Source organism: Bradyrhizobium sp. sGM-13 (assembly GCF_018398875.1).
Classification (GTDB): Bacteria; Pseudomonadota; Alphaproteobacteria; order Rhizobiales; family Xanthobacteraceae; genus Bradyrhizobium.
This window is the reverse complement of the sequence record NZ_JAGWDK010000010.1, coordinates 1-55,469: the sequence shown is the minus strand read 5'-3', so window position 1 is coordinate 55,469 and position 55,469 is coordinate 1. Positions and strand designations below refer to the sequence as shown.

Here is a 55,469-nt window from a genome sequence, read left to right as displayed (position 1 = left end):
ATTGCGCATCCTTGAGCGACCGACCGCCTTCGCGGCCGATGCCTGTCTGCCGAAAACCTCGTCCGTATTGATCTACTGACTGAAACGCGCCGCATGTCTGCCAATGGCACATCGCGTCATTTCGCGGTTGCGCAGAACCGCGACGCTTTAGGAGCAAAGTGGACATCAACTTCGTTGCGTCACGCCACCGGCTTTATGAGTACACGGCCTAGCCGAGCGCAATCTCCCGGCTGATTCCGATCGCCTTCAGAAACGCTTCGTCGTGGCTGACGACAATTAGCGCGCCGTCGAATCCTTTTAGGGCACTCTCGACCTCCTCGATCGAGGCGAGATCGAGATGGTTGGTCGGCTCGTCCAGCAGCAGGAGCAGAGGCGGCTGCGGTCGCGCGAATACGCAGGCCAGGCCCGCGCGCAGCCGCTCGCCGCCGCTCAGCGTCGCCGCGATCTGCAGCGCTGCCTTGTTACGGAACGCAAACCGCGCCAGGGCGGCGTGCGCCGCGTTGGCCGATAGCTCCGGATTGAGGCGCCGCAGATTGTCGAGAATGCTTAAGCCGGGATCGAGCAGGCCGACATGCTGATCGAGCACGGCAATATGGTCGGTGAGGCGGCCAATATCGCCGCTCGCCGGTTTCAACTCACCGGTGAGCAAGCGGAACAAGGTGGTCTTGCCAGAACCGTTGGCGCCGCGGATCGAGATCCGCTCAGGCCCGCGCACCTCGAACGACAGCGGTCCGAACAGACGGCGCTTCCCAAAGGCCATCACCACGTCCTTGAAGGCGACGAGCTCGCGGCCGCCGGGCAGATGGGTACGCGGTAGGTCGATTGAAAGCGGCGTCAGGATCTCGACGTGCGCCTTGGCAATTTTTAGCGCCTCGGTGCGCTCGCCGAGCAGGCGGCTGGCGAGCCCGCTTTCGCGCGCGGCGCTGTTCTCGGCGCGCTCTTTCTCGCGGTCCATGAACATCTTGTCCTCGATGCCCTTGGCGCGCCAGGCGCGGCCGGCCTTGTCGCGGCGCGCCTTCTTTTCCCGCGCCTTCTGCACTGCGCGCTCGGTATTGCGCAGGGCGTCCGAGGCGCGGTCGAGGTCATCGGAGGCGCGGGCCCGCGCCGCCTCCCGCGCCTTCGCAAACTCCGGCCACGCGCCGCCGAACAGGGTGACGCCGACCGGCGTCAGTTCGACGATACGGTCGACGCGTTCGAGCAGCGTGCGGTCGTGGCTGGCGACGAGCACGCCGCCCTGCCAGCGTTCGAGCATCTGCGCCACCGCCTGCCTTCCGTCAGTATCGAGATTGTTGGTCGGCTCGTCCAATAGCAGCAGATCCGGTGCCTCGATCAAAAGCCGCGCCAGCGCCACCCGCGTTCGCTCGCCGCCACTCAAGAAGACGATCGGGCGATCCAGCGGCAGCGCCGGCAGTCCGGCCTCGACCAGCGCCGCCTGTATCCGCGCTTCCAGCGTCCAATCGGCTTCCGTCGCGTCATCAAGCGATCCTTCGCCGCGTTCGAGGCGGCGCAGGCGGGCGAGGCCGCCGGCGACGCCAAGCGCCTCGTCGGTCGTCAGCCGTTCGTCAGTCAGTTGTGCGAGCATGCCGATCGAGCCGATGCGTTGCAGCGATCCGCCGGCAGGTTCGATCTCGCCCGCAATCAGGCGCAGCAATGAGGATTTGCCGCAGCCGTTGCGGCCGACAAGGCCGGTGCGCTCGCGCCCTACGGCGAGCGTCAATCCGTCGAACAGCGGGCGTCCGTCAGGCGTGGCGAGGCAAATGGAATCCAGAACGAGAAAGGCAGGCATGGAGAGCTTCCGAAGATGGACTGAGGTCGCGAGGCGCGGTCAGCTTTGCGATGTCCATTTCACTCTCCAGGGGGCTCTACGCTTCTTCAGCCGGTTACGCCGGGTTCCGTCGGCTGCTTTTGCGGGGACTGCAACGATGTCAATTAGATACGCATTGCCGTCATTCGTCCAGCCAGTGCAGTTGCGCGCGGCCTGGCGGGAATACTTCATTCGCGGCGGGGTCTCTACTTCCGGCTGGAACATAGATGCGCTCACGCAGAAAACCCGGAGGTTTGCATGATGAAGTCGGCAATCAAGTTCGCTACGCTGGCGTTGTTTTCAATGGCTGTGATCGCATCGCCGCCATCCGTTCCGGCCTATGCCGCAGGAGGCGGCGGTGACCCGCCTTCGGCCGCCCCGCCGCCGGACACCAGATCCGCTCCCAAATCGACCTCGAAGTCGAAGAAGAAGCCACCCAAACAGTCGAGCTCCGACGATGATGCGTTCCGGAAAGCGTACCGTGCCGCGCATGCGACGATCTATGAGCGCAACGACTTTGCTGGTGCCATCGAGCAGCTAAAAGCGCTCGGGCGTGACGATAACGCTGATGTTGCCAATCTGATGGGCTATTCCTATCGCAAGCTCGGCGACTACAGGCTGTCGCAGGCTTGGTACGAGCGCGCGTTGAAGGCGGATCCGAACCACGTGCTGACCTGGCAGTATTACGGCCTGTGGCAGGTCGAGCAGGGCAATCGCGACCAGGCGTCGTATCATCTGACGCGGATCGCGGCGATTTGCGGCACGGCTTGTGAGGAGTATCGATCGCTGGCCGCGGCGCTCGAAAAGCCGCCCGGCACCGGACTCATCTATTGAGCTTATGACCCAACAGGGCGGGTGCGTTGCGACGCGCTCGCCTGATCGAGGCTTACGCCTGCGGCCGCGGTGCGTCCGGCGCGGCGGCCGGCATGGCGCGGGTACGGAAATAGTCGAGCACGAAAAGACGGATCGCCGAGGACAGGTTGCCCTGCTGGCGATTGCTGTCGATCTCGCCGACCAGTTCGGACAGCGTCATGTTCCGCAGGCCCGAGATTTCCTTCATCCCGTTCCAGAAAGCTTCTTCGAGGCTGACGCTGGTCTTGTGACCGGCAACGACGATCGAGCGTTTGACGACGGGCGACTTCATGATGCGTCTCCGTCCTCGAGCTTGTGCTGGTCCAGAAGATCGCCGGCGCGATCCTTGCGACGTTCATCGAGCGTGCGTTCGGCCTTGGTCCGGCCAAAGCGTGCGCGGTTGGCATCGGCTTGTTTTGCCAATTGTTCCCGTTCGGCACGCTTCTTGAATCGCTTCAGATTGATCACGTCTCCCATGCACGCCTCCATCATCCGGCGACTCGAAGACATGATGATTCATGGGGCGGAGAAACGTCGCGTCGTGCGCAAGCAAATTTGATGGTCATTCGGAATCCCCGTCTGCCGGCTCTGATAGCATCAAAAAATACATTTCGCTCTGCGAAAAATCGAATAATTCCTGCTCCTACCATGCGTCAACACAACGGCGATAGATGATCCACCTCATTCGTCGGATATCATCCATAATTTATATCTCTGATCCGTAGTTTCCCGGGGGCGATCAGCCCGGCTGTGTCATTTTGTCCGGCTGCACCAGGTGTTCGAATTCGGCGGCGTCCACAAACCCGAGGCGCACAGCCTCTTCCTTCAAGGTCGTGCCGCGCGCGTGCGCCGATTTGGCGACCTTCGCCGCGTTGTCGTATCCGATCCTGGGAGCCAGTGCGGTGACCAGCATCAGCGAGCGCTCCATCAATTCGCGGATTCGCTTTTCGTCGGCGCGGATGCCCACCACGCAATGTTCGGTGAACGAGCGCGCCGCGTCCGACAGCAGTTGAATGGAATGCATCATACAATATGCCAATACGGGTTTGTAAACATTCAATTCGAAATGCCCCTGGCTGCCAGCGACGGTGACGGCGGTCTGGTTGCCGAACACCTGACAGCAGACCATGGTCATCGCCTCGCACTGAGTCGGGTTGACCTTGCCGGGCATGATCGACGAGCCCGGTTCGTTTTCCGGCAGGATCAATTCTCCGAGACCGGAACGCGGACCCGAGCCCAGCAGGCGAATGTCATTGGCGACCTTGAACAGACCGGTCGCCACCGCATTGATCGCGCCATGCACCAGCACATAGGCGTCGTTGGAAGCCAGCGCCTCGAACTTGTTGGGTGCGCTGGTGAACGGCAGCCTTGTGATTTTCGCGACATGCCTGGCGAACAGCTTTGCAAATTTCGGCTTCGAGTTGAGACCGGTTCCAACCGCGGTGCCGCCTTGCGCCAACGGGAACAGCTCCTTCACCGCGGCTCGCAGCCGCGCGATCCCACTCTCGACCTGCGCGGCGTAGCCCGAAAATTCCTGCCCCAGCGTCAATGGCGTTGCGTCCTGGGTGTGGGTTCTCCCGATCTTGACGATCTTGGCGAACGCCTTTTCCTTCTTGCGCAATTCGCGATGCAACTCGTCGAGCGCCGGAATCAGGTCGGAGACGATGCGTCCGGCGGCAGCGATATGCATCGCCGTCGGAAATGAATCGTTCGACGACTGACTCATGTTGACGTGGTCGTTGGGATGAACCGGTTTCTTGGCGCCGAGTTCGCCGCCCAGCATCTGGTTGGCGCGATTGGCGATCACCTCGTTGAGGTTCATGTTGGTCTGGGTGCCCGAGCCGGTCTGCCAGACGACCAGCGGGAAGTGATCGTCGAGCTTGCCTTCGATCACCTCGCGTGCGGCGCGGATGATGGCGCTGGCTCTGCGCGCATCGAGCAGTCGGAGCTCCCGGTTGGTTTGGGCGGCGGCGAGCTTGACGAGACCGAGCGCATGGACGATTGCAATCGGTATGCGGTCATGGCCGATCTTGAAATTCTGTCGCGAGCGCTCGGTTTGCGCGCCCCAATAGCGGTCAGCGGGAACGTCGATCGGACCGAAGCTGTCGGTCTCGCTACGGGTAGATTTGTTTCCGGATGTTTTTGCTCGAGCCATGCGTATGTCCGTTGCGCCGTGAAAGGGCGGAACGCGTACACTACAGCGTAGCGGAGTTTCTCGCGCTTAGATTATTTCTTGCGGAAACGATCCAGTCGCACCACTTCGGCACCCTCGCTCGTCTTTGCCGGCTCGTCCTCGACTTCCGCGGCCGGCTCCGGCGCGGCGACGGGCAGGGCGGACGGTGCGGAAACCGCCGGCACCTTCGCCGCGGGCGCCTCTACCGCGGTTTCCGACGGCTCGAATTGCAGGCCGAACTGTACCGACGGATCGAGGAAGCTCTTGATCGCCGCGAACGGCACCACCAGCCGCTCGGGGATGCCGCCGAACGACAGGCCGACCTCGAAACGATCCTCCGTCACCACCAGATCCCAGAACTGATGCTGCAGGATGATCGTCATCTCTTCCGGATATTGCGCCAACAACCGCGGCGACAGCTTCACGCCGTCGGCGGTGGACAGGAAGGTGATGAAGAAATGATGCTCGCCGGGCAGGCCGTGTTCGGCCGCGTCAGCCAGCACGCGGCGCAGCACTCCGCGCAGCGCGTCGCGCGCCAGCACGTCATAACGGATGTGATCGGTCGCCATGGTCGTCCTGTCAGGTTTTATGGCCGCCGGTCCCCCGACTCGCCCCTTTGCCCCTATGCTACCCCGGCGGCAGCCGCAGGTCAGCAGGCGCGACGGATCGAATTTGCAGCAACGGCTCCCGTCGGCCGGAAATGAAAAGAATTAAGTGGAGGCTTCTGTTGCCAGGTGCCTCCGAACCCCGCCTAGCGGAGCTTAACCCGCTAGGACTTTAGATCGGTCTTTCAAACTGCGTTACGCAGCCTGAGCAACCGGAGCATAGTTGTCGTTTGCAACTATTGCATAGCCCGATAACGGCGGAACAATACCGGGAAAAAACTCGTCCTTTACGCCCTCGTCGATCCTGGTTCGCCCCCGCCGAAACCCACCACGGGAGGGTGGGCTTGGGTGGAGGCGCCGGGTACTGCCCCCGGGTCCGAATGGTTTATTGCGACGGTCATTTATTTCCATAGCCGGCGAACCGGCACCCGCAATATAGGGTGCAGGTTCGGAGAAAAACAGGGCCAAAGGCGCTGAACAGTAAGGGAACATGGTTCCCAACTTTCGGTTTGCTGTCGCTCAGTTGCGGTTCCGCCACGGATTCGACGATTCCAAAAATGTGCCGTCACGTTCATTGCACGTTTTATGCGCAGTTCACCGCCATCCCGGCGCTCGCCCCGCGCGGATCGTAACGTGACCGCAATTCACTCGCGTGTGTTGCAGTGCTCCGACCGCAAAAGTTGCGATCTGTTTGCCCCTTATAGGTCTCATGGCGGCTTTGGCCGCTCCGTTTACCGTCGGCGCTGGAGTGTTTGGGTTTTGCTGGCGTTGTCTGAGGAAAGTCGCTAGGCAGTTTCCGGGACAAGTATCTAGGTTATCCAAGCAAACGGGCGAGAAGCCTGTCTTGGGGAGGAGAGATATCCATGAATGCTACGCCGGGCCATGCGCCGGTCAAATCCATCATGCCGAATTGGGTTCGCAACCCGCAGGAATTTGTCGGCGGAATTGCCCTGATGGCGATTGCCGTGTTCGCCCTTTGGGCGTCGAGCGACTTGCAGGGCATGCGCGGATTTTCGTTCGGCGCCGGTACCGCGCCGCGGATGTTCGGATTTTTGCTGCTGGGACTAGGCGCCCTCATTACCGTCGTCGGCGTTGTCACCGAAGGTCCCCACCTTGCGAAATATCATTGGCGGGGACCGTTTTTCGTGACGATCGCGATTTTGACGTTTGCCTTCACGATCCGACCCATGGGAATGATCTTTGCCGCCATGGCCGCTTTCTTGATCGCGGCATGCGGGTCACCAGAGACCCGGTGGAAGGAAACGCTGATCGTTGCCGTCTGCCTGACGACGTTTTGCAGCCTGCTGTTTCCATACGCGCTCGGACTGCCGTTGCAGCTCCTGCCGACTTTCCTGATCCGGTGAGGGTGCGATGGGAGATATCTTTACAAATCTTGGACTCGGCTTCGGCGTCGTTTTCCAGTTCGTGCAGTGGACACCCGCCTTTCTTGGCGGAATTTCCATTCCGATCCCGGTCAATATTCTGCTGTGCCTGATCGGCGCACTGGTCGGTACGCTGGTTGGCGTGCTGCCGGGCATCGGCACCATAGCCACGGTGGCCATGCTACTCCCGATCACCTTTGGCCTGCCTCCGGTAGGCGCGCTGATCATGCTGGCAGGCATCTATTACGGTGCGCAATATGGCGGCTCGACCACGTCGATCCTGGTCAATATTCCAGGTGAGGCCGGTTCTGTGGTCACCGCGCTCGATGGCTTCCAGATGGCGAAGAGAGGTCGCGCCGGCCCGGCGCTCGCGATCGCCGCGATCGGATCGTTCTTCGCCGGCTGCGTCGCGACCGTGCTGATTGCCCTGCTGGGCGCGCCGCTCACCAGGATAGCGCTGGCGTTCGGACCTGCCGAATACTTCTCGCTGATGGTGCTCGGCCTGATCTTCGCGGTTGTGCTCGCGAAAGGCTCGGTGCTGAAGGCGATCGCGATGATCGTGCTCGGCCTGCTGCTTTCGATGGTCGGATCCGACATCGAGACGGGTGCGTCTCGCATGGCCTTCAACATTCCCGAACTGGCTGACGGTCTTGGCTTTGCCACGCTGGCGATGGGGTTGTTCGGCTTTGCAGAGATCATTCGCAATCTCGATGCCGGCGGTGAAACCGATCGCAAGCTAGTCCAGGAGAAAGTGTCGGGACTGATGCCGACGCGGAGGGATCTCAAGGAGACGACCCCTGCGATCTTGCGCGGCACCGTGCTCGGGTCGATTCTCGGCATTCTGCCGGGCGGCGGCGCCGTGATCGCATCATTCGCGGCGTACACGCTCGAGAAGAAGGTCGCGAAAGATCCCTCGAAATTCGGTCATGGCGAAATCCGCGGCGTCGCAGCACCCGAGAGTGCCAACAATGCCGCAGCTCAGACATCGTTCATTCCGTTGCTGACGCTTGGCATTCCGCCGAACGCGGTGATGGCGCTGATGGTCGGCGCAATGACGATCCACGGCATCGTGCCCGGTCCCCAGGTGATGCAGAAACAACCGGACCTGGTGTGGGGCATGATTGCCTCGATGTGGGTCGGCAACCTGATGCTGCTGATCATCAACCTGCCGCTGGTCGGGATATGGGTGCGGCTGTTGCGCGTGCCGTACCGGTTGATGTTCCCTTCGATCGTGGTTTTCTGCTGTATCGGCATCTACTCCGTGAACAACGCGCCGACCGACGTCATGATCGCTGGCGCGTTCGGATTGGTCGGCTACTGGCTGATCAAGCACGATTTCGAGCCGGCGCCGCTGCTGCTCGGGATGGTGCTCGGGCCGCTGATGGAAGAAAACCTGCGCCGCGCGCTCCTGATTTCGCGCGGCGACTGGTCAGTCTTCCTGACGCGACCATTGTCGGCGGTACTGATGGCGATTGCAGCCGCGTTGCTGATTCTTGCGGTGCTGCCGTCGCTGCGCAAGAAGCGCGATGAGGTGTTTGTGGAATCGGAGAACTGACCTGCGTCGGTGCGCCGCAGCCCGAAGTCTGGTCGACTTCGGGCTAATTTTCTATGCCATGGAAAATGCCGGCCGGCGGGCTCGGCATCGCAACAAGGTCCAGGGAGATCAAAATGAATTGGTACGGTCGCTCGCTTGCGAGCGGTTTTCTGGCAGTGCTTGCGGGACTGGGCTTTTCTTCGCAGGTTCAGGCTCAGACTTATCCGACGCGCAACATCACCATGATTGTGCCGTTCGCGGCGGGCGGACCGACGGACGTCATCGCGCGCATCGTCACCGGCCATATGGCGCAGACGCTCGGTCAAACCATCATCATCGAAAACGTGGTCGGCGCCGGCGGCACCACGGCCACCACCCGCGCCGCGCGCGCCGCCAATGACGGCTATACGCTGATCACGGGGCATATGGGCACACATGCGGCTTCTGTGCCGCTTTATCCCAAGCTCGCCTACCACCCGCAAAAGGACTTCGAGCCGGTCGGACTGCTCGCCGGCACGCCGATCCTGATCCTGGCGCGCAAGGATTTTGCGCCAAAGGACCTCAAGGAATTCATCGCCTACGTCAAGGCGAACGAATCCAAGGTCAACGCGGCGCATGCCGGCGTCGGCTCGGTCTCGAACGTATCGTGCGAGTTGCTGAACTCGGTGCTCGGCGTCAAACCGATCGGCGTTCCCTTCAATGGCACCGGTCCGGCCATGAACGCGCTGGTGGCCGGTCAGGTCGACTACATGTGCGACCAGATCGTCAATGCCGTGCCGCAGATCAACGGCGGCACCATCAAGGCCTATGCCGTGGCGACGCCGGAGCGTAACCCCTCGCTGCCCAACGTTCCCACCACCGCCGAGGCCGGCCTGCCGGCCTTCCAGGCCCAGGCGTGGAACGCGATCTTCGCGCCCAAGGGAACGCCCCCGGATGTCGTCGCCAAGTTGAACAGGGCGATCGTCAAGGCGCTCGACGACGAGAATGTGCGCAAGCGCCTGCTCGAACTCGGTAGCGTCATACCGCCTGCCGCCGATCGTACGCCGGCGGCGCTGGGAACGCTGGTAAAGAGCGAAATCGCGAAGTGGACGCCGGTGGTCAAGCCGGTGAATTAATCCGAACAATCAAGGCTATAGGTGAGGGGCGGGACGCGGGTTCCGCCCCTTGTCGTTTGTTCGGATAGCGATCATTTTTCCGGGTATAATCGGGGCGCGAAGCCGAATCGGCGTGTCGATCGGATGTCCCGGCCGTTAAATTCGCCGTTTCGATAAAGGCCCGAAGCACCAGCCATGAACCAGTACCACGACCTGCTCGAACGTATCCTCAGCGACGGCGCGGAGAAGCACGACCGCACCGGCACCGGCACGCTGTCGATCTTCGGTCATCAGATGCGGTTCAATCTCTCGGCCGGTTTTCCGATGCTGACCACCAAGCGGCTGCCGCTGAAGGCGATCGTGCATGAATTGCTCTGGTTCCTGGCCGGCGACACCAACATCAAATATCTCAGGGATCACGGCGTTTCGATCTGGGATGAATGGGCCGACGCCAACGGCGATCTCGGCCCAGTCTACGGATCGCAATGGCGCTCGTGGCCGGCGCCGGACGGGCGCAGCATCGACCAGATTTCCAACGTCATCGACATGATCAGGCGTAACCCGGATTCACGGCGGCTGATCGTAACCGCCTGGAATCCGGCCGACGTCGACAAGATGGCGCTTCCGCCCTGTCACTGCCTGTTTCAGTTCTATGTCGCGAACGGCAAGCTCTCCTGCCAGCTCTATCAGCGCTCGGCCGACGTGTTCCTCGGCGTGCCCTTCAACATCGCATCCTATTCGTTGCTGACGATGATGGTGGCCCAGGTGACCGGACTGCAGCCCGGTGACTTCGTGCACTCCCTGGGTGACGCGCATCTCTATTCCAATCACCTCGAGCAGGCACGTCTGCAACTGGCGCGGCCGACGCGGCCGTTGCCGGTCATGAAGATCAATCCTGACGTGAAGGATATCTTCGCGTTCCGCTACGAGGATTTCGCGCTCGAAGGCTACGATCCGCACCCGCACATCAAGGCCGAAGTGGCTGTATGACCAGCGGTGTGAGCACCTGATGTCGCTGACGATCCGCCGCGCGCGCCCGGGCGAAGCAGGACTTGTCCTGTCCTTCGTTCGCGAACTCGCCGAATACGAAAAGCTGCTGCACGAAGTGGAAGCGACCGAGGCCGGTATCGATGAGGCGCTGTTCGGCGCCAATCCGCGCCTGTTCTGCGAGATTGCGGAATGGGACGGTGAGCCAGCGGGCTTCGCGGTCTGGTTCGTGAATTTTTCGACCTTCAGCGGTCGCTCCGGCATCTATCTGGAAGATCTGTTCGTCCGCCCGGCGCTGCGCGGTAAGGGAATCGGCAAGGCGTTGCTGGTGCATCTTGCGAGGGAATGCGTGGCGAACGGCTGGTCGCGCTTGCAGTGGGCGGTGCTTGACTGGAATACGCCGTCGATTGAATTCTATAAGTCGCTCGGTGCGGTCTTTATGGACGAGTGGACGGTGTGCCGGGTCGGCGGTCCCGCGCTGCGCGCATTGGCGCAAGGGGAGCGGTAATGGAAATCGTTCTCATCGTCGCTGTTGCCGAAAACGGCGTGATCGGAGCCAGCGGCGCCATTCCGTGGCGGCTGAAATCCGACATGGCGCGCTTCAAAGCGCTGACCTCGGGCAAACCTGTCGTCATGGGCCGCAAGACCTTCGTCTCGATCGGCCGGCCACTCCCCGGACGGACCAATATCGTCGTCACCCGCGACGCTGGTTTTCGCGCCGATGGCGTGGTGGTTACCCATTCGTTCATCAACGCGAAGGCGATCGCCATCGGCGATGCACTGCGACGTTTCGCCACTGAGATCGCCGTGATCGGCGGTGCGAAAATCTACGCGCAATGGATGGACAGCGCCGATCGCCTGGAGATTACCGAGGTGCATACCCGGCCCGACGGCGATACGCGCTTCCCGGCAGTGGATGCAACCGCATGGGAAGAGGCGGCGCGCGTGCGGAATCCGGCCGGTCCGGGCGATAGCGCCGATTTCTCCTATGTGACATTTCGTCGGCGCCGACAGAGTTAACCTCGCTAACGAATGTTTACATTGACAATCATGCCGTCAGGCATAGCTGCTTCGTGCAGGAAGGTTGCGTTGTAAGGGACCTAGCGGTCCCCTATAAAGCCGGGCTGATAGGCGAGGCTAGGCATCCTGCCCAAAACAGGCGGACCCGGGCCCTCGCGGAGGAGAGTTTACATGCCGTGGAAGAATCAAGGTGGGGGTCCATGGGGCCCGGGTCCGAAGGGACCGTGGGGTTCGGGTCCGCAGTCGGGCGGGCCGAGGCCACCTGATCTTGAGGATCTGCTGCGGCGCGGCCAGGACAAGCTGCAGCAGCTTCTGCCGGGCGGCTATTTCAGCGGCATGGGCATCGCGCTCGTGCTGGCCGGCGCGCTGGTAATCTGGGGATTGTCCGGATTCTTCCGCGTGCAGTCGGAAGAACTCGGTGTCGTCTTGCGCTTCGGCAAGCATGTACGCACCGTCGAGCCCGGGCTGAACTATCATCTGCCCTATCCGATCGAAACCGTGCTGCTGCCGAAGGCGCTGCGCGTCTCCACCATTTCGATCGGCATGAGCCTGATCGACGATCCGGCGCGGCGCGGCCGCACCATGCGGGACGTGCCGGAAGAAAGTCTGATGCTGACCGGCGACGAAAACATCGTCGACGTCGACTTCACGGTGCTGTGGCGGATCAAGCCCAACGGCGTCGGCAATTTCCTCTTCAACATCCAGAATCCCGAAGGCACCGTGAAGGCGGTGGCCGAAAGCGCGATGCGCGAGGTAATCGGGCGTTCGCAGATCCAGCCGATCCTCACCGGCGCCCGCAATCTGACCGAGCAGGCCGTCCACGAGCTGATGCAGAAGACGCTGGATACCTACGGATCCGGCGTTCAGATTACGCAGGTGCAGATGCAGAAGGTCGACCCGCCCGCGCAGGTCATCGACGCGTTCCGCGACGTGCAGGCCGCGCGCGCCGACTTCGAGCGTCTGCAGAACGAGGCACAGACCTATGCCAACCGCGTCATTCCGGACGCGCGCGGACGCGCTGCGCAGATCCTGCAGGTCGCTGAAGGCTACAAGGAACAGGCGGTTGCCGAGGCCAAGGGCCAAAGCGCGCGCTTCATGAAGGTGTACGAGGAATACAACAAGGCCAAGGACGTGACGCGGCAGCGAATTTATCTGGAGACGATGGAGCGGATTCTCGGCGGCTCCGAGAAGCTGGTCTATGACGGTGGCAACTCGGCACAGAGCATCGTGCCCTATCTGCCGCTCAGCGAACTGACCCCGCGCCGTCCGCCGCCGACGGCTGGTCAGCAGCAGCAGCAGGGAGGCTCGCGATGAGGTCCCCTGTTACAGGTATTGTCACCCTGATCCTGCTGTTGGTCGTGGTGATCGTGGGTTACAGCTCGGTCTTCACGGTGTCGCAGACCCAGCAGGCGCTCGTGGTCCGGCTCGGCCGGCCCGTTGCCGTCGTGTCCGAGCCGGGCCTCAACTTCAAGGCGCCGTTCATCGACACCGTCATCACCATCGACAAGCGCATCCTCGATCTGGAAAATCCGTCCCAGGAAGTGATCGCTTCCGACCAGAAGCGGCTCGTGGTCGACGCCTTCGCGCGCTACCGGATCAAGAATCCGCTGCGCTTCTATCAGAGCATCGGCTCGATCCAGGCCGCCAACATCCAGCTCACCACGCTGTTGAACGCGGCACTGCGCCGCGTGCTGGGCGAGGTCAACTTCATCAATGTGGTGCGCGACGAACGCGAGGGCCTGATGACGCGCATCCGCGACCAGCTCGACAGGGAAGCCGATCAGTACGGCATTGAGGTGGTCGACGTGCGTATCCGCCGCGCCGACCTGCCGGAGGCCAACAGCCAGGCGGTCTATCAGCGCATGCAGACCGAGCGGCAGCGCGAGGCGGCCGAGTTCCGCGCCCAGGGCGGCCAGAAGGCGCAGGAGATCCGCTCGAGGGCCGACCGCGAGGCGACCGTCATCATCGCGGAGGCCAACTCGACCGCCGAGCAGACGCGCGGCGCGGGTGACGCCGAGCGCAACCGGCTGTTCGCCGACGCCTATGGCCGGGATCCGGATTTCTTCGCCTTCTATCGTTCGATGTCGGCCTATGAAACCGGGCTCCGCTCCAACGACACCCGTTTCCTGCTGCGGCCCGATTCGGAGTTCTTCCGCTTCTTCGCCAATCCGTCGGGCCATCCGCCGGCGGCAGCCGCGGCGGCCGCGGCGCCGAAGCCTTAAACGGCCGGCCCGCACACTACGCATGTTACGGCGAAGCGGGGGGCCGCTTCGCCGGCACAAAATCAAAAAAGGCGCTTGAATAGCGGGGGGATGCCATCCGATGAGGTCCATTGCGTTCGCCGACTTCCTCATCGGTGTGGGCATCCTCTTTGTGCTTGAAGGCCTGATGTTCGCAGCCAGCCCGGCCTGGATGCGCCGGGCGATGAAAAGCGCATTGGCGACGCCGGACAATATCCTGCGGATCGTCGGCATCGTTTCCGCGATCATCGGCCTCCTTCTAATCTGGTTCGTGCGGCGGTAAGGTTCCTCCGTCATTCCTGGATGGTCCGAAGGACCAGTCCTCCGATGCACAATTGCGCATCGGGGAATCTCGAGTTTCTCAGATGTGCAAATGCACATCTGAGTTCGCGTCGCGCCCCGGAATGACGGTAATCAGCGGCCGCAACTAGCTCTGGCGCCAACGAAATCGTGAGCCGCGAGCCGCCCGTTTTCCGCCGGAATGTCAGGCGCAGATGCTTGCGCCGAGGACCCGTTCGGGCGCACTGTGGGCCCCAAATTTGAGCCTTTGGAGACGAGCCGACATGACCGGTGCCAGACCCGCCTTGAAAAGCCGCCTGCGCCTGATGGGAATTGCGATCTCGCTCGGTGCCGCCAGCATGCTGGCTTCAATGCCGGCCAGCGCGCGCGGGCCGGACGGTATCGCCGACATTGCCGAGAAGGTGATCGATTCCGTCGTCAATATTTCGACCTCGCAGAGCGTGGAAGCCAAGGGCGGCAGGGAAACGATGCCGCAACTGCCGCCGGGCTCGCCGTTCGAGGAATTCTTTGACGACTTCTTCAAGAACCGGCGCGGCGGCCTGCCCAAGGGCGGCGACAAGAGCGGCGAAATGCAGCCGCCGCGCAAGACCAATTCGCTCGGCTCCGGTTTTATCGTCGATGCCGCCGGCGTCGTCGTTACCAACAATCACGTCATCGCGGATGCCGACGAGATCAACTTGATCATGAACGACGGCACCAAGATCAAGGCCGAACTGGTCGGCGTCGACAAGAAGACCGACATTGCGGTCTTGAAGTTCAAGCCGGTGAAGCCGGTGACTGCGGTGAAGTTCGGCGATTCCGACAAGCTGCGGCTTGGCGAGTGGGTGATTGCGATCGGCAATCCGTTCAGCCTCGGCGGCTCGGTCACGGCCGGTATCGTGTCGGCGCGCAACCGCGATATCAGCCAGGGGCCATACGACAGCTACATCCAGACCGATGCCTCCATCAACCGCGGCAATTCCGGCGGGCCGCTGTTCAACCTCGAAGGCGAAGTGGTCGGCGTCAACACGCTGATCATCTCGCCGACCGGCGGTTCGATCGGCCTCGGCTTCGCGGTGCCGTCTAAGACGGTGGCCGCCGTAGTTGATCAGCTCCGGCAGTTCGGGGAACTGCGCCGCGGCTGGCTCGGCGTGCGGATCCAGCAGGTCACCGAGGAGATTGCCGAAAGCCTCAACATCAAGCCCGCCCGCGGCGCGCTGGTCGCCGGCATCGACGACAAGGGGCCGGCCAAGCCTGCCGGCATCGAGCCCGGCGATGTCGTCGTCAAGTTCGACGGCAAGGACGTCAAGGACCCGAAGGATCTCTCCCGCGTCGTCGCCGATACCGCGGTCGGCAAGGAAGTCGACGTGGTCATCATCCGCAAGGGCAACGAGGAAACCCGCAAGGTTACCCTCGGCCGCCTCGAGGATACCGAAAAGGTGCAGCAGGCCGCCGCCAAGACCAAGGAAGATCCTGTCGAGAAGCCGGTGACGCAAAAGGCGCTCGGCCTCGATCTGGCCGCGCTGAGCAAGGACCTGCGCACGAAGTACAAGATCAAGGAGAGCGTGAAAGGCGTCATCATCACCGGTGTCGACGGCTCCTCCGACGCCGCCGACAAACGGCTCTCCGCCGGCGACGTCATCGTCGAGGTGGCGCAGGAAGCGGTCGCCAGCGCCGCCGACATCAAGAAGCGCGTCGATCAGCTCAAGAAGGACGGCAAGAAATCGGTGCTGCTGCTGGTGTCGAACGGCGAGGGCGAATTGCGGTTCGTGGCAGTCGGCGTGCAGTAGGCTGTGTGAGAGTGGTGGCTGCTCCGAATGACTACGTCGTCCCTGCGAACGCAGGGACCCATAAGCACCGGCGTTCGTTTTTGCAAAGGCGGCTGAGTCGTCACGCCATGGATAAGCCGCGGCGTATGGGTCCCTGCGTTCGCAGGGATGACGCCAGAATCTCTATCCCCCCACAAACTCCTCGCGCCGATAGCCTTGCGCATACAACAGCGCGGTGAGATCGCCGTAGTCGATCCGCGCGGCGGCAGCAGCAGCTACCGCCGGCTTGGCGTGATAGGCGACGCCAAGGCCCGCCGCCTGGATCATGCCGAGGTCGTTAGCGCCGTCGCCGGCCACCAGCGTATCGATCTCGTCGAGGTCGAAGGATTCGCGAAGCTCGATCAGCGTAGCCAATTTGGCGGCGCGGCCGAGGATCGGCTCGGCAACCTCGCCGCTGAATTTGCCGTCCCGCACTTTCAACTCGTTGGCGCGGTTTTCCTGAAAACCGATCTTGGCCGCGACCGCATGGGTGAACAGCGTGAACCCGCCGGAGATCAGGCAGGTCCAGGCGCCGTTGGCGCGCATCGTGGAAACCAGCTCGCGGCCTCCCGGCGTCGGCGTGATGCGCTTTGCCAGGACTTCATCGACCACGCCGACGGGCAGGTCCTTCAGGAGCGCGACACGCTCGCGCAGCGCGGGCTCGAATTCGATCTCGCCGCGCATCGCGCGTTCGGTGATGCCTGCGACATGCGCCTTCAGCCCGGCGAAATCGGCCAGCTCGTCGATGCATTCCTGGCCGATCATGGTGGAGTCCATGTCGGCGAGAAAAAGCTTCTTGCGCCTGAACGCGGCAGGCTGCACGACAATGTCGATCGGCAGGTCACCGCGCGCCTGTTGCAGGCGAGCTTCGATCGCTTTGATCTCGTCCGGGCCCTTGACCTGGCTGTCAAAGGGAATGTCGACTGCCACTTCGTCGAACAGCCATTGCGCCGTTCCCGGCGAGGGGAGAACGGCCAGCGCGCCGTCGACGACGGTGGTGTCGAGCGCCGGGTTGGCCGGATTGCAGATGAGGGTGGCGACCAGGGACATGCAGACGCATCAGCTAGATTTGAGCAAGGCCGTGCTTATCGCAGGGCCGACCGCCAGCGGCAAGTCGGCCCTGGCGCTCGAATTGGCCCAAAAGACCGGCGGGGTCGTCATCAACACCGATTCGATGCAGGTCTACCGCGATCTCCGCATCATCACGGCGCGGCCGACGCCGGAGGAGGAGGGGCGCGTGCCGCACCGGCTCTACGGCCATGTCGACGCGTCGGTCAATTTCTCGGCCGGAGCGTGGGTGGCGGATGCGGGAAAGGTGCTCGCAGAGGCGCGCGCGGAAAAGCGGCTGCCAATCTTCGGCGGCGGGTCCGGCCTTTATTTCAAGGCATTGACGCGCGGTCTCTCCGCGGTGCCGCCGATCCCGGCCGAGGTGCGCGAAGCCATACGCGCGCGGCTGGAACGCGACGGTGTCGAAGCGCTGCACACTGAACTGGCGCGGCGCGATCCCGTCTCCGGCGAACGCCTGAAGCCGCGCGACCGCACCCGAATTGCCCGCGCCCTGGAAGTCGTGGAAGCCACCGGCCGCGCACTGCCGGACTGGCATCGCGAGGGCCTGCCGCCGCTGCTGCCTCGGAGCGAGTTCTCCGCACTGTTCCTCGCGCCTGAGCGTGAAAAACTTTACGCGCGGATCGATGCGCGGTTCGGCGCGATGCTGGCCGCCGGTGCGCTGGACGAGGTCGCAGCGCTCGCCGCGCGAAAGCTCGATCCCCTGCTGCCGGCGATGAAGGCCCACGGCGTGCCGGCGCTGATCCGGCACCTCAGGGGTGAAATCACGCGCGAGGAGGCCGCCGAAATCGGCTGCGCCGACACCCGCCATTATGCAAAACGGCAATTCACCTGGTTTCGGCATCAATTGCCGGAGTTCGAATGGGTGACGCCGGAGGCGGCGAGGGGGTGGGTTGGCACCGTCATTCCGAGGCGCATCGAAGATGCGAACTAAGATGTGCAATTGCACATCTGAGAATCTCGAGATTCCCCGGTGCGCAATTGCGCATCTGAGGTCTGGTCCTTCGGACCATCCCGGAATGACGTCCGCTTAACGGCCCATGGCTGCACGCATAAAATTCCCCCTCGCCGAATGCCCGGAACACCGCTACACTGCCTAAATCGCGCCGAGAGCGTCCGTCCCTTGACTTCCGGGGGCCGAACGGTATAACCCGCGCAACCTTTGGGAAGTCCGAGCCGCAAAATGCGTAACATTATTACCAAACTGCTTATCGTCGTCGTACCCAGGCACACCGCCGGGGATGGCTAGCGGCCATCCAAATTCAGGCGGTGTGCATGGGGCCTCTCGGGCCCTTTTTTATTTCCCAAACAGACAACCGAAAGAAGCCGCGCCGACAAGCGCATCCGGAGCAGACCATGACCGACAAGAGCCACGACCCCCATCAGATGACCGGCGCCGCGATGATCGTGCGCGCGCTCATCGATCACGGCGTCCAGCACATCTTCGGCTATCCCGGCGGCGCGGTGCTTCCGATCTATGACGAGATTTTCCAGCAGAGCGAGGTCGAGCACATCCTGGTGCGGCACGAGCAGGGCGCCGGCCATGCCGCGGAGGGCTACGCGCGCTCCACCGGCAAGCCGGGCGTGGTGCTGGTGACGTCAGGCCCAGGCGCCACCAACATGGTGACGCCGCTGACGGACGCGCTGATGGATTCGATCCCGCTGGTGTGCATCACGGGCCAGGTCCCCACCCATCTGATTGGCAACGACGCGTTCCAGGAATGCGACACCGTCGGCATCACCCGTCCCTGCACCAAGCACAACTGGCTGGTGCGCGACGTCAACGATCTCGCCAAGGTGCTGCACGAGGCGTTCTACGTTGCGACCACGGGTCGTCCCGGACCCGTCGTGGTCGACGTGCCCAAGGACGTGCAGTTTGCGCTCGGCACCTATCATCCGCCGCGCAAATCCGACGTGCATGTGTCCTATACCCCGCGGGTGAAAGGCGATGCGGCACAGATCCGAAAAGCGGTGGCGCTATTGGCTGCCGCCAAGCGGCCGGTGATCTATTCCGGCGGCGGCGTCGTCAATTCCGGACCCGAAGCCTCGAAGCTGCTGCGTGAGCTCGTGGATGTCACCGGCTTTCCGATCACCTCGACCTTGATGGGCCTCGGCGCTTACCCGGCCACGGGGAAGAACTGGCTCGGCATGCTCGGCATGCACGGCACCTACGAGGCCAACATGACGATGCATGGTTGCGACGTCATGCTGTGCGTCGGCGCCCGCTTCGACGACCGCATCACCGGCCGGACTGATGCGTTCTCGCCGGGTTCGAAGAAGATCCATATCGATATCGATCCTTCCTCGATCAACAAGAACATCCGCGTCGACGTGCCGATCATCGGCGACGCCGGCAATGTGCTCGGCGACCTGCTGCAGGTGTTCAGGGCGGAGGCGAAGAAGCCCGACATCAAGAGCTGGTGGCAGGAGATCGCTACCTGGCGTGCGCGCAATTCGCTCGCCTACAAGAAGAGCAACGACGTGATCCTGCCGCAGTACGCCATTCAGAAGCTGTTCGAGGCGACGCGCGGCCACGACACCTACATCACCACCGAAGTCGGCCAGCATCAGATGTGGGCGGCGCAGTTCTTCGGCTTTGAGGAGCCGCATCGCTGGATGACGTCGGGCGGTCTCGGCACCATGGGCTACGGCCTGCCGGCAGCGCTCGGCGTGCAGGTTGCGCACCCTGACAGCCTCGTGATCGACATTGCCGGCGACGCCTCGGTGCAGATGACAATGCAGGAGATGGCGACGGCGGTTCAGTTTGAGTTGCCGATCAAGATCTTCATCCTGAACAACCAGTACATGGGCATGGTGCGGCAGTGGCAGCAGCTCCTGCACGGCAACCGGTTGTCGCATTCTTACTCCGAAGCGCTGCCGGATTTCGTCAAGCTCGCGGACGCCTTTGGATGCGTCGGCATCCAGGCGATCAAGCCCGGCGATCTCGACGGCGCGCTCAAGGAGATGATCAAGGTCAAGCGCCCGGTGCTGTTCGATTGCCGCGTCGCAGCGCTCGAAAACTGCTTCCCGATGATTCCGTCCGGCAAGGCGCACAACGAAATGCTGCTGCCGGCGGAAGCAACCGATGAAGCCACCGCCGCGGCGTTCGCCGGCGGCAAGGCGCTGGTGTGAGTGTGAGGATGCGAGACAGGAATTCCATTGTCATCGCCCGGCTTGACCGGGCGATCCAGTACGCCGGGGCGTCTCCGTTCATCTCGGGCGCCTCTGGAATACTGGATCCCCGCCTTCGCGGGGATGACAACAACGAGGGAAGATCGACGGAAGACCAAAATGTTTGACCTCGCCGAGCTCGAACGCGCACACGACATCGTGGGGCAGGCGGTGCCGCCGACGCCGGCGCATGTCTGGCCGCTGCTGGCCGAACGGCTAGGTACGCGCGTCATCGTCAAACATGAGAACCATACGCCGATCGGCGCGTTCAAGGTGCGCGGTGGGCTGGTCTATCTGGAGCGGCTGAAGCGGGAACGGCCGAATATATTAGGGATCATTTCCGCCACCCGCGGCAATCACGGCCAGAGCCTTGCGTTCGCGGCTTCCCGTCAGCGCGTGCCGGCCGTGATCTACGTGCCGCGAGGCAATTCGGTCGAGAAGAACCGCGCGATGCGCGCGTTCGGCGCTGACCTCGTCGAGCATGGCGAGGATTTTCAGGCGGCCGCCGAAGAAGCCCAGCGCCGTGCCCAGTTCGGCGGCCTTCATATGGTGCCGTCGTTCCATCCGGATCTGGTACTCGGCGTCGCTACCTACGCGCTCGAACTGTTCCGGACAGCGCCCGACCTCGATATTCTCTACGTGCCGATCGGGCAGGGCTCCGGCATCTCCGGCTGCATCATGGCGCGCGATCTGCTCGGGCTGAAAACCGAAATCGTCGGCGTGCAGTCGACCGAAGCGCCGTCCTACGCACTGTCGTTTGCGGCTGGCACGGTGGTGACCACCGAAACCAGCAACACGCTGGCGGACGGCATGGCGACGCGCATTCCCGATCCGGACGCATTCGCCATCATCCGCAAGGGTGCCGCGCGCATCGTACAGGTGACCGACGACGAGGTCGCAGCCGCCGTCCGCGCCTACTGGACCGACACGCATAACCTCGCCGAAGGCGCCGGCGCAGCCCCGCTGGCCGCCGCGCTGCAGGAAAAGCAGAGGCTCGCCGGCAAGCGTGTCGGCCTGATCCTGTCTGGCGGCAATATCGATTTTGATCTGTTCCGCAAATGGATCGGCACGGATGCCACTATAGACGCCCAACCGGCGATGGCGTGACGAGAGGACATGTAAGGGGACCACCATGAACCAGCCCGCATCCGCCTACTTCCTGGAAGAGCGCCACGATCCCAACGAGACGCATACGCTCTCGGTGCTGGTGCAGAACGAGCCCGGCGTGCTCGCGCGCGTGATCGGCCTGTTTTCGGGGCGCGGCTACAACATTGACAGTCTCACCGTCTCCGAGACCGAAAGCCACAAACATCTCTCGCGCATCACCATCGTCACGACGGGCACGCCGACGGTGATCGAGCAGATCAAGCACCAGCTCGACCGCATGATCCCGGTCTACCGCGTCGTCGACATGACCATTACCGGCCGCTCGATCGAGCGGGAACTCGCCATGGTGAAGGTGCGCGGCCGCGGCGACAGCCGGGTCGAAGCGCTGCGCCTGGCGGACGCGTTCCGCGCTCGCGTGATCGACGCCACGACCGAGAGTTTTGTGTTCGAGATCACAGGCAATTCGTCCAAGATCAGTCAATTTATCGACCTGATGCGCCCACTCGGCCTTGTCGAGGTGTCGCGCACTGGCGTTGCCGCGATCGGGCGCGGGCCTGAGGGGATGTAAACATGCTGGCGCGTGACTGGTATTACACTCAAAGGCGGCGACTCGGGCTCGATTCGGCGGTCGCCTCGATCTACGACCGGCATGACGACAGCGACGAGCGCGCACGGGCCGCGCTTACCATGCTCGGCGTGCAGCGCGGCTGGCGCGTGGCCGATATCGGTTGTGGCAACGGTGTACTGGCCTGCGAAGCGGCGTTGATGGGGGCCGAGGTCGACGCAATAGATATTTCGCCGGCGATGCTGGCGCTCGCCAATATCCAGGCCCGCGACCGCAAGGTTGCGATCCGCACCCAGCCGGCAGGCCTGTTGAGCTTTGCCTACCAGCCCAATTCCTACGACCTGATCGTCAGCGAATTCACGCTGCACCACCTGCCGGATTTCTGGAAGGCGGTGGCGCTGGCAAGGATCTATGCCGCGCTGAAGCCCGGCGCGAATTTCTACCTGCGCGACATCGTGTTCGTCAGCATGCCCGACGGCACTGAGCGCGATATCGAGCAGTGGGCCGATTTCACCATCAAGAACCACGATTTCCAGCGCGAAGGCGTGGTCACCCATATGCGTGACGAGTACTCGACCTTCGGCTGGGTGATCGAACGCATGCTGACCGATATCGGCTTCACGCTGGAATCGGTCGACTACCACGCGCCGCTGCACGGCACTTATATCCTGCGCAAACCAAAGCCGGATCAACAGAGCTAAAAAAATGAAACCGGCCGATGTTTGCATCGCCGTGCTGGTGGCGGTGATCTGGGGGCTTGCTTTCGTGGCCAGCCGGATCGCGCTCGACGAGTTTTCGCCGGAATTGATGACGACGCTGCGCTTTTCCATCGCGGCCTTGCCCTGCCTGTTCGTGGCGCGGCCCAAGGTTTCCTGGACGGTGCTGGTCGCGATCAGCTTCACGCTGTTCCTCGGCCAGTTTCTCGCCCAGGCCTTTGCCATTGCGCGCGGCGTTCCGGTCGGTCTCTCCAGCGTGATCGTGCAGAGCCAGGCGCTGTTCACGATCGGCTTTGCCGCGCTGTTGTTTCGCGAGCGGCCGAGCGCGGGGCAGACGGTCGGCATTGCTATCGCCACCGCAGGCCTGCTGATGATCTGCGGCACCGTCGGCTACGATTTCAGCGTCAGCGCCTTCGCGATCTTGATGATCTCGCCGCTCAGCTTCGCGGCCGGCAACCTGCTGCTGCGGCATGCGCAGGGCGTGCCGATGTTCGACCTGTTCGCGTGGCTGTGTCTGGTTGCGGCAGTTCCGCTGTTTGCGCTGACGCTGGTCAGCAACGGCCCGCAGCCGACCTGGTATGCGCTGACCCACATGTCCCTCACCGGCTTGCTGTGCATGATTGGCCTCGGCGGCGTCTCCACCAGCATCGCCTATTGGTTGTGGGGCCGGCTGCTGCGGGATTATCCGGCGGCGCAGGTTGTGCCGTTCGCGCTGTTGGTGCCGTTCGTCGGTTCCGCTGCATCGACCGTCGTGTTCGGCGAAACTTTTGGGCCGCTACGGCTTGCCGGCATGGTCACCGTAGTCGGCGGCATCGCCGTCATGCTGCTGTCCAAACCTACCAAGGCTTCAGAAAAACAAGTTCTGCCAAAGATCGCATGAGGCCCCCATGTCGCAATCCCTGCTGATCGCCTTCATCATGTTCGCCACTGTGATGTTCTTCACGCCGGGGCCGAACAACATCATGCTGCTGTCGTCGGGGCTCACCTACGGCTTCCGCCCGACCATCCCGCACATCATGGGAATCACGGTCGGTTTTGCCTTCATGGTCGGCGCGGTCGGTCTCGGGCTCGGGACCATCTTCATCGCCTATCCGGTGCTGCAGACTATCCTGAAATATGCCGGCGTGGCCTACCTGATCTATCTGGCCTGGGCGATTGCGATGTCCGAGCCGCCGTCCGCCGATCAGGACAGCCGGGGTCGTCCGATGACGTTCTGGGGCGCGGCGATGTTCCAGTGGGTCAACGCCAAGGGCTGGGTCATGGTAATCGGCACCATCACCGCCTATGCGGCGATCGCCGCCTATCCCTGGAATATCGCGATCCAGGTCGGCTTAAGCCTGCTCCTGGGTATCCTGTCCTGCACCGCCTGGGCTCTGTTCGGCACCGCCCTGCGGCCGATCCTGACCTCCCGCCGGGCGGTGCGCGCCTTCAATATCGTGATGGCAGTGCTGCTCCTAGCCTCGCTCTATCCGGTCTTCATGGACGCATGATGCCGCAGCGGGCCATGCATAAACGGGTTTCCCCTTCGAGTGAAAATGCTCTAGACAACGCCGGAAATTCGCGGGCGACCGGCGGTCCCACCTGTCCAAACGCCTGATTAACCGGCCGTTTTGGCCATCGATTGAGGAAACGACCATGCGTGTTTATTACGATCGCGACGCCGACCTGAACCTGATCAAGGGCAAAAAGGTCGTCATCGTCGGCTATGGCAGCCAGGGCCACGCCCATGCGCTGAACCTGAAGGACTCCGGCGTCAAGGAAGTGGCGATTGCGCTGCGCAAGGGCTCGGCCTCGGCCAAGAAGGCGGAAGCCGCCGGCTTCAAGGTGATGGAAGTCGCCGAGGCCGCGAAATGGGCCGACCTCGTCATGATGCTGACCCCGGACGAACTGCAGGGCGACATCTACCGCGAGCACCTGCACGACAACATGAAGAAGGGCGCGGCGCTGGTATTTGCGCACGGTCTCAACGTCCATTTCAACCTGCTCGATCCCCGCGCCGACCTCGACGTGCTGATGATCGCCCCGAAGGGCCCCGGCCATACCGTGCGCTCGGAATATCAGCGCGGTGGCGGCGTGCCCTGCCTGATCGCGATCGCCAAGGACGTCTCCGGCAATGCCCATGACCTGGGCTTGAGCTATGCCTCGGCGATCGGCGGCGGCCGCGCCGGCATCATCGAGACCACCTTCAAGGAAGAGTGCGAGACCGACTTGTTCGGCGAGCAGGTGGTGCTCTGCGGCGGCCTGGTCGAACTGATCAAGGGCGGCTACGAGACGCTGGTCGAAGCCGGCTACGCGCCGGAGATGGCCTATTTCGAGTGTCTGCACGAGGTGAAGCTGATCGTCGACCTGATCTATGAAGGCGGCATCGCCAACATGAACTACTCGATCTCCAACACCGCCGAGTACGGCGAATACGTCACCGGCCCGCGCATCGTCACTGACGAGACGAAGAAGGAGATGAAGCGGGTGCTCAACGACATCCAGTCCGGCAAGTTCGCCCGCGACTGGATGCTGGAGAACAAGGTCAACCAGACCTCGTTCAAGGCGACCCGCGCCAAGCTCGCCCAGCATCCGATCGAGGAAGTCGGCGCCAAGCTCCGCGATATGATGCCGTGGATCAAGAAGGGCGCGCTGGTCGACAAGACCAAGAACTGAGGCGCAGACGATCGTGTAGGGTGGGCAGAGCGCAGCGTGCCACCACTTATAGTGACTTCCGTGGAGAGATGGTGGGCACAGCGCAAAGAGCGCCTATTCCCACCCTACGGCGCTGCACCGCGTCCGGGACACGACAGCATTCAGTGGCAGGTTCGATGCGTTACCAGCATACCAATCTTTAAGCCTTACTCGGTATATCCGGCGAGATCGCACAAACGGTCTCGCCGTTTCTTCGAAGGATTACAGCTTCAAGCACATTCTTCATCCCGCCACGCCAGCGACCCAAACGAAGAACTGACGCTTCATGCACATTCTTGGGTGGGAGGCAGTTCAACGATTACGTCAGCGACGGAAAGATGAGCGTTCACCGAGTCAAAACTCGGTTGCTTAATGTGCATTCTCGTTCGTCAAACGAGATCCATCTTCGTTGGTAGCAGGCCAAGCATCGATCTTCATCATGCCGGCACCTCAAATGCCGGATCACCAAGCCTCGCGTCGCCTCGGCAACACGCGTTCCGTCTCCGGAACCTGCCGCACTCTCCGGCATTGTGTGGCTTTTATTTGGCGGGAAAGTCGACGCCGCGAAGCGTCACGATCGCCACCGCACACGGTGTCTCCGTCCCGTCGGACAGCGACGCCACGTCGACATGCGCCACGCCAATCGTGCTTCCGACCTGGATTGCGCGGGCGCGCGCGATGAGTGATTCCCCCTTTGCCGGAGCCAGATAGCTGACCTGGAGGTTTACGGTCACCGCGAACCGGCCAGGCGGCATGGCCGTGGTGACGGCCCCGCCACCGGCATGGTCCGCCAGCCCGGCGATGACGCCGCCATGAAAGAAGCCGTTCGCCTGCACGAGACCGTCGCTTTTCGCGAGCGACATCACGACATGGCCGGGTTCAGCGTGCTCGACCCTGGTGCCGACGGCCTTGGTATAACCGGGCGCATAGGTGACCCGTTCGACCAGTTCGCGGATCGCATCGTGCGCAGACATCTGCGGTTTCGGATGATCCATCGGTCTCTCCCGGCTCCATTGACGGGCGCCATGCTCGGACCAGCGCGAGGCTTAGGCAATCACGATTGCTCCGATATCGAGCTATAGGTATCGTCTATGGATGGATTTCAAGCAGATCAGGTATTTCGTGGCTGTCGCCGAAGCGGGCAGCTTCAGCGCCGGCGCGCGCCGGGCGTTCGTCACGCAGCCGACGCTGTCGGCCGCGATAGCTTCCCTCGAGGCCGAGCTGGGATTCGCACTGCTGGAGCGTCATGCGCGTGGCGTGAGGCTCACGCCGAGGGGCGAAGAGGTACTGGAGACCTCGCGGTCGATTTTGCGTCAGGCTGAACGGCTCAAGGCGGCGTCCGGCGGCAGGCCGTCGGGCAGGCCGCTGCGGCTTGCGATTCTGCCGACGATTGCTCCGGCATTCGTGGCGCAATGCATTGAGCGGTTGCGGGCAATCGAGCCGGGGCGATCGTGGCGGACCGAAGATGCGACGCTTGCCAAGCTGCGGCAGCGGCTTGCCAATGGCCGTTACGATGTCGTCCTGACGGCGCTCGGATCGGCCGCACGCGGCCACCGGCAGTTGGAATTGGCGGCGGATCGGCAGGCGCTGGCCGTTTCGGCGCGTTCATTTCCGCGCGGGCCAGTCTCGCCTGAGATACTGGCGGGCCAGCCCCTGATCGTGCGCATACACTGCGAGCAATTGCAGTCGGCGTCGCGCATTCTCGATGCCTGGAAGGTGCGGCCGAAGGTCGTCGCCCAGACGGACAGCGATGCGCGGGCGCTCGCGATGGTGGCGGCGGGTCTCGGCTTCTGTCTGATGCCGGATAGTTTCGAGCACCCAGAGGTGCGGATGCTTCGCCCCGAGGGTGTCGATCTACCCCGGCGGCTCGGCTTTGAATGGGTCCGGGGCGGCGCCGATGGTTGGCTGGATCGCGCGCTGGATGGCCGGTGACCGGTTCCGGACCGTGTGCGCGCCGTGACCACGGCGCACAGGCAAGACCCAATTCGACCGCTCAATTCGTCCGGATGATTGGCTCTTTCTCGATCTTGTTGTGCAACTGCCAGAAGCGGACGGTGCGCTGAGCCGTCTCCATCGACAGCTTGCGGAAATCGCGTTGCGCGATCTCCAGCGTCTGCTCGCTGATCGGAGGCTTGACCGGCCGGTTGCGCAAGATCGACTCGACCGTCGGCCAGTTCAGCCGCGCTGAGCGGCAGGGAATCAGGATCAGGTCGGCCCGCGGCCCTTCCATCAGCTTCGCCGTCATCTCGATCGGCATGTCGTTGAGGACGGCAAGCGCGACCGTCACTTCGTCGAACTTGTTCGTTTCAGCGAATTTGTACACCGCCGCGTCATCGAGCTCGTTCAGCCCCTTCATCAGCTTCACGAGTTCCTCGGCGACTCCGAAGCTCCGGCTCGGTGGCGGGGCCTCGCGGGCGACCTCGTTCAGGACCCGCTTGATCTCTTCCTGGAGCGCGGGCGGCGCGATGGCCAGCAGGCGGGCGCGGACCGCTTCCTTGGCGCGACGCAGCAGATCGCGCATGCAGTTTGGCGGCAGATCGCCGCGAAGGCCGAGGATCTCGACCAGTTCGTCGTCGGCTGAGGCGCGGGCGACGATGTTGGAATAGCCTGCATCGGAAAACTGCGCACCGGCATTGTTGGCGAGTTTGCGGATCACCTGGTCTTCGCCGCGATCGACGATGACATCGGTCACGACGGCGGGCAGGCTTGTCCGGCCGGAAATGGCGAGCAGGTGATCCTGTCCCTTGCTGCTGGCGATCTTGACCAGCACATCGGTCCCGAGCCGGCTGGAATGGGCGAGCACGCTGCCGGCGACCTCGATCTCGTCGTCCCAGGCGAGATGCTGGATGACTTCGAACGGGGCGTAGTCGAGCGGCGCCAGCCGCTTGGAAAGTTCGGCCTTCGCCCGCGTCTCGACACGCGCGATCAGGAGGCAGAGCACGTCGTCGAAGACCTTGACCTGGTCGTCGCTAAGGCGTTCTCCGTCATGGAGGAAGAGATCGGTGACCTGCCGCAGGGTCTCCACCCGCTTGGCGGATGAACCGCCTCTGACGGCATCTTCAAGTTCGGCAATGATCGAGTGCGCCGGCTGTTGCACCATTGTGGGCAGCCTGTCTGTTGTTGAAGGGTTCGCGCCCACAATGGCCAACCGAGCCTTACACCTGCGTTAAAGGCGGGGACCCGGTAGAACACAGACCGACTGCATGTGAATCGGGCAATGCATCGGCCGAGGTTGTTGCGGACAGACGCACGTCGAAGCAGGCCGCACATTGCAAATTTTGCGTTCTGAATTGCTTTACCAATCCGATCGGGACGTATGCCGCGATTTCGCGCAATAAATCGCCGATGTCGAACCGATCGGCCATCTGCCGCGGCTTCCGGTACCCCGGTCCGGCTGCTATCCTCACCAAATCGTTCCCGGGAAGATTCGAATAGCAATCTGCCGAACAAGACGCCGTCAAGGCTGGCTGCACCCCGCGGAGGAAGCCCACGGAGCCGGCGCTTAAGCATTCCTTCACGACGAACTTCATTAAACTTCTTACAAGGGCTTAGGTCATGAGATCTGTTGTCATCACCGGCGCGTCCACAGGCATCGGTTGGGCCAGTGCGAAGCTCTTGCTCGACCGCGGCTTCCGCGTGTTCGGCAGCGTGCGCAAGCAGGCCGATGCCGACCGCCTCAGGAGCGAGTTCGGGACGAACTTCAAGCCGCTGACCTTCGATGTCACCGATGAAGCCGCGGTGCTGGCGGCGGCGCGCGAGGTCCGCACCGCCCTTGGCGGCGAAACGCTCGCCGGCCTCGTCAACAATGCCGGCATTGCGGTCGCAGGTCCCGTGCTCGAACTCGCCGCTGACGAATTCCGTCGCCAGATGGAGGTCAATTTCATCGGCCCGATCATTGCGACCCAGGCATTCGGGCCGCTGCTCGGCTCCGATCCGGCCCTGAAGGGGCCGAAGGGGCGGATCGTGATGATCTCCTCGGTCGCCGGCAAGAACGGCAATCCGCTGACCTCGGCCTATTCCGCCTCCAAGCACGCCATCGAGGGGCTGTCGGAGAGCCTGCGCCGCGAACTGATGTTGTTCGGGATCGACGTCATCGTCATCGCGCCGGGCGCGGTCAAGACGCCGATCTGGAGCAAGGCCGAGGAGGTTGACATCTCCGCCTACAAAAACTCGCCGTATTTCCCGGCGCTGCAGAAAATCCGCGCCTTCATGCTGCAACTCGGCGCGAACGGATTGCCGTCCGAGATGATCGCCGAGAAGGTGTTCGAGGCGTTGACGCGGCCCAGTCCCAAAGTGCGCTACGTCATCGCGCCCGATCCGATGCGGCAGTTCATGGCCGCCGTATTGCCCAAGCGCACGCTCGACAAGATCATCGCCAAGCGTCTCGGGCTGACGCCGCCGGGATGAGCAAAGGCACCAGCCACCAGTGACGGCAGGAAAGAGCAGAGCCGAGCTGACGCAGATCGCCGACGCGGCGCTTCGCAGCCAACCGGGATGCGAAACGGCGTCCGTCCCCGCCGTGCGCGCGCTTCCCAATGTCCGCGAGGGGCGGAACTGGGAAATCCCCAACGTCGTTCTCGGCGACAGCCTGATCAGCGACGTCGACCGCGCCGTCATGTCGGTGCACCGCCGTCTCGGACGGAAGTTTTACCTGAAGGACGACTAACCCGCCCGTGCCGGCGCCCGGGCACGCGGCGCCATCGCGATCATCCGCAGCGCGAACACGGCCACGAGCGGAATGAGGAACAGCGCATAGAGCGGCATGTCGGGAATCCGCTTGCCGAAAGACACCATGAACTGGAACAGCAGATAGTAGCCGCCCACGAGATGCAGCCGGCGCCAGGCACGTGCGCCGATCGCAGCGGCGGTGCGGTCGAACGAGGTCGCGGCCATCGCGACGATGAAGGCATAGCCGATGCCGCCGAAGATATAGGACGCGATCGAGGTCGCCGCCGCATAGCCTATCGGGTCCATCACGGCGAAGCAGGCAATTGCGACTGCGTGGATGGCGTGCGAGGCGGCAAAGCTGACGCCGAGATAACGGCGGTTGCGGCGCAGCCATCGCGTCCACGCGTTCGGCCATAACAGCGCCAGCGCGGCGGCCGAGAAGGCGAGGCAGAACAGCAACAGCGAGGTGCGCGCGGTGAAGCGGATCACCATGCGCACGCCGTCGACCTCGAAGCCGCGCATGCCGGCGATCCAGATACTCATGGCCAGCAGCGTCAGCGCGAGCAGGGCGAACAGCCGCCACCCTTCGAACCATTTTTGTGTCGGCATGTTTTGCTTCCCCGGCTGCTGATGTAATCACCAGTTACATTTACCCCGCGAATCAGGTCAAGCGTGTAATCAGTGCTTACACTCACGACCGGGTGATGGTAGGAGGGGGCATGCGTCCGTCGGGCAAGCCTTCCGCCGCAAAATCCCCCGCCACCAAGCCGCGCCGCAGCGCTGCGCGAGCGGCGGCGCCAAAACCCTACCACCACGGCGACCTCCGGCGCGTCCTGATCGACGCCGCGCTGCAACTGATTGGCGAGGGCGGGGCGGAGGCGGTCAGCGTCCGGGAGGCCGCCCGCCGGGCCGGCGTCTCGCCGGCGGCGCCGTTCCGGCATTTTCCGAGCCGCGACGCCCTGATCCAGGCGGTCGCGGAAGAGGCACAGCGGCGGTTTCGGGCCGAGATCGAGGCGGCGCTTGCCGCGGCACCGGCCGACGATCCGCTCGGCCGCTTTCGCTGCCTCGGGCTTGCGTACCTGCGCTGGGCGATGCGCAACCCGACCCATTTCGAAATCATTTCCAGCCGCCGCTTGTTCGACCACGACCAGGCGGCCGCCATCTCCAGCGACAATGCCGAATTGATTGCGCTGACGGAGCAGACGCTGGCCGAAGCCTTTGCGGCGGGCCAGCTCCGCAGCGCCGACCTCAAGCAGGTGCAGATCGCCGGGCGCGCGCTGGTCTATGGTTTTGCCCGGATGAATATCGATGGCCATTTTCCGCGCTGGGGCGTGGCCGGGGCCGAGGCCGAGCGGACCGCCGAGGCGGTGCTGGATCTTTTTATCGAGGGGATTGCGAAGTGGAGCTGACTCACTGCGTCATTCCGGGATGGTGCGTCAGCACCAGACCCGGAATCTCGAGCTTCCGGGTCTGGTCCTTCGGACCATCCCGGAATGACGGTGAACACTCCGGGCCGTCCCCGCATTCGCCCCGACGTAGTCCGGCCGAGGGCAAATTCATTGCCTGTTCATGACGATTCCACTACGTTTTTGTGACGCGGCTCAGGTTCCGGATGGGTCGTGCGTCTCCTGGTCGTCGCCAGCCAAGGCTTTGTATTGCGCCGGGTCATGTTGCGTTCCCCCCATGGCGCCCGCGCCAAATCCAGGGCCCTCCGCCGCCACCCTTGCTGCCGGCCTTGCCGCCATCGGCCTCGGACGCCTTTCGGCCGTTGCTGCGCCGCACATAGCGGCGCTGGCGATCCTGCTGCACACCGAAACCGATTTCGGCGGCCGCATGGGTTTTGCCCTGGCCTGGGGCATCCTGAACTTCCTTTTTGTTGCGCTGCTACGGCGTCCGGCGCTGTCGGGCGCGCTGTCGCTCACGCTGGTCGTGCTGCTGGTGCTGCTGTCGCGGCTCAAGCACGACGTCGTGCAGATGACCGCGAACTTCGTCGACCTGATGGTGATCGACCGCGACACCGCGGCGTATTTGTTCACGATCTTTCCGAACTTGCGCTGGAGCGTGGTCGGCGCATCCCTCGTCATCCTGCCGCTGATGTACGCGCTGTGGTGGCTCGATCCGTTCCGCATCCGCCGCCTGCCGGCCACGGCCGGCCTGCTGGCCTGTCTCGCAAGCCTGGCCGGTTATTCCGTCGTCTGGCCCGATGAAGCCTGGCGCGGCTATTACGACGATGGCTATCTCTCCAAATTCGCCCGCTCGGGCGTGACCGCGGTTTCCGACTTCGTCAATTACGGTTTTATGGAATCGGAAGCGGTGACCGCCGAGCGGCTGAAGGTGCCGCTGGTCGATTCCTGCCATGTGGCCGGTCGCCGCCCGCACATCATCATGATCCATGACGAGTCGAGCTTCGACATCCGCCAGGCCGCCGGCGTCAAGGTGCCGCCGGGCTATGGCAGCCATTTCAAGTCCTTTGACGGCCGCGAGCGCAAGTTCATGGCCGAGAGCAGCGGCGGCGCAAGCTGGATGGCCGAGTACAACGTGCTCGCCGGTCTGTCGTCGCGGTCGTTCGGCCGCTTCTCCTATTTCGTCACCCGCATCGCCTCAGGCCGGGTCGAGCGCGGATTGCCGCTGGCGCTGCGCCGCTGTGGCTACAGCACCATCTCGCTCTATCCGGCCTACGGCGCCTTCATGGGCGCGCGTGGCTTCCAGACCTCTACCGGCATCCAGCACTTCTATGACGCACGCGCGCTCGGCGCCAAGGGCATCGAGCCCGACAGCTTCTTCTACGACAAGGCCGTGAATCTGATCGCCGAGCAGCCGGTCAACACGCCGCTGTTCACCTTCGTCTATCTCGCCGCCAACCATTTCCCCTGGGAAACCAAATTCCGCCCCGACCTGCTGCCGTCCTGGCGCGCGCCCGGCAACGAGCCCGTGGTCGACGAATATCTGCGCCGCCAGACATTGAGCGCCGGGGATTATGCAGCGTTCGTCGCCAGCCTGAAAAAGAAGTTCCCGGCGCAGCCATTCCTGATCGTCCGCTACGGCGACCATCAGCCGGAGTTTTCCTCGAACCTGCTCGATCCCGGCCTGGATGAAGCCAGGGTAGCCCGCAAGTTCGATACCCACGACCCGCGCTACTTCACCACCTATTACGCGATCGACGCCGTCAACTTCGAGCCAGTGAAGAGTTCCGCGATCATGGACACGATCGACGCGCCCTATCTGCCGCTGGTGATCCAGGAGGCCGCCGGCATTCCGCTCGACCCCTCGTTCAAGGAGCAAAAGAACATCATGCTCCGCTGCAAGGGGGTATTCTATGCCTGCAAGGATGGCGCCGAGGCGCGCAGGTTCAACCGGTTATTGATCGACGCAGGATTTATCAAGGGCCTTTAGGGACGAGACATGTCAGCCGTTGCTGAACCCGGAATGAGCAAAGGCATCCGCGCAGGATCGCGCGGCGTCCGGTTCTTTGCTCTGGCCGGCGTGATCGTGGCGCTTCACCTGGCGGGGCTCGTGGTCCTGCTCACCAGCGAATACGGGCCGTTTGCGATCACGCTGGCCATGCTGGCGTGGGTTTTCGTGAACTGCTTCCTGCTGCTCGTGCTGCAGCGGCCCGGCATCTGTGCAGCGATTGCAGTGACCCTCATCGTGATCCTGATCGAGCTGTCACGCTTCAAATTCGGCATCCTGCAGCTCACCCTGACGTTCCTCGACTTCCTGATCATCGACCGTGATACGTTTTCGTTTCTGCTCTCGGTGTTTCCGCGATTGCAGACCCAGTTGATCGTGGCGGGGATCATTGCCCTGCCGCTGTTGTGGCTGGTCTGGCGTTTCGATCCGTTCCGGGTGCGGCGCCGCCTGGCGTTGATCGGTCTGGCCGCGAGCATTGCGTCGATATCGGCGATGTCGGTCGCATGGCCCGAGCAGCCGTGGGAACCGTTCCAGGGCATCAACCACATTTCCAATCTCGCGCGCTCGGGCGTGGTGGCGGTGTCGCGGCTGGCTTCGACGGGATGGATCGACGCCGATCCGCCGGCAAATGCCCCGCTTCGCCTCGCACGGGAAGCGCACGCCGCCGGCCGTTCGGCGCTGCCGCCTGACGCTGCCTGTGATGCCGACGCAAGGCGGCCGCACATTATCATGCTGCTCGACGAGTCGAGCTTCGACGTCAGGTCCGCGCCAGGCATCAAGGTGCCGGCGGGATACGCCGACTACTTCAAGTCCATCGACGGCAAGCAGCGCACCATGATGGCGGAGGCAACCGGCGGTCCGACCTGGTACACCGAGTTCAACGTGCTGACGGGCCTCTCGGCGCGATCGTTCGGCGATCTCAAGTTCTACGTGACGAGGATAACCGCGGGTCGCGTGACCCGTGGACTGCCACAGGCGCTGCGGAACTGCGGGTACAAGACCTTCTCGCTCTATCCGACCTATGGCAACTTCCTTGGCGCGCGCACCTTCCAGAAGGGAGCCGGCGTCGGCCATTTCGTCGACATGGCGGATATGGGCGTGAACCAGGACATGCAGCCCGACAAGTTCTATTTCGATCAGGCGCTAAAGGTGTTTGCGCGCGAGCAGCCTCAGCAGGCGCCAATCTTCATGTTCGTCTACCTCACGGCCAACCATTTTCCCTGGACCGACGTCTACCGGCCCGATCTGACGCCGCCGGGCTGGACGCCGCCGGGCAACACGGCGGAGGTCGATGAATACATTCGCCGTCAGACCATGACGGCCAACGACTATCGCGAATTCACCGCGCGGCTGAAGCGCGACTATCCGGACCAGCCATTCCTGGTGCTGCGTTTCGGCGATCACCAGCCGGCGATCTCGCAAAAGATGCTGGAGCCCGGGATCGATCAGGCGACGCTGGCGAAACGGGTGATGGCCGCCGATCCACGCTACTTCTCTACCTACTATGCCATCGACGGCATCAACTACCAGCCGCGCAACCTGTCATCGGCGCTCGAAACGCTCGACGCGGCGTACATCCCCCTCGTGCTGCAGGAAGCCGCCGGCATCCCGCTTGATCCGACCTTTGCAGAGCAGAAGAGCATCATGCTCCGCTGCAAGGGAGCCTTCTATGACTGCAGGAAAGGCGCGGAGGCGCGCCGGTTCAACCGGCTTCTGATCGACGCCGGCATGATCAAGGGGCTTTGAAGCTCTCTCCGTTATGCGCGATCTCGTAGGGTGGGCAAAGCGAAGCGTGCCCACCATCTATTCGCCGAACGAACCCTTGATGTCGCGCAAATCGCCATCCCAATCCTCGGCGAGCAACCCCCGTTGCACACAGCAATGATGGTGGGGCCTCACCGCTTCCCCACCTTCGCCCACAGCCACTGCGCTACCGCATCCGGCGAGCTCGCGGCATCGTTGCCGGATGCGCGCAAGTTTGCCTCGCGCATGGTGGCGATGTCGATCTTGCCGAGCAGCGGGGCCAGTGTCTTGCGCAAGGCCTCGTCATTGGTGCGCTTTGGCGCGAGCAGCACGATCGCATCATAGGGCGGGATTGCGTGCTTGGGATCGCCGAGCGTCACCAGATCGTACTTCGCGATCAGCCCGTCGCTGGTGTAGCCGGCGATGACGTCGACTTCGCCGGAGGCGACCGCCGCATACATGAAGTCCGGCTGCATCTGACGTTGGCCGCGGAACGACAGGCCGTAGGCCCTGCGAAGCGCGGCCCATTCGGGGCGCGAGAAGAATTCATAGTCGCCGGCGATCGACATGTTCGCCGCGCGCGAGGCGAGATCAGCGACGGTGCGGATACCCAACTGCTCGGCGCGTTTGCGCGGCATCACCAGCGCATAGGCGTTCTCGAAACCGAGCTCGCCGAGCAGTGTGATGTTCTGCTTCGCTAGTATCGTCTTCAGCTCGGCCAAGAGCTCCTGACGCGGCTTGATGTCAGTGCGGTGAAACTGGTTGGCCCACAGCGTGCCGGAATAGTCGATGTAGAAGTCTATATCATCAGCCGCCAGCGCTTCGAAGATCACGTTGGAGCCGAGACCTTCGCGCGTAGTTGCCGAAAGCCCAGCCTCCTTCAGCCGCTGCACCATCAAGGCCGACAGGACATACTGCTCGGCAAAAGTCTTGGCTCCGATGATGTAGTTCGTCTGCGGCCGCACCAGGTTAGGCGTCAGCGTAGCAACGACGAGCGCCGCAATGCCGACGCTGCCCAGTGTCGCGCGAAAACGGCTGCGGTTGCGCAAGCCGTTTTCGATCAGCGCCAGCAACTGATCGACCAGCAGCGCCAGCACGGCGGCGGCAACGCAGCCGAACAGCACGAACACCCAGTTCTGGGTCTGCAGCCCTGCAAAGATGTAATTGCCGAGGCTGGTCTGGCCGATCGGCGTTGACAGCGTCGCGGTGCCGATCACCCAGACGGCCGAAGTTCGGATGCCTGCCATCATCACCGGCAGCGCCAGCGGCAATTCCACCGTGAACAGCGATTGCCGCGGCGTCATGCCGACGCCCTGCGCCGCTTCCAGGATTGCAGCGTCGACGCCCTGCAGCCCGGTGATGGTGTTGCGCAGCACCGGTAGCATCGAATAAAGCGCCAGCGCCAGCACCGCGGGCAAAAATCCGAACGCGGAAAAACTGACGCCGAACCATGACAGCGACAACGCCGCGAGCGCCAGGAGCAGCGGATAGAATAGCGCCAGCAGCGCCAGCCCCGGCACCGTCTGCACGATGCTGGCAAGCCCGAGCAGCGCGCCGCGCATCACCGGCCGATGGCGTGCGATGATCGCGAGAGGCAGGCTGACAAGCAACCCCAGCGCCAGCGCGGCGACGCTGACGCGGACGTGGTTGCCGAGATAATCGGGCAAATGGCCCAACGCCTCGCCCCAGCGCGGATCGGCGAAGATGCTCATGCCGCACCCTCGCGAGGAAGCAATGCGCTCAGCCGCTCGGTCTGCCGCCGTGGCGTGCGCAAGAGTTCGCCGACGTAAGCGTCGTCGGATTTGGAAAGCTCTGATGGCGTGCCCTGCGCCAACAGCCGCCCGTCGCACATGATCGCGATGCGGTCGGCGAGCAGGATCGCTTCCGTCATGTCATGGGTGATCATGATGGTGGTCAGGCCAAGTTTCTTGTGCAACTCGCGAAAATCGTCGCCGAGCGCGTCGCGGGTTAACGGGTCGAGCGCGCCGAACGGCTCATCCATCAGCATGATGCGCGGGCGTGCGGCGAGCGCCCGCGCCACGCCGACGCGCTGGCGCTGGCCGCCGGAGAGTTCATGCGGCAGCCGGTCGCGATATGGCGTGCGGTCGAGCCTGACAAGGTCGAGCAGTTCATCCACCCGCACGGAAATATCGGCGGGCCGCGTGCCAAGCAGCTTTGGCGTGATGCCGATATTGCCGGCGACGGTCAGATGCGGAAACAGCCCGCCGCTCTGAAAGACATAGCCGATCCGCCGCCGCAACAGGATCGGATCGACGTTGCGGACATCCTCGCCTTCGACCGTGATGGTGCCAGAGTCAGCCTCGATCAGGCGATTGGAGAGCCGCAATAGCGTGGTCTTGCCCGAGCCGGAGCCACCGACGATGGCGAGGAGTTCGCCCTCGGCGACGTCGAGCGAGACGTCGTCGACGGCCACCACGCGGCCGGCGTCGAACGTCTTGACGACATGCGCATAGGCGATCAGTGGCATTGCGGGCATTCGGCGCGGTCCCCAGCTTTGGCGGTTCCTGAAGGATACAGTGATAGCCGATAAATGGCCCAGTCGCGAATGTGGGAATTCAAGTCCCGCTTTGTTGTGAAAGCAATTGTTCGAGATGGTCGACGGTTTGCCCGGTCCCCTAGCTTCAGACTGACAGCATTTTCAGCAATACGGATTCAGTCAGCGGGAGAACACATTCTTCAACTGCACCAGGAATGTCACCACCCACGCGCCCGCATACATGCCAGCAAGACCAAGTGCCGTTCTGCGATCAATCAAAGACAGGTTGGTCCACCACCATATCCGGTAGAGCCATAGTCCTGTCGTGCCTAGACCAAGCAAGCAGACCAGCATCTTGAGAAAGGACGAGTTCGCGACACCTAGAGCACCAAACAGTAGCGTTGCCGGAACGAGAAACATGGTGCAGGCGGATATCAAAGTCTCGTTCATGGCTCCCCAAGGCATCTACGAATCGCAGGCTACATATGCAGTTTGCAGCAACCTGTACCCATCTGGAAGGCATGTTGGGGCGACCGATCCGCGTTGCAGCGCCGCGTTGAACTTATCCTTTGTAACGGCTAAGGCATCCGTTCAAATCTTTGGGGAAGAAAACATGGCGGATACCGCACAGCCGGCAGCGGTCGCGCTTGGCGATGCGACGGTGGCGTTTCGCGTGGCCGGCGACCGCGTCTATACGGCCGTGGAGAATGCCAATTTGTCCGTCGCCGATGGCGAGTTCGTCGCCATCGTGGGGCCGACGGGTTGCGGAAAATCGACATTGCTCAACGTTGCAGCCGGGCTTTTGAAGCCGGCGGCGGGATCGGTAAGAATCTTCGACCAGCCGCTGACCGGGTTGAACCGCGATGCTGGCTATCTCTTCCAGGCCGATGCGCTGTTTCCCTGGAAGACCGCACTCGACAACGTCGCCATCGGGCTCGAGATCAAGGGCGCGCCGCGCGAACAGGCGCTGCAGCGCGCGCAGGATTGGCTCACGTCGGTCGGACTCGGCGCCTTCGCCAGCCGCTATCCGCACATGCTGTCCGGCGGACAGCGCAAGCGCGTCGGTCTCGCGCAGGTCCTGATACGTGATCCAAAAATATTGCTGATGGATGAGCCGTTCGGTCCGCTCGACGCCCAGACGAGGCAGATCATGGGCAATCTCTTGCTCGAGTTATGGAACGCCGACCGCAAGGCGGTGCTGTTCGTGACCCATGATCTCGAAGAGGCGATCGCGCTGGCCGATCGCGTCGTGATCATGTCGGCAGGACCAAGCGCGCGCATCATCGGTGACTGGCGCGTAAAGCTGCCGCGGCCGCGCGACATTTCGGAAGTCCGGATGGAGAAGGACTTTCACGAACTGCACCGGGAGATCTGGAGCGTGTTGAAGGACGAAGTGATGAAGGGCTACGTACAATCGACGCGAAGTGCGGAGGCAGGCTGATGTCCCGCTCGACGCTGCTCCTGTTGCAATTGCTGGTCGCCGTCGTAGCTCTGGCGGTGTGGCAGTTCCTCACCACCGTACCGGTGTTCGGAAAAATCCTGCTGCCGCCGTTTTTCTTTTCCAACCCGATCGATGTCGGCAGCCAGATCGTCAAATGGTTCTCGTCAGGCGTGATCTGGAAGCATTTGATCATCACGCTGTGGGAATCAATCCTCGCTTTCGTGATCGGATCGGTCGCGGGCGTGCTGGTCGGCTTCTGGTTCGCCCGACAGCCGCGCGTCGCTGCGGTGTTCGATCCCTATGTGAAGATGATCAACGCGCTGCCGCGCGTGGTGCTGGCGCCGATCTTCACGCTGTGGCTGGGGCTCGGCATCTGGTCCAAGGTGGCGCTCGGCGTTACGCTGGTGTTCTTTATCGTGTTCTTCAACGTTTATCAGGGCGTCAAGGAAGTCTCGAACACCGTGCTCGACAATGGCCGCATGCTCGGCATGAACGAGCGGCAGTTGATGCGGCACGTCTACTGGCCCTCGGCGCTGTCGTGGATGTTTTCCTCGCTGCACACGTCGGTGGGTTTTGCGGTGGTCGGCGCCGTGGTCGGCGAATATCTGGGCTCCGCCGCGGGCCTCGGCTACCTGATCCAGCAGGCCGAAGGCGTGTTCGACGTCGCCGGTGTCTTCGCCGGAATGTTCGTGCTGTCGGCCTTCGTCATCCTGATCGACTTCGGCGTGACGCTGGTCGAGCGGCGGCTTCTGGTGTGGCGTCCGACGGCGGCGGAGGGCAGGGGCTAGCGCTCTTGCCGCGTCGAACGCCGCGCGGCTTGTTTGGCAGCATCGTTTGATGGCGGTCCATTGATAATCACTGATTGTGTAGCGCCTGATTCGAGGCCCCAGTTGCGAGTTTGAATCACATCCCCGGCAGCGCCATCAAGCCGCAATGGCTCCCGTGAATCAGCTAATGCTCCGAATTTACTTCACGTCCAAGACCCAAGGCCCGCCGCATGGATCGCCCCGGTCGTCCTCCGGGCGATAACGATATCGTGGAACAATATAGTAACCCAATAAGGAGTTGTCCTTAACACGTTAAGCCGTAGTCACGTCGGCTGTTAGGGAATAGCCTCGAGAGGGAGCGCTGCCCCGGCGTTAATCCCCATGATCCGCGCCGGTCGCCATTGTTCATTAGTTCACCAGGAGTGGCAGCCATGGCGCAGAACTTAGTAGCCGGATTGGTCGTCATAGCTTTGATTATCATGGGCGTGCTTGCCTACGCCCAGAAAAATGAGGGGTGCTTGCACGGGCGCTCGCTCCAAACGTTCAAGCCCTGCGGATCAGTTAGCGTTGACATGTAGGCAGTCATAACACTGCAACTCCCTCGTATCGAAAGTTGCTATACTGCCGATTATGGGCGTGACCACTGCAAACAAGATCACGATGTCGCCTGTTGGCACCTTTGAGCCATGTCCGCCTGAGAATGTCCGTTCACCGGGATAGACCGGAAGTCGCGGTAGTCTATCAAACCTACAGGATGACCCCAACCGATATTGACCCATCCTTCACGAGCCACGTTCAAAAGGTCTCCGCAGCTGGCTGGATACTAGAACAGTCCGATACAACGCTCTCCCTGCGTGTGTGCTCTTTGGTCGCAATACAGGGACAGCGGACCGTCCTATGGTGGCCGTGACATGATCCACGTCCTCGACATCGATCCGCGCATTGCGCGGCATTGCTTGCACGCCGGACGGCTCCAAGCAGGAGCTTAGCCGGACGGTAGTTGGTGCCGTCCGGATTACCCCCTTCCTTCATCAAACAGATTTGGTGTGTGGCTTTTCCGCGAGGAAAGCCCAACAAGGAGGCATGTCGTGAACAACCCCTTTTTCCCGGACGTCACTCTTCCGGCGTCTGATCATCGCCGCTTGGAACGGCTCGCGCAGGTGGGCGCAGATCAAGGCGACGTGGACGCACGTTTTCTGTTGAGTGAGATCAACCGTGCGGAAGTCGTCCCTGATCGTGCGGCCAGATTGGACAGCATCGTCACCATGGGTTCGTGGGTGACGTTCTGGATCACCTGGGGCTTCGCCCGCGAGACAAGGCAACTGGTGTACCCCGAAGACTACATGTCCGCGCGAACCCAAATTCCCGTGATGTCACCGTTGGGCGCGGCGTTGGTGGGGCTGAAGGTCGGAAGCGAAATCCCCTTCTTCACCGCTGGCCGCACCAACGTCGTCAAGATCGAACGCGTCAGTCGAGGTGATCCGAATGATGTTGTCAGGGTTCTGTTTAGCAATCCGGTGGTCAAGGGCAAAAAGCTCTTTGATGACGATGATCCAGGACCATCAGCCGCTTAGGAAAGGAGAGAAGGTAATGAGCAAGACTAATCGCAAGGACAAGCCTGAAATCGTGTTGCCGCCCATCACCGTGATAAAGGATGAGGCGAGGCGTCTCAACGCTCTGGCCAGTTCGAGCGCGGTGCTCTTCCCGCGCGTGGCCCATTTCCTTGCACGGGAGATGGAGCGTGCAAGCGTGGTGGCGGACAGTTCCGATCTGTGCGGCGTGGTCCGCATGGGCTCGCAGGTCCGGTACTGCGATGACAAGACCGGTGAAGTCCGGGACGTGGTGTTGGTGTATCCGCACGAAGCGGACATAACGCTAAAGCGGGTCTCGGTTCTTACGCCGGTTGGCGCTGCGTTGATCGGCCTGTCGGTTGGCCAGGCCATCGAGTTCCAAACGCCAGGCCATAACAAGCGGTGCTTGACGGTATTAGGCGTGTCCAATTGAAGGAGGCGTTGATATGCGCGACGTTTCAACCAAACAGGCCGCCCTAACAGTCATCGGTATCACCGTCGTTTTGGCTGCCGTGTTCTATCTTGCGATCTTCCTCAAGACTTGAAGGTCTAACCTCTAGCGTGGCCCCTCTCGACTAGGATCGAGCTGGGGCCACTCCCACTGCGGTGACTGCTCAACCGCGTGGATCGCATGACTTCGTGGTTGCGGTCGGCGATGTCTACTGACCACTCGCCGACGAGGTTGATCGAACGGTGGTTGTTGCTGCACTGCGTTGAGTCCGGTTGTGGCACATCGCGTCATTCCGCTGGGATGCGGAATTTGGTCGCTATCCGGGCATAGTGGACGTCGGGTAAGCCACATCAGTCAATCTCGACTTATGAGTACCCCGCCCTGGATTGCTTCGTCGCTGTCACTCCTCGCAATTGACGGAGGAGGGGGCGTCCGTCCGGAACGGCGGCGCCTTCTCAACGCGGTTGCGCTGCTCTATCTTGCGCCCAACAAATGGAGGAACCCATGAAGAAACTATTCGGCCGGCTGGCCGCTTCGCTGCTGGCGCTCACACTGACCTCGGGATTTGCCGCAGCACAAAGCAAGGTCACCATCGCGATCGGCGGCGGCGCCTGCCTGTGCTACCTGCCGACCGTGCTGGCCAAACAGCTCGGCGAATATGAAAAGGCGGGCGTGGCGGTCGAACTGGTCGACCTCAAGGGCGGCTCGGACGCGCTGAAAGCGGTGCTCGGCGGCAGCGCCGACGTGGTTTCGGGCTATTTCGACCATTGCGTCAACCTGGCCGCCAAGAAGCAGGAGCTGCAGTCCTTCGTGATCTACGACCGCTATCCCGGCCTGGTGCTTGTCGTGTCGCCCGCGCACACCAGCGAGATCAAATCGATCAAGGATCTGGCCGGCAAGAAGGTCGGCGTCAGCGCGCCGGGCTCCTCGACCGATTTCTTCTTAAAATATCTGTTGAAGAAGAACGGCCTCGATCCGACCAGCGCCGCGGTGATCGGCGTCGGCTTGGGGGCTACCGCGGTGGCGGCGATGCAGCAGGGCCAGATCGACGCCGCCGTGATGCTCGATCCGTCCGTCACCGTTTTGCAGGGCAGCTATCCGGATTTGAAGATACTGGCCGACACCCGATCGCAAAAGGACACATTGGCCGTGTTCGGCGGTGAGTATCCGGGCGGTGCGCTCTACACCACGACGGCCTGGATCAATTCGCACCCGAAGGAAGTGCAGGCGCTGACCAACGCGATCGTCAACACGCTCAACTGGATCCATTCGCATTCGCCGGAAGAGATCATGGCGAAGATGCCGGAGGGAATGGTCGGCAAGGACAAGGCGCTCTATCTCGCCGCGCTGAAGAACACGATCCCGATGTACTCGCAAACCGGTTTGATGGACCCGAAGGGCGCCGACGCGGTGCTCGCCGTCTTCAGCGAAGGATCGCCCGACGTGGCGAAAGCCAATATCGACGTGACCAAGACGTACACCAACAAATATGTCGAGCAGGCCAGGAAGACCACGGGCGCCAGTCCGAAGTGAAGGGATACGATCGGCGTGAAATCGAGCGACGTGAAGCGATGAGTGGCACGAGGCCTCCGGCCATTCATCGCGTCAGCACGCTCGATCTTGTGGTCGAAACGTGGGCGTGGCCGTTCGCGGAAGCGCGGCGCGCGGACATCGATGCGCATTTTTCCGAGAAGCAGCGCGAAAAGCCTACACTGTGGAACGGCCGCGTCCTGCTCGGGCGCAACCCGGTGTTTTCCGGCGACTGTTTGAGCGCCAGCTATTTCGAAACCGACTTCGCCAGTTTTCTGGCTTGGCGCGACTGGGGCTTTCCTGACGCCAGCGTGTTCAACGGTTTCGGCATGGGTGCGCTACTCTGCGCCGACGGCGCCTTCGTGCTCGGCGAAATGGGTCCGCACACGGCGAATGCCGGGCGCATCTATTTTCCGTCAGGCACGCCCGACCTCGACGATATCAGGGACGGCGCGGTCGATATATCCGGCAGCGTCACGCGCGAGCTCGAGGAAGAGACCGGCCTTGCCCCCGGCGAATGCGACAGCGAGCCGCATTGGTACTGTGTCTACACCGGGCCTGCGCTCGCGATGATCCGCGTCCTGCGCGTCGATATGCCGGGCGCCGCGCTGCGCGAGCGGATCGAGCGCAACCTTGCCTCGCAGCGTCAGCCGGAACTGTCGGCCATTCACGTCGTGCGCAGCGCGCGCGATCTGAGTTCGGCAATGCCGCGTTTTGTCACGGCGTTCATCGAGGCGCAGCTCGCTTCCCGGCTGTGACGCGCGCAATGCGCTTGACATCTGGTCGCGCTACCAATGTGATAGGCGCCAACCAAGAACAAGAAAATGCAGTGCACAAAAAATAATCCAGGGAGAATTCCATGCCGGGGCGCAAAACTGCACGCCTTCTCGTCGGGCTGTCTGCCGCAATCGCGGTGCTGGGGGTGGCGGTTTCCGCCGAGGCTCAGGAAAAGAAAATCAAGATCGGCGTCATCTACGACCTGACCGGTCCGCTCGCCGGCGGCGGTTCGGAGCTGCAGTATATCGGCGCCAAGATCATGCTCGACCAGTACGCCAAGACCGGCGTCGAGGGTTACAAGGTCGAAGCGGTTTATGCCGACGCCCAGAGCAAGCCCGACGTCGCGATCAACGAGGCGGTGCGGCTGATCGAGCAGGAAAAGGTCAACATGCTGCTCGGCTTCTTTTCCTCGGCGCAATGCGTGCCGGTGGCCGCGCGCGTCGAGCAGCTCAAGAACTTCATGTGGATCACGACCTGCATCTCATCTGCAGTGCTGGCCGACAAGAACTTCAAATACGTGTTCCGGCCGCAAGCCTCCGGCGACCAGTTCGGCATGATGACGATGGATTTCATCGCGCAGAATTCCAAGGCGAAGCTCGGCAAGGAGCCGAAGGATCTGCGCGTTGCCATCATCCACGAGGACGGCGCTTACGGTGTCGACGTCTCCAAGGGCAACGAGGCCGGCGCCAAGAAGGCCGGCTTCAACGTCGTGCTGAAGGAAGGCTATTCCGCCACGGCGCCGGATCTTTCTTCGCTGGTGACGAAACTGAAGCGCGCCCGGCCCGACGTGGTCTTCCACACCGGCTACAACCCTGACATCACCTTGTTCGGCCGCCAGGCGCGCGAGCAGGGCTTGAAATTCGCTGCTCTGGTCGGTCACGGCGCAGGCTATGGCGTCTACGAGAAGCTGAAGGAAGGCCTGGGCTCCGACGTCAACTACGTCTTCAACACCGATCCGATCTCGATCTGGCTCGCCAACCAGAAATCGATGGATCCGAAGCTGCCGCCCGTGATCAAGATGGTCGGCGAGGAGTTCGATAAGGCGAAGCCCGGCGTCGCGATTCGCTCCGCGCATGTCGGCATGGCGGCGTCCAACACCTATCTGTTCCTGACCGAGGTGCTGCCGCGCGCCATCAAGAAGTATGGCGGCGTCGATCCCGATGCGTTGCGCAAGGCAGCCCTCGAGACCGATATTCCAGAAGGCGGCACCATGCTGGGCTTCGGCGTCAAGTTCCACGGCGAGGGCACCCAGATGGCCGGCCAGAACGAACGCTCGTTCCCGGTTGTCATCCAGTATGTTGACGATAAGTCGTATGTGGTGTGGCCGAAGAGCCAAGCGCAGCGCGAGGCCGTGCTGCCGCTGCCGAAGGGAACCACGTTCAGCAACCAGTAAGAGCCGGGCAAACGGCTAAGCGGAGGTTCTGGAGTGCTGACGGTAGACGGATTGGTGAAACGCTTCGGCGGCTTCACCGCTGTTAACAACGTGTCGTTCCGGGTCGAGCAGGGCGAGATTCTCGGCCTGATCGGCCCGAACGGCTCCGGCAAGAGCACGATCTTCAACATGCTGTCGGGCACGCTGATCCCGACGGCAGGATCGATTGTGTTCAATGGAACGGAGATCGCGGGCAAGGCGCCGCACCGCATCATCAACGGCGGCATCGGCCGCACCTTCCAGATCCCGCGGCCGTTTCACCGGCTCACGATATTCGAGAATGTGGCGCTCGCAGGCTATTACGGCCAGGGCAGCCATAGCCGCGCCCGCGCGGATGAGGCGGCCGAACGCGCGCTGGCCATGGTCGGCCTGCCGACCAACCGCCACGCCGGCGTCGATGGCTTAGGAGCTGCCGGCCTGAAAAAACTCGAACTCGCCAAGGCACTCGCCACCGGGCCGAAACTTCTGCTCGCCGATGAAAGCCTCGGCGGGCTCGACGAGCACGAGATGGATCAGGCCGCCGACATGCTGCGCAAGATCCGCGACGAGCTCGGCATCACCATCATCTGGGTCGAGCACATCATGGGCGTGTTGATGCGGGTGGTCGACCGCGTAATGGTGCTCGATCACGGCGAGAAGATTTCGGAAGGACTGCCGAGCGCGGTGGCGAGCGATCCACGGGTGATCGAGGTCTATCTCGGCACGGACGCGGATTCGAGCCAGGCCGCGGCTGCCGCCGCCGAAGCGCGGCGCAGGGCAGGGGCCTAGCGCATGCTTGAACTCAGATCGGTCGATGCGGGTTACGGAACCTTTCAGGCGCTGTTCGGCATCAATCTCGACGTCAGGGCGGGCGAGGCGGTCGGCGTGATCGGCCCCAACGGCGCCGGCAAGACCACGCTGATGCGCGTGATCTCCGGCCTGATCCGGCCCACCAACGGCACGATTTCGATGGAAGGCCGCGACGTGGTGGCGACGGCGGCGCATCGCATCGTCGATCTCGGCATTGCCCACGTGCCGGAGAACCGCCGGCTGTTTCCGCGGCTCACCGTCGACGACAATCTGAAGATGGGCGCCTACATGCCGGGCGCGCGTGCCAAATATGCCGAGCGGCTCGAATTCGTGTTCGATCTGTTCCCGCGCATGAGGGAGCGGCGCAGCCAGGTGGCCGGCACCCTGTCGGGCGGCGAGCAGCAGATGTGCGCGATCGGCCGCGCGCTGATGTCGGATCCGAAATTGCTCCTGCTCGACGAGCCCTCGGCCGGACTCGCGCCGGTCGTGGTGCAGCAGGTGTTCGAGCTGGTAAAGCGAATTCGCTCTGGCGGGCTGACGGTGCTGATCGTCGAGCAGAACGTGCAGCAGGTGCTGAAGGTGGTCGATCGCGCGTACCTGCTGGAGGCCGGCACCATCCGCGCGTCCGGCACGTCGGAAGAGATGCTGTCTACCGACACCATCAAGCAAGCCTATTTGGGCGTATAGGGCAAAGCGGCAATGCAGGCATTCCTCGACACCTTCGACATCTACCTGCTGGAAGCCGTGGTCAACGGCATCCTGCTCGGCGGCGTGCTGGCGCTCTTGGCGCTCGGGCTCAATCTGATCTTCGGCGTCATCGACGTCACATGGATCTGCTACGCCGAGCTGGTCATGATCGGCATGTACGGCATGTACTACATGGTCCAGGTATTCGGCCTGCCGTACTGGGCTGCGGCGCCGATCGCGATCCTGCTGGTCGCGGCCTTGGGCGCGGCACTGCACTACATCGTCATCGCGCCACTGCTCACCGCGCCGCCGATCAACCAGTTGCTCGCGACGGGCGGCGTGCTGTTCATCCTGCAGAGCTTTGCCACCGTCGCTTTCGGCATCGACTTCCGCAATCTCGGCATTCGCCTGCCGGTGCTGGCGATCGGCGACATGCATTTCAGCTATTCGCGGCTGCTCGCCTTCGTCGCCGCCTTGCTCGGCATGCTGGCGATCTACTTCTTCATGAAGCGCACCTATACCGGCACGGCGATCCGCGCCGTTGCGCAGGACCGCCAGATCATGTCGCTGATGGGGGTCGATACCAAGCGTATCTATCTCATCACCTCGGCGCTCGGCGGCGCGCTCGCCGGCCTCGCCGCCTGCCTGCTGGTGCTGCAGTATGACGTGCATCCGTTCGTCGGGCTGTCGTTTGGGCCGATCACATTCTTGATCTGCGTGCTCGGCGGGCTCGGCAATTTCGTCGGCGGTTTCATTGCGGCGTTCGTGTTCGCCCAGATCATTTCGCTGGGCGGCCTGTACTCCGACCTTGAATGGGGTTACGTGCTGGCCTTTGCCTTCTTCATCGTCATGATGTTCATCCGGCCCGCGGGCCTTTTGGCGAGGCGCTCGTGAATTCCCGCTATGCCGCCTGGGCCGTTGGACTAGCTGCGCTGATCGCGCTGCCTTTCGTCTATCGTGAGCCTTATCACCTGCACATCCTGGTGCTGATCCTGATCTGGTCGTTCGCCTACACTTCGTGGTCGATCATGGGCCGCTTCGGGCTGGTCTCGCTTGGCCATGGCGGCTTCATGGGCGTCGGCGCCTATGTCACGGCGCTGTTGTGGAACCACCTCGACATCACACCCTGGATCGGCATTCCGCTCAGCATGGTGGCGGCGGGCTTGCTGGCGCTGGTGGTCGCCTATCCCTGCTTTCGCTTCCGCATCACCGGACACTATTTCGTGCTGGTGACGCTGGCGCTGTCCGGCATCGTGCTGCAGGTCATCACCGCGACGCGTGATTACACCGGCGGTTCGCTCGGCTACACGCCGAACCGCGCGCCCAGCGGCCGGGGGCTGCTGGCGCTGCAGTTCGACGACAAGACGACGTGGTATCTGATCGCGCTCGGCGTCTGGGTGGTGGGCCTTCTGATCTGGCGCTGGGTCGACCGCAGCATGAGCCGCTACGCCATGGAGGCGATCTCGGAGGACGAGGACGCGGCGGCTGCGGCCGGCGTCAACGTGACAGCCGAAAAGCTCAAGATCACGCTGATCTCCGCCTTGATGACCGCGCTCGCCGGCGCGCTGTACTGCCAATACCAGATGTTCATCTCGCCGGACACGGTCAGCGGCATTGCGGTGTCGCTGCAGATGGTGTTCGCCGTCATCGTCGGCGGGCTGTATGTCTCGCTCGGACCGACGATCGGCGCCATCATCACCATCCTGCTCGCGGAAGGGCTGCGGATCGGCTTCGGTACCAAGGCGGTCGGCTGGGACAACCTGGTCTACGGCGTTTTGCTGGTGGTCTTCATCATCTTCCTGCCCAAGGGCATTCTTGGTAGCGTTCTCGACAGATTGAAGCCGCAACCCAAGCCCTCCGGGACGAAATGAACAAGAAATCCTCGCCGTCACTTGCCGACGAACTGAAGTCCTATGTCGCCCCGTTCCGTTTCGACGGCGCGGGCGAATTTCACCTCAAGTCGCAGAAGACCAATGAGAAGGGCGGCCTCGACAAGGACGAAGGGACGAAGATCATCGAGGCCAATCGCGAGCGGCTGAACGATTTCCAGGAAAGACTCTACGCCCAGGACCGCTGGTCGATGCTGCTGATCTTTCAGGGCATGGACGCGTCCGGCAAGGACAGTGCGATCAAGAGCGTGTTCGAGGGCGTCAACCCGCAGGGCTGTGAGGTCACTTCGTTCAAGCAGCCGTCGGCCACGGAGCTCGACCACGATTTCCTGTGGCGCAGCATGGTCGCGTTGCCGGAGCGCGGCCGGATTGGCATCTTCAACCGCTCTTATTATGAAGAATGCCTGGTAGTGCGGGTGCACCAGGAAATTCTCGACAGGCAGAAGTTGCCGCCGCAACTCGTGACCAAAAACATCTGGAATGAGCGCTTCGAAGACATCTCCGCGATGGAGCGCTACCTGGCGCGCAACGGCACCGTGATCTTGAAATTCTTTCTCAACGTCTCCAAGGAGGAGCAACGCGAGCGCTTCCTCGCGCGGCTGGAGGAACCCGCCAAGAACTGGAAGTTCTCGCTTGCCGATATTGATGAACGCAAGCTGTGGGACAAGTACCAGGCCGCCTACCAGGACGTGATCCGCCACACCGCCTCGCAGGCGGCGCCCTGGATCGTCGTCCCCGCCGACCACAAATGGTTCGCCCGCGTCGTGATCGGCTCGACGATCGTTAGCACGCTCGACAGACTCGATCTGCATTTTCCAAAGGTCGACAAGGCCGACCGCAGCGAATTCGCAAAGGTGCGTGAGGCGCTGCTGAATGAGGGGAAGGCGAAGTAGGGTGGGCAAAGGCGCACTTGCGCCGTGCCCACCATTGGTGCCGAGTACGCGCGGAAGCGTGGGCACGCGGAGCCTGTCATCACTCCGCGAGCGCCCTTGCGCTCGTCGCCGGGCGCGCGTTCGCGCGACCCGCTGGCTTTGCCCATTCTACCGATTCCCCGTTAAGCGTCACTCCGCCGTTTTCCCGAAAATCATTTGCCAGCCCTTTCGCGTGTCCATGTACTCGCGAACCTGCTTGATGCGATCGCCTGCGACGACAAAGACGAAGCAATAGTCGTTGTCGTACGGCCGTCCTTCGGGGAGTGTCGCGCGCATCCGCTCTTCAATGATCACCGCGTCACCGTCCACATGGACAGCGCGGAACGAGATGTCGATAGCGGAGAACAGGCAATGCATCTCGGAGGCGATAAAGCGGGCGATCTGGTCGGGGCCGATCATGTGATCGGTATGCGCAAGCGCCACCGCCGTCGCATTGCAGCGAGGCGCGATCCATTCGGCGTCCGGCGTGAAGAGCGATGCGATCAGGCCGGCGTCACGCGTGGAGAATGTCTTCCAGGCGTTGAGAACGACGTCCTTGGCTGTCGGATTATCCATGTGGTTGCCTTTCGTGGAGAGTGAAGTTCGATCGTCGCCGATCTAAGGCAGTGCGGCCGTTGCCGCTGGCCGGAATCGGACCTCATCATCGGCGTCCGCTTTCATCTGCCGCGCGATACGCTAGAATTCGGGCATGCTGAGCTTTGGGGTCTGCAACGCCGCGCGGCTGCGGCGCGACGCGCGCTACGACGGTCGCTTCTTCACGGCGGTGCGGACCACGCGGATCTATTGCCGCCCGGTCTGCCCGGTGAAGCACCCGTTGACGCGCAACGTCAGCTATTACCCGACGGCAGCAGCGGCCGAGGCGGCGGGATATCGGCCCTGCCTGCGCTGCCGCCCCGAGACCGCACCGTTCTGCCCGGCGTGGAACGGGACACGCTCCACCGTGGCGCGCGCGCTGAAACTGATCGATAGCGGCGCGCTGGAGCGCGGATCGGTCGCGGCGTTGGCGGAGAAGCTTGGGATTACCTCGCGCCATCTCGCCCGCCTGTTTGAACGCCATGTCGGGGCGAGCCCGCAGCAGGTCGCGAATACCCGCCGCATCCAGTGCGCCAAGCGGCTGCTCGACACCACCGACGACACGATGACCGAGATTGCCTTCCGCGCGGGCTTCGGCAGCGTCCGCCGCTTCAACGCCGCGTTCGCCGAGCTCTATGGTCGCTCGCCATCGAGCGTGCGCGCGACGTCGCGTGGGAAGAGGAGGTGAGGGAGCATTTCGCGCGAGCCACCGCGTGACGTAATCACGCTGGTCACCGGCTTTTCAATCTCGGTCGATCGTAGTGGAACTCATATTGACGGAGGAAAGCGCTTCCGGATGGCTGGCCATTAGGTCACCCTCCCTGACCCTCTTTTGGCATTGCGGCGGGCGGCAATTCTCGTCTAGAACAGCCCCGGAACGCCGTCCCGGCAACGAACCGTCAATGGTTTTGGCCGAGGATTGTTTTGGCGTCCAAAAGGGTCTGGCAATGCTGATTCGCAGCGAAAGGTACGGGGTTCGGGATGGAGCGGCCGAGGCTGCCCCCGCAATTCCGGCTGCGTCCGCGCCCCCCCTCCTTCTTGGCGGGCTTCTGCTTCTTATCGGCCCCTGAGGGCCGTCTGGGCGTTTGCGCCTGGGCACTCAGGGGTTCGCGCGAGATCACCAGACCCTTCAGCGCCACTTGAACGGCGCAAGACCCAAAAGGAATTTCAGAACATGACCACCGCCAACAAGTCCGAGAAGGACCGCGTCATCATTTTCGACACTACCCTGCGTGACGGCGAGCAGTGCCCGGGCGCAACCATGACGTTCGAGGAAAAGCTCGAGGTCGCCGAAATGCTCGATGACATGGGTGTCGACGTCATAGAGGCGGGCTTCCCGATCACGTCGGAAGGCGATTTTCAGGCGGTCAGCGAGATTGCCCGCCGCTCCAAGAACGCAGTCATCGCCGGCCTGTCGCGTGCGCATCCCAAGGACATCGACCGCTGCGCCGAAGCGGTGAAGTTCGCAAGGCGCGGCCGCGTCCACACCGTGATCGCGACCTCGCCGCTGCATATGCGTGTCAAGCTGAACATGACACCGGAGCAGGTGATCGAAACCTCGATCGCCAACGTCACTCGCGCCCGCAACCATATCGACGACGTCGAATGGTCGGCCGAGGACGGCACCCGCAGCGAGATGGATTTCCTGTGCCGCATCGTGGAGGCCGTCATCAAGGCAGGCGCCACCACGGTGAACATTCCCGATACCGTAGGCTACACCGTGCCGGAGGAATACACCCATTTCATGAAGACGCTGATCGAGCGGGTGCCGAACTCCGACAAAGCGATTTTCTCCGTCCACTGCCATAACGACCTCGGCATGGCGGTGGCGAACTCGCTGGCCGGCATCGCCGGCGGCGCGCGCCAGGTCGAATGCACCGTCAACGGCATCGGCGAGCGGGCGGGCAACGCTGCGCTCGAAGAGATCGTGATGGCGATCAACGTACGTAACGATAAGTTTCCATGGTGGAATAAGATCGACACCACGCAGCTGACGCGCGCCTCGAAGCTGGTATCGGCGGCGACCTCGTTCCCGGTGCAGTACAACAAGGCGATCGTCGGCCGTAACGCGTTCGCGCACGAAAGCGGCATCCACCAGGATGGCGTGCTGAAGGACGCTTCCACCTACGAGATCATGCGGCCCGAGATGGTCGGCCTGAAGCAGTCCTCGCTGGTGCTGGGCAAGCATTCCGGGCGCCATGCGTTCATCCACAAGCTGGAAGAGATGGGCTACAAGCTCGGCCCCAACCAGCTCGAAGATGCCTTTGCGCGGATGAAGGCGCTGGCCGACCGCAAGAAGGACATCTACGACGAGGACATCGAGGCGCTGGTCGACGAGGAAATGGCGGCCTCGCACGATCGCATCAAGCTCACCTCGCTGACGGTGATCGCCGGCACCCACGGCCCGCAGCGCGCCACCATGAAGCTCGACGTCGAAGGCCAGACCAGGATCGAGGAAGCCGAAGGCAACGGCCCGGTCGACGCGGTGTTCAATTGCATCAAGGCGCTGGTGCCCCATGAAGCAAAGCTGGAACTGTACCAGGTCCACGCCGTCACCGAAGGCACCGACGCGCAAGCCGAAGTCTCGGTGCGGCTCTCGCACGAGGGCCGTTCGATGACGTCGCGGGCGGCGGATCCCGATACGCTGGTCGCGTCGGCAAAGGCTTATCTCGGCGCGCTCAACAAGATCGTCATGAAGCGCCAGCGCGACATGCCGGCGGCGGTGGCAGGCTGAGCCCACGCCAGTCGTGGGGTGGGCAAAGGCACTCTTCGCGCCGTGCCCACCATCCATCATCGACCGCGCTTCTTGATGGTGGCACGCTTTCGCTCTGCTCGCATTACGAAACTTCCAGCAAAACGCGGCTCGTTGGTGCCGCGTTTTTTGCGTAAGCTTCCACCGTCGCTGATCTGCAAGGCGCATAAGCGCCGACCATTGCCTGTGGAAACCCTGACGGGGCATACGAACCAGCGTCAGCTCTGGAAGTCTCGGAATCTGGCGGATCTGCCTTAATCGGAACCCGGCATCCGAGGGCTCATTCTCTTGACCCGATGCCTGACACCTGCCCGTGCGGCCACGATAGATAAGAATCTTTCGCCAAGCCGCTAACCTTTGCCGGGCTGCCTGGAACCTCTCAGCCTTGAGCCCCGCGAAATACATGCCGCTACGGGTGCAGGCGCGTAACATTTGCGGCCTCCAAACCGTAACTCATCCCGATCAACAAGGAGAATACCATGCTGACCCGCCGATTCATTCTTGGAGCCGTGCTCGCCGCCGGAACACTCGCCGCTTCGCCGGCGTTCGCGGTTAACGCGCATGCGTTCGATGCCAAGGCCTTCGCCGCGGCCCAGAAAGGCGGCAAGCCAATTCTGATTGCGGTTTATGCGCCGTGGTGTCCGACCTGCAAGGCACAGGCGCCGATCCTGAGCGATCTGAGGGCTGATCCAAGGTTCAAGGATCTCGTCTATTTCGTCATCGATTTCGATAGCCAGAAGGACCTGCTCAAGCGGTTCGGCGTCCGTGCGCAATCGACGCTGATTGCCTTCAAGGGCGACAAGGAAGCGGCCCGCTCGGTCGGCGACACCAAGCGGGATTCGATCTTCGCCATGGTCGGAAAAGCCGTATGACTTCGTCGTCGAGCGTGCCGGCAAAGGTGACTTGGAGCAAAGGCGACTTGGAGATGGGGAAGCGGCGATGACGATCGGCAGTACGTTTCTGGCGTTTCTCGCAGGAATTCTCTCGATCCTTTCACCTTGCGTGCTCCCGATATTTCCAATCGTGCTGGCTACCGCGGCATCGAGCCATCGTCAGGGACCTTTGGCGCTTGCTGCGGGGTTGTGCCTCTCGTTTGCCGGCATCGGGTTATTTCTGGCGACGGCGGGCCACTCGATCGGATTGGATGCCGACCGGCTGCGCTATGTCGCGGCGATGCTGATCATGCTTGTCGGCATCGTGCTCGTCGCTCCGCGGCTACAGGCGCAGATCGCGCTTGCAGCGGGCCCGATCGGAAATTGGGCCGACAGCAGGCTGGCAACGAGCCGCGCAAGCGGTATAGCCGGACAGTTTTGGATCGGGGTCCTGCTGGGCGCCGTATGGAGCCCTTGCGTAGGGCCGACGCTTGGCGCAGCGTCGTTGCTGGCCGCCCAGGGCAAGGATCTTGGTCAGGTGGCACTGACAATGCTCGCGTTTGGCATCGGCGCGGCGTTGCCATTGCTGGGGTTGGGATGGCTTTCCCGGGAAACAATGGCGCGCTGGCGCGGCCGATTGCTGGCTGCGGGTAGCGGAATGAAATCTGCGCTCGGTCTTTTGCTGCTCGTCGCAGGCATGCTCGTCATCACGGGAGCGGACAAGGCGCTCGAAGCATTCCTGGTCGATGTTTCGCCGGAATGGCTGACTAATTTGACCACGCGGTTCTAGACCCGTCGGCGAGTTGCACACAAAGAGTGGTGCCGGTTACCTGAAATTGGAAACCTAGTTAGGAGAAGTCCGATGAGACTCATTGTCGCTTTCTTGACACTCCTGTTTGTAACGCCCGCTTTCGCGGATGACGGTATCATTACGAAGTCGAGCAACCATTCGGTGAAAGATACGATCTCGCGGTTTGAGGCGGCCGTCAAATCAAGGGAGGGCGCAGGTTTCATTGTGTTCACCGAGATCGACCATGCCGCTGCGGGAAAGAAGTTCGGCATCGATATGCGCCCGCGCACGGTACTCATCTTCGGCAATCCGAAACTCGGCACGCCGGTAATGGCGAAGACGCCATTGCTGGCGATCGACAATCCGCCGAAGGCGCTTGTTTGGGAGGATGATCAGGGCAAGGTATGGCTGTCTTATAATTCAGCCGACTATCTGTATAAGACAATCTATCCGCGGCATGGACTGGAGACCCCGGCTAACTACGCGGCGTTTGCGAAGGTTTTGAACGACATCACGGACGAGGCGACGAAATAGATGCCGGCTCCGACGCACGCATTAGCGGAGCGTAATCTTCATCAGTGCATGGTTGTGGCGACACTGCGTGGATCACGCCCGCGGCTGATACTACGATCTGCAAACTGCTTCGCGCCGTACGCAAGCGGAATTTCAATTACATGTCTGCGACCAATTGGCACGACGGGCAAATCACTTCTGATTTTCCGAAATCCTGTCAAGCCCGGGAATCAAAAATATTCCGCTTAACGCGAGGGGCAAATCAGTCGCATAACTCCGCCCGTCTCACCCATTGAGGGGCGCTCGCGA

The 55,469-nt window shown here is 62.6% G+C and carries 56 protein-coding genes and 1 other RNA gene (1 of these 57 running past the window's edge); 43 read left to right on the top strand and 14 right to left on the bottom strand.

The features are described from left to right. On the top strand, positions 1-15 hold the 3' portion of the coding sequence (locus tag KJQ96_RS16930; RefSeq protein ID WP_309142428.1) for a C13 family peptidase. 729 nt of this gene lie to the left of the window's left edge; only the last 15 of its 744 coding nucleotides appear in the window; its start codon lies beyond the left edge, outside the window; it ends in the stop codon at positions 13-15. Positions 16-208: 193 nt separating this feature from the next. On the opposite strand, the gene KJQ96_RS16925 is transcribed toward KJQ96_RS16930, so the two are convergent. After that, positions 209-1,786, bottom strand: coding sequence for an ABC-F family ATP-binding cassette domain-containing protein (locus tag KJQ96_RS16925; RefSeq protein ID WP_213287728.1), 1,578 nt, complete (start codon positions 1,784-1,786; stop codon positions 209-211). A gap of 276 nt (positions 1,787-2,062) precedes the next feature. Here KJQ96_RS16925 and KJQ96_RS16920 point away from each other — a divergent pair, with 276 nt between their 5' ends. Then, on the top strand, positions 2,063-2,638 hold the full coding sequence (locus tag KJQ96_RS16920) for a lipopolysaccharide assembly protein LapB (RefSeq protein WP_213287727.1): 576 nt from the start codon (positions 2,063-2,065) through the stop codon (positions 2,636-2,638). A 52-nt stretch (positions 2,639-2,690) separates the two neighbouring features. Here the strand turns inward: KJQ96_RS16920 and KJQ96_RS16915 are convergent, their stop codons facing one another. The 5 genes from KJQ96_RS16915 to ssrA all read right to left on the bottom strand — a co-directional run bounded on the left by KJQ96_RS16915 (position 2,691) and on the right by ssrA (position 5,899). After that, positions 2,691-2,948, bottom strand: a complete 258-nt coding sequence (locus KJQ96_RS16915) for a ribbon-helix-helix domain-containing protein (protein ID WP_028350320.1) — start codon at positions 2,946-2,948, stop codon at positions 2,691-2,693. Next, positions 2,945-3,133 carry a DUF4169 family protein gene (locus KJQ96_RS16910; protein ID WP_213287726.1) on the bottom strand — a complete coding sequence of 63 codons (189 nt, stop codon included), beginning with the start codon at positions 3,131-3,133 and terminating at the stop codon, positions 2,945-2,947. The genes KJQ96_RS16915 and KJQ96_RS16910 overlap by 4 nt, the downstream gene beginning before the upstream one ends. 262 nt (positions 3,134-3,395) lie before the next feature. Next, positions 3,396-4,811, bottom strand: a complete 1,416-nt coding sequence (fumC, locus tag KJQ96_RS16905) for a class II fumarate hydratase (protein ID WP_213287725.1) — start codon at positions 4,809-4,811, stop codon at positions 3,396-3,398. A gap of 71 nt (positions 4,812-4,882) precedes the next feature. Beyond that, entirely contained in the window at positions 4,883-5,398 is a 516-nt protein-coding gene (locus tag KJQ96_RS16900) for an SspB family protein (protein ID WP_213287724.1), read from the bottom strand. 144 nt (positions 5,399-5,542) lie between these two features. Beyond that, positions 5,543-5,899, bottom strand: a transfer-messenger RNA (tmRNA) gene (gene ssrA, locus KJQ96_RS16895). 398 nt (positions 5,900-6,297) lie between these two features. Between ssrA and KJQ96_RS16890 the strand changes: the two genes are divergently transcribed. From KJQ96_RS16890 to KJQ96_RS16845, 10 genes are all read left to right on the top strand, one after another. Next, positions 6,298-6,798 carry a tripartite tricarboxylate transporter TctB family protein gene (locus KJQ96_RS16890; protein ID WP_213287723.1) on the top strand — a complete coding sequence of 167 codons (501 nt, stop codon included), beginning with the start codon at positions 6,298-6,300 and terminating at the stop codon, positions 6,796-6,798. Positions 6,799-6,805: 7 nt separating this feature from the next. Next, positions 6,806-8,371, top strand: a complete 1,566-nt coding sequence (locus KJQ96_RS16885; protein WP_028350315.1) for a tripartite tricarboxylate transporter permease — start codon at positions 6,806-6,808, stop codon at positions 8,369-8,371. Positions 8,372-8,484: 113 nt separating this feature from the next. Continuing rightward, positions 8,485-9,465, top strand: coding sequence for a tripartite tricarboxylate transporter substrate binding protein BugD (locus tag KJQ96_RS16880; protein ID WP_213287722.1), 981 nt, complete (start codon positions 8,485-8,487; stop codon positions 9,463-9,465). Positions 9,466-9,639: 174 nt separating this feature from the next. Beyond that, the gene (locus tag KJQ96_RS16875; RefSeq protein ID WP_213287721.1) at positions 9,640-10,434 is read left to right on the top strand and encodes a thymidylate synthase; all 795 of its coding nucleotides are present in this window, start codon (positions 9,640-9,642) and stop codon (positions 10,432-10,434) included. 19 nt (positions 10,435-10,453) lie between these two features. Beyond that, complete coding sequence (locus tag KJQ96_RS16870) at positions 10,454-10,939, top strand: GNAT family N-acetyltransferase (RefSeq protein WP_213287720.1); 486 nt, start codon at positions 10,454-10,456, stop codon at positions 10,937-10,939. Then, the gene (locus tag KJQ96_RS16865; RefSeq protein ID WP_213287719.1) at positions 10,939-11,451 is read left to right on the top strand and encodes a dihydrofolate reductase; all 513 of its coding nucleotides are present in this window, start codon (positions 10,939-10,941) and stop codon (positions 11,449-11,451) included. Before KJQ96_RS16870 ends, KJQ96_RS16865 begins: the two co-directional genes overlap by 1 nt. A gap of 171 nt (positions 11,452-11,622) precedes the next feature. Beyond that, on the top strand, positions 11,623-12,765 hold the full coding sequence (gene hflK / locus KJQ96_RS16860) for an FtsH protease activity modulator HflK (RefSeq protein WP_213287718.1): 1,143 nt from the start codon (positions 11,623-11,625) through the stop codon (positions 12,763-12,765). Beyond that, positions 12,762-13,673, top strand: a complete 912-nt coding sequence (gene hflC, locus KJQ96_RS16855; RefSeq protein ID WP_213287717.1) for a protease modulator HflC — start codon at positions 12,762-12,764, stop codon at positions 13,671-13,673. Before hflK ends, hflC begins: the two co-directional genes overlap by 4 nt. 100 nt (positions 13,674-13,773) lie before the next feature. Next, the gene (locus KJQ96_RS16850; RefSeq protein ID WP_213287716.1) at positions 13,774-13,974 is read left to right on the top strand and encodes a DUF2065 domain-containing protein; all 201 of its coding nucleotides are present in this window, start codon (positions 13,774-13,776) and stop codon (positions 13,972-13,974) included. 280 nt (positions 13,975-14,254) lie between these two features. Next, the gene (locus tag KJQ96_RS16845; protein ID WP_213287715.1) at positions 14,255-15,760 is read left to right on the top strand and encodes a Do family serine endopeptidase; all 1,506 of its coding nucleotides are present in this window, start codon (positions 14,255-14,257) and stop codon (positions 15,758-15,760) included. Between the two features lie 162 nt (positions 15,761-15,922). On the opposite strand, the gene serB is transcribed toward KJQ96_RS16845, so the two are convergent. Next, a complete protein-coding gene (serB, locus tag KJQ96_RS16840) occupies positions 15,923-16,828 on the bottom strand; it encodes a phosphoserine phosphatase SerB (protein ID WP_213287714.1) in 906 nt (301 codons plus the stop codon). On the opposite strand from serB, the gene miaA reads away from it, so the two are divergent. From miaA to ilvC, 8 genes are all read left to right on the top strand, one after another. After that, positions 16,827-17,777 (top strand): tRNA (adenosine(37)-N6)-dimethylallyltransferase MiaA, encoded by a 951-nt coding sequence (gene miaA, locus KJQ96_RS16835; protein ID WP_213287713.1) that lies wholly within the window; start codon positions 16,827-16,829, stop codon positions 17,775-17,777. The genes serB and miaA overlap by 2 nt on opposite strands. 422 nt (positions 17,778-18,199) lie before the next feature. Then, positions 18,200-19,975 carry an acetolactate synthase 3 large subunit gene (locus KJQ96_RS16830; protein ID WP_213287712.1) on the top strand — a complete coding sequence of 592 codons (1,776 nt, stop codon included), beginning with the start codon at positions 18,200-18,202 and terminating at the stop codon, positions 19,973-19,975. Positions 19,976-20,134: 159 nt separating this feature from the next. After that, positions 20,135-21,121 (top strand): threonine dehydratase, encoded by a 987-nt coding sequence (locus KJQ96_RS16825; RefSeq protein ID WP_213287711.1) that lies wholly within the window; start codon positions 20,135-20,137, stop codon positions 21,119-21,121. Positions 21,122-21,146: 25 nt separating this feature from the next. Further along, on the top strand, positions 21,147-21,689 hold the full coding sequence (gene ilvN / locus KJQ96_RS16820; RefSeq protein WP_057846946.1) for an acetolactate synthase small subunit: 543 nt from the start codon (positions 21,147-21,149) through the stop codon (positions 21,687-21,689). Between the two features lie 2 nt (positions 21,690-21,691). Next, complete coding sequence (locus KJQ96_RS16815; RefSeq protein WP_213287710.1) at positions 21,692-22,387, top strand: class I SAM-dependent methyltransferase; 696 nt, start codon at positions 21,692-21,694, stop codon at positions 22,385-22,387. A 4-nt stretch (positions 22,388-22,391) separates the two neighbouring features. Beyond that, a complete protein-coding gene (locus KJQ96_RS16810) occupies positions 22,392-23,282 on the top strand; it encodes an EamA family transporter (protein ID WP_213287709.1) in 891 nt (296 codons plus the stop codon). 7 nt (positions 23,283-23,289) lie between these two features. Continuing rightward, positions 23,290-23,892, top strand: coding sequence for a LysE family translocator (locus KJQ96_RS16805; protein WP_065749545.1), 603 nt, complete (start codon positions 23,290-23,292; stop codon positions 23,890-23,892). Between the two features lie 145 nt (positions 23,893-24,037). Beyond that, positions 24,038-25,057 carry a ketol-acid reductoisomerase gene (gene ilvC, locus KJQ96_RS16800; protein WP_213287708.1) on the top strand — a complete coding sequence of 340 codons (1,020 nt, stop codon included), beginning with the start codon at positions 24,038-24,040 and terminating at the stop codon, positions 25,055-25,057. A gap of 557 nt (positions 25,058-25,614) precedes the next feature. Here the strand turns inward: ilvC and KJQ96_RS16795 are convergent. Continuing rightward, positions 25,615-26,070: a PaaI family thioesterase gene (locus tag KJQ96_RS16795; RefSeq protein WP_213287707.1), complete on the bottom strand. Its 456-nt coding sequence runs from the start codon at positions 26,068-26,070 to the stop codon at positions 25,615-25,617. 100 nt (positions 26,071-26,170) lie between these two features. Between KJQ96_RS16795 and KJQ96_RS16790 the strand changes: the two genes are divergently transcribed. Next, complete coding sequence (locus KJQ96_RS16790; RefSeq protein ID WP_213287706.1) at positions 26,171-27,007, top strand: LysR family transcriptional regulator; 837 nt, start codon at positions 26,171-26,173, stop codon at positions 27,005-27,007. A gap of 61 nt (positions 27,008-27,068) precedes the next feature. Here KJQ96_RS16790 and KJQ96_RS16785 read toward each other — a convergent pair whose 3' ends face one another. Continuing rightward, entirely contained in the window at positions 27,069-28,175 is a 1,107-nt protein-coding gene (locus KJQ96_RS16785; protein ID WP_213287705.1) for a DUF2336 domain-containing protein, read from the bottom strand. Positions 28,176-28,630: 455 nt separating this feature from the next. Between KJQ96_RS16785 and KJQ96_RS16780 the strand changes: the two genes are divergently transcribed. Beyond that, positions 28,631-29,482 carry an SDR family oxidoreductase gene (locus KJQ96_RS16780; protein ID WP_213287704.1) on the top strand — a complete coding sequence of 284 codons (852 nt, stop codon included), beginning with the start codon at positions 28,631-28,633 and terminating at the stop codon, positions 29,480-29,482. A 19-nt stretch (positions 29,483-29,501) separates the two neighbouring features. Continuing rightward, positions 29,502-29,741: a hypothetical protein gene (locus KJQ96_RS16775; protein WP_213287703.1), complete on the top strand. Its 240-nt coding sequence runs from the start codon at positions 29,502-29,504 to the stop codon at positions 29,739-29,741. Here KJQ96_RS16775 and KJQ96_RS16770 read toward each other — a convergent pair. Beyond that, entirely contained in the window at positions 29,738-30,352 is a 615-nt protein-coding gene (locus tag KJQ96_RS16770; RefSeq protein ID WP_213287702.1) for a hypothetical protein, read from the bottom strand. The genes KJQ96_RS16775 and KJQ96_RS16770 overlap by 4 nt on opposite strands. A gap of 110 nt (positions 30,353-30,462) precedes the next feature. On the opposite strand from KJQ96_RS16770, the gene KJQ96_RS16765 reads away from it, so the two are divergent. The 3 genes from KJQ96_RS16765 to KJQ96_RS16755 all read left to right on the top strand — a co-directional run bounded on the left by KJQ96_RS16765 (position 30,463) and on the right by KJQ96_RS16755 (position 34,900). After that, positions 30,463-31,152 carry a TetR/AcrR family transcriptional regulator gene (locus KJQ96_RS16765; protein ID WP_213287701.1) on the top strand — a complete coding sequence of 230 codons (690 nt, stop codon included), beginning with the start codon at positions 30,463-30,465 and terminating at the stop codon, positions 31,150-31,152. Positions 31,153-31,426: 274 nt separating this feature from the next. Next, on the top strand, positions 31,427-33,136 hold the full coding sequence (locus KJQ96_RS16760; RefSeq protein ID WP_213287700.1) for a sulfatase-like hydrolase/transferase: 1,710 nt from the start codon (positions 31,427-31,429) through the stop codon (positions 33,134-33,136). Positions 33,137-33,169: 33 nt separating this feature from the next. Further along, positions 33,170-34,900 (top strand): sulfatase-like hydrolase/transferase, encoded by a 1,731-nt coding sequence (locus KJQ96_RS16755; RefSeq protein WP_249734138.1) that lies wholly within the window; start codon positions 33,170-33,172, stop codon positions 34,898-34,900. A 149-nt stretch (positions 34,901-35,049) separates the two neighbouring features. Here KJQ96_RS16755 and KJQ96_RS16750 read toward each other — a convergent pair whose 3' ends face one another. From KJQ96_RS16750 to KJQ96_RS16740, 3 genes are all read right to left on the bottom strand, one after another. Then, positions 35,050-36,609 carry an ABC transporter permease/substrate-binding protein gene (locus tag KJQ96_RS16750; RefSeq protein ID WP_213287698.1) on the bottom strand — a complete coding sequence of 520 codons (1,560 nt, stop codon included), beginning with the start codon at positions 36,607-36,609 and terminating at the stop codon, positions 35,050-35,052. Further along, entirely contained in the window at positions 36,606-37,394 is a 789-nt protein-coding gene (locus tag KJQ96_RS16745; RefSeq protein ID WP_213287697.1) for an ATP-binding cassette domain-containing protein, read from the bottom strand. The genes KJQ96_RS16750 and KJQ96_RS16745 overlap by 4 nt, the downstream gene beginning before the upstream one ends. Positions 37,395-37,574: 180 nt before the next feature. Then, complete coding sequence (locus tag KJQ96_RS16740) at positions 37,575-37,844, bottom strand: hypothetical protein (RefSeq protein ID WP_213287696.1); 270 nt, start codon at positions 37,842-37,844, stop codon at positions 37,575-37,577. A 163-nt stretch (positions 37,845-38,007) separates the two neighbouring features. Between KJQ96_RS16740 and KJQ96_RS16735 the strand changes: the two genes are divergently transcribed. The 12 genes from KJQ96_RS16735 (at position 38,008) to KJQ96_RS16680 (ending at position 49,621) form a co-directional block, all read left to right on the top strand. Then, positions 38,008-38,835, top strand: coding sequence for an ABC transporter ATP-binding protein (locus tag KJQ96_RS16735; RefSeq protein ID WP_213287695.1), 828 nt, complete (start codon positions 38,008-38,010; stop codon positions 38,833-38,835). Beyond that, positions 38,835-39,623, top strand: coding sequence for an ABC transporter permease (locus KJQ96_RS16730; RefSeq protein ID WP_057846927.1), 789 nt, complete (start codon positions 38,835-38,837; stop codon positions 39,621-39,623). The genes KJQ96_RS16735 and KJQ96_RS16730 overlap by 1 nt, the downstream gene beginning before the upstream one ends. 1,067 nt (positions 39,624-40,690) lie before the next feature. After that, positions 40,691-41,176, top strand: coding sequence for a GreA/GreB family elongation factor (locus KJQ96_RS41735; protein WP_213287694.1), 486 nt, complete (start codon positions 40,691-40,693; stop codon positions 41,174-41,176). Between the two features lie 16 nt (positions 41,177-41,192). Beyond that, a complete protein-coding gene (gene rnk, locus KJQ96_RS16720) occupies positions 41,193-41,606 on the top strand; it encodes a nucleoside diphosphate kinase regulator (protein WP_213287693.1) in 414 nt (137 codons plus the stop codon). Positions 41,607-42,128: 522 nt separating this feature from the next. After that, a complete protein-coding gene (locus KJQ96_RS16715) occupies positions 42,129-43,157 on the top strand; it encodes an ABC transporter substrate-binding protein (RefSeq protein WP_213287692.1) in 1,029 nt (342 codons plus the stop codon). 38 nt (positions 43,158-43,195) lie between these two features. Next, positions 43,196-43,912: an NUDIX hydrolase gene (locus KJQ96_RS16710; RefSeq protein WP_213287691.1), complete on the top strand. Its 717-nt coding sequence runs from the start codon at positions 43,196-43,198 to the stop codon at positions 43,910-43,912. A gap of 101 nt (positions 43,913-44,013) precedes the next feature. Further along, the gene (locus tag KJQ96_RS16705) at positions 44,014-45,324 is read left to right on the top strand and encodes an ABC transporter substrate-binding protein (RefSeq protein WP_213287690.1); all 1,311 of its coding nucleotides are present in this window, start codon (positions 44,014-44,016) and stop codon (positions 45,322-45,324) included. Positions 45,325-45,357: 33 nt separating this feature from the next. Beyond that, positions 45,358-46,131, top strand: coding sequence for an ABC transporter ATP-binding protein (locus KJQ96_RS16700; protein ID WP_213287689.1), 774 nt, complete (start codon positions 45,358-45,360; stop codon positions 46,129-46,131). A gap of 3 nt (positions 46,132-46,134) precedes the next feature. Beyond that, positions 46,135-46,839 carry an ABC transporter ATP-binding protein gene (locus KJQ96_RS16695; protein WP_213287688.1) on the top strand — a complete coding sequence of 235 codons (705 nt, stop codon included), beginning with the start codon at positions 46,135-46,137 and terminating at the stop codon, positions 46,837-46,839. A 12-nt stretch (positions 46,840-46,851) separates the two neighbouring features. Then, complete coding sequence (locus tag KJQ96_RS16690) at positions 46,852-47,733, top strand: branched-chain amino acid ABC transporter permease (RefSeq protein ID WP_213287687.1); 882 nt, start codon at positions 46,852-46,854, stop codon at positions 47,731-47,733. Then, the gene (locus tag KJQ96_RS16685; protein ID WP_309142427.1) at positions 47,730-48,710 is read left to right on the top strand and encodes a branched-chain amino acid ABC transporter permease; all 981 of its coding nucleotides are present in this window, start codon (positions 47,730-47,732) and stop codon (positions 48,708-48,710) included. The genes KJQ96_RS16690 and KJQ96_RS16685 overlap by 4 nt, the downstream gene beginning before the upstream one ends. Beyond that, the gene (locus tag KJQ96_RS16680) at positions 48,707-49,621 is read left to right on the top strand and encodes a polyphosphate kinase 2 family protein (RefSeq protein ID WP_213287685.1); all 915 of its coding nucleotides are present in this window, start codon (positions 48,707-48,709) and stop codon (positions 49,619-49,621) included. The genes KJQ96_RS16685 and KJQ96_RS16680 overlap by 4 nt, the downstream gene beginning before the upstream one ends. Before the next feature lie 168 nt (positions 49,622-49,789). On the opposite strand, the gene KJQ96_RS16675 is transcribed toward KJQ96_RS16680, so the two are convergent. After that, entirely contained in the window at positions 49,790-50,215 is a 426-nt protein-coding gene (locus KJQ96_RS16675) for a nuclear transport factor 2 family protein (RefSeq protein WP_213287684.1), read from the bottom strand. Positions 50,216-50,348: 133 nt separating this feature from the next. Between KJQ96_RS16675 and KJQ96_RS16670 the strand changes: the two genes are divergently transcribed. From KJQ96_RS16670 to KJQ96_RS16650, 5 genes are all read left to right on the top strand, one after another. Further along, a complete protein-coding gene (locus KJQ96_RS16670) occupies positions 50,349-50,921 on the top strand; it encodes a bifunctional transcriptional activator/DNA repair enzyme AdaA (RefSeq protein ID WP_213287683.1) in 573 nt (190 codons plus the stop codon). A 486-nt stretch (positions 50,922-51,407) separates the two neighbouring features. After that, positions 51,408-52,967: a 2-isopropylmalate synthase gene (locus tag KJQ96_RS16665; RefSeq protein WP_213287682.1), complete on the top strand. Its 1,560-nt coding sequence runs from the start codon at positions 51,408-51,410 to the stop codon at positions 52,965-52,967. 497 nt (positions 52,968-53,464) lie between these two features. Continuing rightward, complete coding sequence (locus KJQ96_RS16660; protein WP_213287681.1) at positions 53,465-53,857, top strand: thioredoxin family protein; 393 nt, start codon at positions 53,465-53,467, stop codon at positions 53,855-53,857. 67 nt (positions 53,858-53,924) lie between these two features. Then, positions 53,925-54,647, top strand: coding sequence for a cytochrome c biogenesis CcdA family protein (locus tag KJQ96_RS16655; RefSeq protein WP_213287680.1), 723 nt, complete (start codon positions 53,925-53,927; stop codon positions 54,645-54,647). A gap of 72 nt (positions 54,648-54,719) precedes the next feature. Further along, positions 54,720-55,181 (top strand): DUF302 domain-containing protein, encoded by a 462-nt coding sequence (locus KJQ96_RS16650; protein WP_213287679.1) that lies wholly within the window; start codon positions 54,720-54,722, stop codon positions 55,179-55,181. The last annotated feature ends 288 nt before the right edge of the window (positions 55,182-55,469 follow it).

What these genes read in the sequence shown, in the direction of transcription:
- KJQ96_RS16925 (WP_213287728.1), bottom strand. Translation starts at nt 1,786, where the DNA reads ATGCCTGCCTTTCTCGTTCTGGATTCCATTTGCCTCGCCACGCCTGAC.
- KJQ96_RS16920 (WP_213287727.1), top strand. Translation starts at nt 2,063, where the DNA reads ATGATGAAGTCGGCAATCAAGTTCGCTACGCTGGCGTTGTTTTCAATG.
- KJQ96_RS16915 (WP_028350320.1), bottom strand. Translation starts at nt 2,948, where the DNA reads ATGAAGTCGCCCGTCGTCAAACGCTCGATCGTCGTTGCCGGTCACAAG.
- KJQ96_RS16910 (WP_213287726.1), bottom strand. Translation starts at nt 3,133, where the DNA reads ATGGGAGACGTGATCAATCTGAAGCGATTCAAGAAGCGTGCCGAACGG.
- fumC (WP_213287725.1), bottom strand. Translation starts at nt 4,811, where the DNA reads ATGGCTCGAGCAAAAACATCCGGAAACAAATCTACCCGTAGCGAGACC.
- KJQ96_RS16900 (WP_213287724.1), bottom strand. Translation starts at nt 5,398, where the DNA reads ATGGCGACCGATCACATCCGTTATGACGTGCTGGCGCGCGACGCGCTG.
- KJQ96_RS16890 (WP_213287723.1), top strand. Translation starts at nt 6,298, where the DNA reads ATGAATGCTACGCCGGGCCATGCGCCGGTCAAATCCATCATGCCGAAT.
- KJQ96_RS16885 (WP_028350315.1), top strand. Translation starts at nt 6,806, where the DNA reads ATGGGAGATATCTTTACAAATCTTGGACTCGGCTTCGGCGTCGTTTTC.
- KJQ96_RS16880 (WP_213287722.1), top strand. Translation starts at nt 8,485, where the DNA reads ATGAATTGGTACGGTCGCTCGCTTGCGAGCGGTTTTCTGGCAGTGCTT.
- KJQ96_RS16875 (WP_213287721.1), top strand. Translation starts at nt 9,640, where the DNA reads ATGAACCAGTACCACGACCTGCTCGAACGTATCCTCAGCGACGGCGCG.
- KJQ96_RS16870 (WP_213287720.1), top strand. Translation starts at nt 10,454, where the DNA reads ATGTCGCTGACGATCCGCCGCGCGCGCCCGGGCGAAGCAGGACTTGTC.
- KJQ96_RS16865 (WP_213287719.1), top strand. Translation starts at nt 10,939, where the DNA reads ATGGAAATCGTTCTCATCGTCGCTGTTGCCGAAAACGGCGTGATCGGA.
- hflK (WP_213287718.1), top strand. Translation starts at nt 11,623, where the DNA reads ATGCCGTGGAAGAATCAAGGTGGGGGTCCATGGGGCCCGGGTCCGAAG.
- hflC (WP_213287717.1), top strand. Translation starts at nt 12,762, where the DNA reads ATGAGGTCCCCTGTTACAGGTATTGTCACCCTGATCCTGCTGTTGGTC.
- KJQ96_RS16850 (WP_213287716.1), top strand. Translation starts at nt 13,774, where the DNA reads ATGAGGTCCATTGCGTTCGCCGACTTCCTCATCGGTGTGGGCATCCTC.
- KJQ96_RS16845 (WP_213287715.1), top strand. Translation starts at nt 14,255, where the DNA reads ATGACCGGTGCCAGACCCGCCTTGAAAAGCCGCCTGCGCCTGATGGGA.
- miaA (WP_213287713.1), top strand. Translation starts at nt 16,827, where the DNA reads ATGCAGACGCATCAGCTAGATTTGAGCAAGGCCGTGCTTATCGCAGGG.
- serB (WP_213287714.1), bottom strand. Translation starts at nt 16,828, where the DNA reads ATGTCCCTGGTCGCCACCCTCATCTGCAATCCGGCCAACCCGGCGCTC.
- KJQ96_RS16830 (WP_213287712.1), top strand. Translation starts at nt 18,200, where the DNA reads ATGACCGACAAGAGCCACGACCCCCATCAGATGACCGGCGCCGCGATG.
- KJQ96_RS16825 (WP_213287711.1), top strand. Translation starts at nt 20,135, where the DNA reads ATGTTTGACCTCGCCGAGCTCGAACGCGCACACGACATCGTGGGGCAG.
- ilvN (WP_057846946.1), top strand. Translation starts at nt 21,147, where the DNA reads ATGAACCAGCCCGCATCCGCCTACTTCCTGGAAGAGCGCCACGATCCC.
- KJQ96_RS16815 (WP_213287710.1), top strand. Translation starts at nt 21,692, where the DNA reads ATGCTGGCGCGTGACTGGTATTACACTCAAAGGCGGCGACTCGGGCTC.
- KJQ96_RS16810 (WP_213287709.1), top strand. Translation starts at nt 22,392, where the DNA reads ATGAAACCGGCCGATGTTTGCATCGCCGTGCTGGTGGCGGTGATCTGG.
- KJQ96_RS16805 (WP_065749545.1), top strand. Translation starts at nt 23,290, where the DNA reads ATGTCGCAATCCCTGCTGATCGCCTTCATCATGTTCGCCACTGTGATG.
- ilvC (WP_213287708.1), top strand. Translation starts at nt 24,038, where the DNA reads ATGCGTGTTTATTACGATCGCGACGCCGACCTGAACCTGATCAAGGGC.
- KJQ96_RS16795 (WP_213287707.1), bottom strand. Translation starts at nt 26,070, where the DNA reads ATGGATCATCCGAAACCGCAGATGTCTGCGCACGATGCGATCCGCGAA.
- KJQ96_RS16790 (WP_213287706.1), top strand. Translation starts at nt 26,171, where the DNA reads ATGGATTTCAAGCAGATCAGGTATTTCGTGGCTGTCGCCGAAGCGGGC.
- KJQ96_RS16785 (WP_213287705.1), bottom strand. Translation starts at nt 28,175, where the DNA reads ATGGTGCAACAGCCGGCGCACTCGATCATTGCCGAACTTGAAGATGCC.
- KJQ96_RS16780 (WP_213287704.1), top strand. Translation starts at nt 28,631, where the DNA reads ATGAGATCTGTTGTCATCACCGGCGCGTCCACAGGCATCGGTTGGGCC.
- KJQ96_RS16770 (WP_213287702.1), bottom strand. Translation starts at nt 30,352, where the DNA reads ATGCCGACACAAAAATGGTTCGAAGGGTGGCGGCTGTTCGCCCTGCTC.
- KJQ96_RS16765 (WP_213287701.1), top strand. Translation starts at nt 30,463, where the DNA reads ATGCGTCCGTCGGGCAAGCCTTCCGCCGCAAAATCCCCCGCCACCAAG.
- KJQ96_RS16760 (WP_213287700.1), top strand. Translation starts at nt 31,427, where the DNA reads ATGGCGCCCGCGCCAAATCCAGGGCCCTCCGCCGCCACCCTTGCTGCC.
- KJQ96_RS16755 (WP_249734138.1), top strand. Translation starts at nt 33,170, where the DNA reads ATGAGCAAAGGCATCCGCGCAGGATCGCGCGGCGTCCGGTTCTTTGCT.
- KJQ96_RS16750 (WP_213287698.1), bottom strand. Translation starts at nt 36,609, where the DNA reads ATGAGCATCTTCGCCGATCCGCGCTGGGGCGAGGCGTTGGGCCATTTG.
- KJQ96_RS16745 (WP_213287697.1), bottom strand. Translation starts at nt 37,394, where the DNA reads ATGCCCGCAATGCCACTGATCGCCTATGCGCATGTCGTCAAGACGTTC.
- KJQ96_RS16740 (WP_213287696.1), bottom strand. Translation starts at nt 37,844, where the DNA reads ATGAACGAGACTTTGATATCCGCCTGCACCATGTTTCTCGTTCCGGCA.
- KJQ96_RS16735 (WP_213287695.1), top strand. Translation starts at nt 38,008, where the DNA reads ATGGCGGATACCGCACAGCCGGCAGCGGTCGCGCTTGGCGATGCGACG.
- KJQ96_RS16730 (WP_057846927.1), top strand. Translation starts at nt 38,835, where the DNA reads ATGTCCCGCTCGACGCTGCTCCTGTTGCAATTGCTGGTCGCCGTCGTA.
- rnk (WP_213287693.1), top strand. Translation starts at nt 41,193, where the DNA reads ATGAGCAAGACTAATCGCAAGGACAAGCCTGAAATCGTGTTGCCGCCC.
- KJQ96_RS16715 (WP_213287692.1), top strand. Translation starts at nt 42,129, where the DNA reads ATGAAGAAACTATTCGGCCGGCTGGCCGCTTCGCTGCTGGCGCTCACA.
- KJQ96_RS16710 (WP_213287691.1), top strand. Translation starts at nt 43,196, where the DNA reads ATGAGTGGCACGAGGCCTCCGGCCATTCATCGCGTCAGCACGCTCGAT.
- KJQ96_RS16705 (WP_213287690.1), top strand. Translation starts at nt 44,014, where the DNA reads ATGCCGGGGCGCAAAACTGCACGCCTTCTCGTCGGGCTGTCTGCCGCA.
- KJQ96_RS16695 (WP_213287688.1), top strand. Translation starts at nt 46,135, where the DNA reads ATGCTTGAACTCAGATCGGTCGATGCGGGTTACGGAACCTTTCAGGCG.
- KJQ96_RS16690 (WP_213287687.1), top strand. Translation starts at nt 46,852, where the DNA reads ATGCAGGCATTCCTCGACACCTTCGACATCTACCTGCTGGAAGCCGTG.
- KJQ96_RS16680 (WP_213287685.1), top strand. Translation starts at nt 48,707, where the DNA reads ATGAACAAGAAATCCTCGCCGTCACTTGCCGACGAACTGAAGTCCTAT.
- KJQ96_RS16675 (WP_213287684.1), bottom strand. Translation starts at nt 50,215, where the DNA reads ATGGATAATCCGACAGCCAAGGACGTCGTTCTCAACGCCTGGAAGACA.
- KJQ96_RS16670 (WP_213287683.1), top strand. Translation starts at nt 50,349, where the DNA reads ATGCTGAGCTTTGGGGTCTGCAACGCCGCGCGGCTGCGGCGCGACGCG.
- KJQ96_RS16665 (WP_213287682.1), top strand. Translation starts at nt 51,408, where the DNA reads ATGACCACCGCCAACAAGTCCGAGAAGGACCGCGTCATCATTTTCGAC.
- KJQ96_RS16660 (WP_213287681.1), top strand. Translation starts at nt 53,465, where the DNA reads ATGCTGACCCGCCGATTCATTCTTGGAGCCGTGCTCGCCGCCGGAACA.
- KJQ96_RS16655 (WP_213287680.1), top strand. Translation starts at nt 53,925, where the DNA reads ATGACGATCGGCAGTACGTTTCTGGCGTTTCTCGCAGGAATTCTCTCG.
- KJQ96_RS16650 (WP_213287679.1), top strand. Translation starts at nt 54,720, where the DNA reads ATGAGACTCATTGTCGCTTTCTTGACACTCCTGTTTGTAACGCCCGCT.